Raw genomic sequence first — 43,363 nt, 5'->3', positions numbered from 1 at the left:
CTGCCCATGGTGATGAACGTCGCCTGCCGGACGGTCTCCGGGCCGCTGTCCATCAAGGGCGACCACAGCGACATCATGTACTGCCTGAACACGGGGTGGGTCATCCTGTTCGCGGACACGCCGCAGGCGGTTTACGATTTTAACCTCTGTGCGCTCAAGGTGGCCGAGCGGGTCAAACTGCCGGTCATCGTCGCGTTTGACGGTTTTTTCACCTCGCACCAGAAGCGCCGCTGCCAGGTGCTCGAAAACGATGCGGATGTACGCGCGTTCGTCGGGGAATATCAGGCGGACTACACCGCGCTCGACCCGGAAAACCCGGTCACGATCGGGTCGTATATGAACGAGCCGGACACGCTCAACAACAAATACCAGCTCCATCTGGCGATGGAACAGGCGCGAAGTGTTATCCGTGAGGTCTGGGCGGAATATGAGGGGCTGACCGGGCGGTCTTACGGCGCAGTTGAGGGCTACCGTGCAGACGACGCGGACACGCTGCTTGTGCTGCTCGGCTCCAGCTTTCACACGGCCAAGGATGCGGTCGACCGGCTGCGGGGGCAAGGCAAAAAGTGCGGCGCGGTGACGCTCCACCAGCTCCGCCCGTTCCCGGCGGACGCGCTCGCACACCTGTGCGGGGGAGCGGAGATCATCATGATAGGCGACCGGCAGGACAGCTATGGCGCGGGCGGCGGCAACCTATCGCTGGAAACGCGGGCAGCCTTGCAGACGGCGGGCAGCACGGCCAAGGTGATGAGCCGCGTGTACGGCCTCGGCGGCCGGGATTTCTATATAGAGGACGCGGAAGAACTGCTCCGTGCGTGCTACGACGAGGGCGCGCCGCGCTTCGATTACACCGGCGTATATCCCGGCGACCCGTCGCTCCGGGTGGAAAAACTCTTCGAGCCGGTCTGCGGCGAGCGCGCCGCGCCCGGCACGACGACATGCGAAGCCGACCCGAACACCGGCAGGCTGACCGTTCGCGGCGGCCGCGTGAACGAGACGACCGCCGTGCCCAAGCGTCTGGCCCCCGGCCACGGCGCGTGCCCGGGCTGCGGGATTCCGGTCAACCTCAACCTACTGCTGCGCGGCATCGAGGGCAACGTCGTACTGCTGTTCCAGACCGGCTGCGGCATGGTCGTCTCGACCGGATACCCCAAGACCGCGTTCAAAACGCCCTATGTGCACAACCTGTTCCAGAACGGCGCGGCGACGCTGTCCGGCCTGGTCGAAATGTACCGCCAGCGGCAAAAGCGCGGCGAGCTTCCCGAAGGCGATATCACGTTTATCATGGTCAGCGGCGACGGCGGCATGGACATCGGCCTCGGCTCGGCGCTCGGCACGGCGCTTCGCGGGTCGAGCCTCATCCTGTTTGAGTACGACAACGGCGGCTATATGAACACGGGCTATCAGCTTTCGTATTCAACGCCGCTCGGCGCAAAGAGCGCGACCTCCCATCTCGGCGCGGGGCAGCGCGGCAAGACGTTCCCGCACAAGGATACGCCCATGCTTTTCGCCGCGACAGGCATCCCCTATATCGCGACCGCGGCCGAGTCCAACCCGGCGGATTTTATCAAAAAGGCCGCCAAGGCGCAGTATTACGCAAAGCAGGGAAACGTTGCCTATATCAAGACGCTGTCCGCCTGCCCGCTCAACTGGGGCGACAAGCCCAACACCGAGCGGCGCGTGATCGCGGCGGGCGTGGACTGCTGCTATTTCCCGCTGTTTGAGATCGAAAACGGCGTGACCACACTCAGCTACGACCCGGAAAAGACCGGCAAGAAAACGCCGGTGACGGCGTGGCTCGGCATGATGGGGCGCACCAAGCATCTGGCGGGTGAGCGCTATGCCGACGTGGCTTCGGCGTTCCAGGACGAGGTCGACCGCCGCTGGCGCGCGCTCAAGGCGCGCGCGGAAGCCGAGGGCTTGTGAGCGGAATATAGAAAAAACGGCAGGGCGAACCATTGGTTCGTCCTGCCGTTTGCTTTGCGGAGATCAGCAGTATTGTGCGACATGCGCGCGCGTGACCTCGGCGGCCTTTTTGACGTTTTCTTCCTGCGAAAGCGCGTAGTATGCGGGACGGAATACTTCGATGGTGCATACGTCGCCCGTAAAACCGATTTTTTTGAGCGTGTCGGCGTAGCGCTGATGGTCGAGGCAGTCGCCCGGCTCGCCCGGCCACAGGCGCTTCTCGTCCGTGTTGTAGGCCGCGCCGCAGGGCATATCCTCCATGCCGTTTAAGTGCCAGACGAAGATGTACTTACCGTCGGCCTTTTCGAGGGATTCCCACTGGGAGGCCATCGCGTGGAAATGGTACTGGTCGAGCGTGATGCCAACGGACGGGGAATCGACCGCTTTTACAATATCATAAGCGTATTCAAAGCGGTTGATCGACATGCTGGGCGCGCCGCAGAACTCGAGCGACAGCTTAATGCCGTGCGGCTCGACCTTCTTAACCATTTCTTTGAGGACGGCCACCGCGTCGTCCTTGATTTCGCCCACGGTTGCGTGCACGGGCAGATCCATCGACGGCACGACGACAATCATCTTGCAGTCCAGGATGTTGCAGCGGCGGATGATCTCGTCCAACTCGGCCATGACCGCGTCCTTTTCGGCCTGCGTCTGCTTCATGTTGAAGAAAATGAGCGCGTTGTAAGAAAGCATTTTCAGCTTGTGGGTTTTGAACCACGCGCCCAGCTCCTCGATGGTGTACTTGCCCGCCTCCAGATCGCGGTTGAGGCACTCGGACTGCACGTCGATATAGTCGAAGCCATACTTTTCGCAGTATTCGAGGTCTTTCAGTACCGAATGATCCTTGCAGAAGCGGTTGCAGCCTTCGTTGAATCCGATTTTCATAGGTATTTTCCTCCCTTACTTCTGATAGAACGCGGGCGTGCCGCCGGTGACGACCTTTTCGGTCTTGCCCGAGGCTTGCGCCTTCACGAGCGCGTCCGCGGTGATGGAAGCGACGTAGCCGTCCCACGCGGACGAGCCGCCGGTCTCACCGCGAAGCGCGTGGTCGACCCAGTCCTGAATCTCCACGTCGTAGGAGTCGATGAAGCGCAGAATCCAGTTGTCCTCGATCTTGGTGGATACGTTGTGGTCAAAGCGCACGGTCGGGAACGACGGGCATGGCAGGTTCATTACGCCGTTTTCACAAACGACCTCGCAGTTGATGTCATAACCAAAGCCGCAGTTGACATTGACCTCCAAAACGGTCACAATGCCGCCTTTGGTTTTGAGGATCATGACCTGCGGGTCTTTCAGGCCCTCGTGCGCCTTGCTCGTCGTCTTGGGCATGACGCACTGCACCTCGTCCCACTCGTCGTTCACCAGCCACGGCAGCACGTCGATCTCGTGGATGGCTGTATCGGTGACCGCCATGGCGGTGGTGTAGCTCGGGTCGACGCCGTCCGCGCGGTGGGTACACTTGAGAAGCAGCGGCGCGCCAAACTTCCCCTCTTCGATAAGCGCTTTGAGCTGGTTATAGCCGCGGTCATAGCGGCGCATGAAGCCGACCTGAACCAGATGCCGGCCCGAAGCCATCTCGGCGTCGACGATCTCCTTGCAGTCGGCTGCGGTGTTGGTAAGCGGCTTTTCGCTGAACACCGGCTTGCCGGCTTGGATGGCGGCCAGAATGGGCTCCTTATGGAACGCGCCCGGCGTGGTGACGACGACGGCGTTCACATCCGGGTCGCTGATGGCCGCGTGGAAGTCGGTGTAGATCTTGACGCCCGTGCCGGCGATCTCCGCGCCCTTTTTTGCGCCTTCTTCAAAAACATCGCACACCGCGGTGACCTCCGCGCCCTTGATGCGGTTCTGGATGCGTTCGATGTGCTCGCGGCCGATCATGCCGCAGCCGATGACGGCGATTTTCAGGTTTTCCATAGTCGGTTTCTCCTTTGTAAGTAACTGGTCAAATAATTTGTTCGATTGGTATTATAATACTGTGTTCACGTGAACACAAGGGGGAAGTGAAAATAATTTCAGGCCGCAATGCCGAGGGGGGAGAACAGCACATAGATACCCACGGCAAGTAAAATGCCCACGATGGAGACCACATGGCGGTATTTCCACGGCGTCAGGTCGACCGCGCCCACGTCGCGGATCGCATATTCTTCGCCCGGGCGGTATTTGTTGAGCCACCACATGATGGCAAGCTCAACCGGGAACAGCACAGCCATGGCGTACAAATAGTGGATGGGGTTACCCGCGGGGGTGAAGGGGTAGTTGGGCTTAAAGAGCAGGAACGCGCCGTAGCACAAGACGTGGAACACGGTGATGACCTTGGGCGTGTACTTGGGCAGGCGTTTAAAGAGGAAGACACCCAAAATGGTGCACAGTACGGGCAAGGATACGAACTGGCTCATCGAGTTTAGAAAAGTGGTGATGCCGCCAGCATACATGACAAACGGCGCGATGACGATGGAAACGCAGCCCGCGATTGTGCCGTAGATCTTGCCGACGCGCACGCATTTGGTATCGGAAGCGCCGGGATTGATGGAGGAGCGGTATAGGTCGAGCGTAAACATGGTCGAAGCGGAGTTGAGCACCGAGTTGAACGACGACAGGATCGCGCCGAACATTACCGCTGCGAAAAAGCCCATGACTGGCTTGGGGACGATCGCTGCAATCAGCGCGGGGTAGGCGAAGTCAATTGCCTTGTCGCCCACAGCGGCGAGTTGCTCTTGGATGCCGGGCAGGTAGAACGCGATGATGCCGGGAACGACTAGAAACAGCGGGCCGAGGCATTTTAGGAAGCCGCAGAAGATCGCGCCCTTCTGGCCTTCTTTCAGGCTTTTGGCCGCGAGCGAGCGCTGCACGAAAGACTGGTTGGTGCACCACCAGTAGAGGTTGTTGAAAAACATGCCGGTGATGAGCAGAGGCCACGGCACCTCGGGCTCGGGCGCGTTCCATGCGTTGATGGCGTTCAGCTTGGCCGGGTCGGCCTCGATGATATAGCGGACGCCGTCGAGGATACCATCGCCGCCGGTAGCGGCGGAAAGGGCGGCAAAACCAAGGAACGGGATCATCAGGCCGCCGATGATCAGGCCGATGCCGTTGATGGTGTCCGATACCGCGACCGCCTTGAGCCCGCCGAAGATCGCGTAGCAGCCGCCCACGATGCCGACCACGACGCACAAGACTGCGACTGCGACAAATTTGGAGGTGCCAAGCATACCGGAGATGTCAAAAATCTGTTCGAACACGACCGCGCCAGAATACAAGATGACGGGCAGGTTCAGGATGGAATACATGACGACGATGACCAGTGAGAACATCGTCTTGGTGCCCTTGCCGTAGCGCTCCTCCATGAGCGATGGGATGGTCATGGCACCCATTTTGAGGTATTTGGGCAGAAAAAAATAGGCGAGCACGAGTAGGGTGAACATCGAGCCGACTTCCCAAGCGATCGGCCCCATGTTGGTTTTCCAGCTCTGGCCGTTCAGGCCGACGAGCTGCTCCGCAGAAAGGTTGGTCAGCAGTAACGAGCCCGCGATCACGACGCCGGGCAGTCCACGCCCGGCGAGGAAGTAACCCTCCGCGGTTTCCAAGTTATCGCCGCGGGTCTTCCAACTGGAAACGACCGCAACCATAACGGTGAACAGCAGGAAGGAGATCCCAGTCCAGGCGAGTGAGTGGAAGAAATTCATAAAAAGCCCCCGTTTCTTGTCAATGCCGGTTGGTGTCTGATTTTTTCGGAAACGACAAGATGTTCACGTGCACACCTTGTGGTGCTATTACAATATCACGGTTTTTAAGGCAGGACAAGATGGTAGTTTTGCCAAAATACTGCCAAGCCTTTTGGGTAAAACGCGGATTTTTTCTCTTTTTTCACAGTCTTGCAAAAAGCGCGTAAGGCGAATATACTAAATAGCAGAGAAAAGTGTGCATTGCACACGGCAGGAGGAAACATATGGGTGTAACGCAGCAGCAGATCGCGGAGCTGGCTGGGGTGTCGCGCGGCACGGTCGACCGCGTGCTGAATAACCGGGGGCGCGTCAACCCGGAGATCGAGGCGCGTATCCGCCGGATCGCGGATGAACTGGGCTACCGGCCCAACCGCGCGGGCAGCCTGCTAGTGCGCACCAAGCGGCCGCTCAAGCTGGGCGTAGTCATGCAGTCGGCCGAAACGCCGTTCATGCAGTCGGTGCTGCACGAGATAGAGGATGCGCGCGGGCATATGCAGGAGTTGGGTGCGGAGCTTCTCATCCGCGCGGGCGAAAGCATCGATATCAGCCGCCAGCTCGCTGCGCTCGACGAGCTGGAGCGGCAGAAGGTCGACGGTATTGCGCTCACCCCGGTTGAGGACGAGCGCATCTGCGATCGCATCGACGCGCTCAGCGCGGCGGGTATTCCAACCGTGACGTTCAACACCGATATGCCGGGCTCCAAGCGGCTGTGCTACGTTGGGCAGGATAACTACCAGAGCGGCCGCGCGTGCGCCGGACTGATGAACATGTTGCTCGGCGGCCGGGGCACGGTGCTGATGGTGACGGGCTATGTATCCAACCTCTCCCAGCAGCGCCGGATCGACGGCTTCCGCACGGAGATCCAGCGGGTGTATCCGGGCATTTCGCTGCTGCCCCTCGAGCGCTGCGCCGACAGCGACCGGAGCGCCTATGAGATCGTGCGGAAAACTCTTTTGGAGCAGCCTGATGTAGGCGGCGTGTTTTTCTCAGCCGGCGGGCCGGCAGGCGGCTGCAGCGCGATTCGCGAGCTTGGCCGCAAAGGGCGGACGCACGTCATCTGCTACGACCGCACCGAGGACAACATTGCGAACGTGCGCGAGGGGCTTGTGGATTTTCTCATCAATCAGGATCCGCATATGCAGGCCGTGCGGCCGCTTGAAACGCTGCTCGATTATCTTCTGACCAGTGTGCGGCCGGAAAACGAATACATGCTTGCGCATATTGATATCCGTACTCAGTATAATGTGTAAAACAAAAGGGCCGCTCGGAAGAGCGGCCTTTTTACATGACAGGAAAAGAGGACTGGCTGTACGCCGGCCTTTTTTATTGGATCTCTTGTTCGAGCGCGTCGAACGCAGGCGTGCTGAAAAACTCGCCAATGGTGATTTCCAGGCCATCACACAGCTTTTTGATCGTCACCACGCCAGGATTATTGCTTTTGCCATATAAAATGTTCTTGATCGTGGACGGCGGCACAGCCGACTGTGTAGCCAATTTGTTGATCGTCAGATCGCGTTCGCCGCATAAGGCAAGCAAGCGGTCTGACACGGCAGTCCTGATATTTGTAACCATGACCCGGCACCTCCGCCTTTTTGAATATAGTCTACCCAAGCGGCTTGCAAAATGTAGGCTATCTGTGCTACTGTTAGGCTATATATAGACTAACAGATTGCAACAGATTTCGACAGTAGGCGACACGCATCTTGCGGCATACTAAAGGCGGAGGGGGCGACGAGCGATGAGACGATGGCTGCCAATAATTGTATTGCTGGCCTTACTGGGGGCTGTAGGCTGGGTGGTGCTGGAACTGGAGCCTCCTTCGCCCGCGCCGCCTGGCGCGGCGGCGCGTCAGAAGGAGCCGGTCGCCGCCGTGCCCCCGGGTATGACGCTGGAGGCGCATTTTATCGATGTGGGGCAGGCGGACGCGACGCTGTTCTTGTGTGACGGGCACGCTATGCTGGTCGACGGGGGGGAACCGGCAGATTCCGATTTGATTTACACCTATTTGAAAAACCTGAATGTCGAACGGCTGGACTATGTGGTGAACACGCATCCGCACGAGGATCATGCTGGCGGGCTGGCAGGCGCGCTGCACGCATGCGAGGCGGGCGAGGTCTGGTCGCCGGTCACGGAATATGATGGCGGGGCGTTCCGCGCATTTGAAAAAGCCGCCGCGCAGCAGGGGAAAACGCCCCAAATGCCCGCGCTGGATGCCCCATATCCGCTGGGCGGCGCGGAGGTTACCGTGCTCGGCCCGCGCGTGCTGGACGGCGAACCAAACGATTGGTCGATCATCCTAAAGGTCACATTTGGCAAAACCGCGTTCCTGCTGACCGGCGACGCTGAATCGCCGGCAGAGCACGTGCTGCTGGATGCAGGCGTCGATTTGTCCGCAACGGTATATCAGGTGGGGCATCATGGAAGCGATACATCGAGCGGTTACGCATTCTTGCGGGAAGTCATGCCGCAGTACGCGGTTATCTCATCGGGTAAGGATAACCCATACGGGCATCCTGACGAGGCTGTACTCAGCCGCCTTTCCGACGCGGGCGCGGCGGTATACCGCACCGATTTGCAGGGAGATATCCTCGCGGTAAGCGATGGGGAGACCGTTGTGCTAAGCACGGAGAAAAACGAAACGCCACCTGCGCCGCCGGCAGCTGACGAGACGTATTATATTGGAAATAGGAAATCGAAAAAGTTTCACAGGCCATCGTGCCCGTCGCTGCCCGCAGAGCATAACCGCGTGACGTTTGAGACCCGAGAACAGGCAGTTGAGGAGGGCTATACGCCCTGCCAGACCTGCAAGCCATAAAAAACGGGGCCGTTTGTTTACAAACGGCCCCGTTTTGCAGGATTATTCAGTTATCGGCCGCGCGGCTTACCAAATGCCTAACACCTGCTGCATGCCGAGGCTGACCGCTGCGATCGCGACCCAGCAGCACGCCCCCATGAAGATCGGCTTGCCGCCGGTCTTGATGAGCTTGACGATATTGGTGTTGAGGCCAATGGCCGTCATGGCCATAACGATGAAAAACTTAGATAGGGTTTTAAACGGGAGGAACAGAGAGGCGTCAACGCCGAAGGACACAGCGGCCGTCGTAATAACCGAAGCCAAAATGAAAAACAGGATGAAAAATGGAAAGACCTTTTTAAGGCTGAAGCTGTTGGCCGATGCGCTCCCCGATTTTTTAGCCTTTGCTGTCCGCCAAATGGCCAGCGCCAGCGTGATTGGAATGATTGCCAGTGTGCGGGTGAGCTTGACAATCGTGGCTGCATCGAGCGTGTTCGCGCCGAGATGCATGCCGTCCCACGCGGCAGCAGTGGCCGTGACCGAGGAGGTGTCGTTCACCGCGGTGCCTGCAAACAGGCCGAAGCCTTCGTTCGACAGGCCGAGCATACTGCCCAGCGTGGGAAAGATCAGCGCGGCGAGCACGTTGAACAGGAAAATGACCGAAATGGACTGTGCGATTTCCTCATCGTCGGCCTGGATGACGGGCGCGGTAGCTGCAATTGCCGAGCCGCCGCAGATAGACGAGCCTACGCCGATTAACGTGGAAATATTGGTCGGCATGCGCATCAGCTTGTGCAGCAGGAAGGAAACGATCAGCGAGGTTGAGATCGTGGACAGGATGATGGGCAGCGAGGACACGCCTACGCGGGCGATCTCGGACAGGTTCAGCCCGAAGCCGAGCAGGATGACCGCATATTGCAGGATCTTTTTTGAAGTATAGGTGATACCTGCCTGCGCAGCCTGCTTTTGCGGAAAAAACAGTGTAGCGATCATGCCGGCCAGAATCGCGAACACCGGCCCTCCAATGATAGGAAACGCCTTGCCGAGCAGCCAGCATGGGATGGAGATGAGCAGGCAGAGAAGAATGCCGGGAACCAGCGGCAGGACTTTTTGGACGAACGCGCTGCCGGCTGCCGGCGTAGCTACGCAGTCTTCGCCCTCTGGAATGCGGTTTTGTTGCACAGGAAATTCCCCCTTGATTGGTGTTTCATGGTTTTTCTTTCCTCGTTACTATACCTCGTTTTAAACATTATGTAAAATTATCTTTCTTTATATAAAGATAAATATATGTTATGATATCTATGAGGTGATACAGATGCTGGATTTTCGTATCGAGACCTTTCTGGCCGTATGCCAGACCATGAATTTTACCAAGGCGGCGGAACTGCTGCATATCACCCAGCCTGCGGTGTCAAACCACATCCACGCGCTGGAGCGGCAATATGGGGTCAAGCTGTTTCAATATGAGGGGAAGCAGCTTTCGCTGACCGGGCCGGGCAGATTGTTTTGGCAGACCGCGGCAACTATGCACCATGATGCGCGGCATCTGTGTGACAGCCTGCGCGAACTGGACGGGAGGCGCCATCTTCGCTTTGGCGCGACGCTGACCATCGGTGAATATAGTATGCCCGGTTCGTTGCTCCGCCTGCTCGAGTTTGAGCCGGATGCCGGGGTGCAGATGCTGGTGGCCAATACCGCAGAGCTGCTGCGCCTGCTCGATCAGGGCGGAATCGACTTTGCCATCGTCGAGGGATTTTTCCCAAAACGCGCCTATGACAGCCTGCCGTACAGCACCGAACGCTACGTACCCGTCTGCGCGCCGGGCTATCGGTTTGCCTCCGATGCTTTGCGGCTGGAGGATCTGCTGGAGGAACGACTGTTCATCCGTGAACCTGGCTCGGGCACCCGGGAGGTGCTGGAGCGCGTGTTGGAGGAACGCAACCTAACCGTCGGGGATTTTCGGCAGACCGTCGAATTGGGCAGTTTGGATGCCATCAAAACGATGGTATGCGCCGGGGCGGGGATCTCATTTTTCTTCCAGCCTGCTGTGCAGGCTGAGCTTCAAATGGGGCGGCTGCGCGAGATACCGCTGAATGATTTCGCGGTCACGCACGATTTTACGTTCCTATGGCGCAAGGGGAGCGTATTCGCACCATACTATAAGGAGACGTTTGCGCTGCTGAAAGACGGAAAGCTTTCTATGCCGGATATTGCCAGATGACCGGCGCATTTGCAGAAGCAGGTACGGAGAATGAAAAAGCCGCCGATAGTTCGGCGGTTTTTTCATAGCTATAAAAACTGCGGCGGCGTTTTGTGATTCACACAAAACACCGCCGCAGTAAAATATGGTTGCGGGGACAGGATTTGAACCTGCGACCTTCGGGTTATGAGCCCGACGAGCTACCGAACTGCTCCACCCCGCGATATAGGCGCCTCTCATTGAGGTACTTATATACTATACCATGGCAGAAAGACCATGTCAAGGGGCTTTCGCTAAAATGTCTCGACAATATTATGGGTTTTGCTCGGTATCGGGCGCGCCCGGCACTTCGAACCAGAAAGTGATGCCATTTTCCGTGTTCTCCGCGCCGCAGGTTCCATGCAGGGTGTCCGCGATCGCGCGGACAAGCGACAGGCCGATGCCCGTTCCACCATTTTCCCGTGAGCGGGCGTGGTCGGTGCGGTAAAATTTCTCCCAGATTTTTGGAAGCTCCTCGTCGGGGAGGCCTTCCCCCTCGTTGAATACAGCCAAGCGTACACCGTTTTCAGCCGCTGAAGCGGAAAGGACGATCTGCCCACCATCCCGGGTGTACCGGATCGCGTTGGACAGGTAATTCATCAGCACCTGTTCCAGCAGATCACTGTCTGTGTGCACCGTGGGCGCGTCTGTCTGGTAGCTGACCCGCAAACCGCGGCTTTCGCACAGCACCGCGGTCTTCCGCACAGCCTCGGCAAACAGCGCGGAGATATCAACATCGTCATAGTACGTCTGCTGCGCGCCAAGCTCAAGCTTGGACAGGTTTAAAAGCTGCATGACCAGCTTGTTCATATGGTCGGCTTCGTCCGCAATGGTGTCGCAGTAGTATTTGCGGTCCTCGGGATCGTCGGCAACGCCGGCGGTCAGCCCTTCGGCGTAGCCCTGGATGAGCGCGATCGGCGTTTTGAGCTCGTGCGACACATTGACGATGAACTCCCGTCGCATATTGTCAATGCGCTCCTTTTCCCGGATCTCCTGCGCAAGCTGGGTGTTGGACTGCTGCAATTCGCCGATCGCCTGCTCCAGATAGGTGGAGAGCCGGTTGATCGACTGCCCGAGCTGGCCGATCTCGTCAAATTCGGGTCCTTCATATTTTTTTGTGAAATCAAATTTGGCCATGTCGTTGGCGATCTGGCCCATTTCGATCAGGGGACGGGTAAACTGCCGCGAAACGAAATAGCCGCAGGCAAGGCAGATGAGCAGCGCACAGCCGCCCGCAATCAGCAAAAACAGCAGATTGAACGAGGAATTTTGCTCAATGAACGCATAGGGCATATAGGCGACCAGACAGCCGCCCTGCTCGAACGCGCCGACCAGACAGAGATACTGTTCGTTTTCATGCAGAGAGACCGTTGTAAATGTGTAGCCGGAGAGATCGGTTTGCCCCCATCCGGCCTGCTCGAGCGCGCTGACCAGAATATTTTGGATGCGCACACGCTGGCTCCAGAAATCGGGGAAGACCGCGCCGATGCCGTATGGCCTGCCCGCGCCGTTTTCAGGTTTGACAGGCGGCTCGCTTTCCTCGGGCAGCAGCGCCGATGTGTACAGCACCGTCCCGTCGTCCGCAACGATTGCAAGACGGATCGCGCTGCGGCTCTCGATCGAATCAAGAGCCGAGGAAATCCCGGTAACATCGCCGGTATATAGGCGCTCGATCAATTGATAGGTGCTTTTCAGCTCGCTGCGGCGGGTCATCATATAGTAATCATCGTAGAAAAAGACGTTCAGCACGATCAGCACGCCGATAAAGACGAGCGCGACCGCGCTGATGGCAGCAAAAAATTTGACCTTGATCGAATAGCGTTTCATGGGCGCTACCCCTCAAAACGGTAGCCGTAGCCGCGGACAGTGCAGATCTTGTCGCCGCACGCGCCGAGCTTGGCGCGCAGCTTTTTTACGTGGGTGTCCACGGTGCGCAAATCGCCGAAATAGTCGTAGCCCCAAACGGCGTTCAAAATACTCTCGCGGGACAGCGCGATGGCGCGGTTGTTTTTGAAATAAATAAGCAGCTCGTATTCCTTGGGCGTCAGCTCGACCGGCGCGCCTGAAACCAGTACCTCGCGGCGCAGTTCGTTGATCGAGAGCTTGTCAAACTCTGCGACAGGCGAGTTTGCGCGCCCCTCGCGCTTGAGCAATGTGCGCACCCGCGCGGCCAGCACGACGGGCGAAAATGGTTTGGTCACATAGTCGTCCGCGCCGTCTTCCAGGCCGCGTACTTGGTCGGCGTCCTCAGCGCGCGCGGTCAGCATCATAACGGGAAGATGCGAGCCGCCTTGCTCCAGCGTGCGCAGTTCGCGCAGCACGGCGAAGCCGTCCATACCGGGCATCATCACGTCCAGTATGGCAAGGTCAAGACCGGCGCGGCGGTTTTCAAGCTCGCGCATAGCTGCGGTCCCGTCGGGGGCTTCAATGATCGTGTGGCCGTCCCGCTTCAGAAAATCGCTCACCAAACGGCGGATACGCGCCTCATCGTCGGCAATTAAAATCGTGGACATCTAGCGATCCCCTCCATCCTGTTCCTCAGTATAACGCGGGAGTTTGTCAGTTTTGTGAACGGAAAGCGTGTTTTATGTGTCGTCCTGCTCCAAAACAAAGCGGTATAGCGCGTTCTTTTTCACACCGCAGGCCGCCGACACCGCTTTGACTGCGTCTTTCTGCGTCTGCCCGTCCGCGACGCGGCGGCGCACCTCGACGGCGGCTGCCAACAGGCGCTCCTGTTCGTCCGGACCCTCGTCCTCGTCCGGCGCTCTGCCCTCGACAATGAGCACAAATTCGCCGCGCGGCGCGGTCTCGGCAAAATGCTCTGCGGCTTCGCCAAGCGTTAAGCGGAGGGTCTCCTCGTGCAGTTTGGTCAGCTCGCGGGAAAGCGATACGCGGCGCGCGCTTCCGAACGCGGCGGTAAGGTCGGCAAGCGTTTGGCGCAGCTTGTGTGGGGCTTCATAAAAAATCATGGTGCGCGTTTCGTCCGCGAGCGCTTCCAGATGCTCGCGCCGCACCTTTTTATTGACCGAGAGAAAGCCCTCGAAACAGAACCGCCCGGTCGGCAGCCCTGAAGCGGCGAGCGCGCACACGGCGGCGCATGCGCCGGGCACCGGGATGACCGGAACGCCGTTTTCTGCGGCAAGCGCGACCAGATCCTCGCCCGGGTCGGATACCGCCGGGGTGCCCGCATCGGTCACGAGTGCGCAGCTCTCGCCCGCGAGCAGCTTTTCCAGCACCTGTTCGCCGCGTGCGCGGCGGTTGTGCTCGTAATAGGAGATCATCGGCTTTTTGGGCAGGCCGACTGCGTTCAGCAGCTTCTGCGTCACGCGCGTATCTTCGGCGGCGAGAAAGTCGGCCGCCGACAGCACCTCGCGCGCCCGGGGCGACAGGTCGCCCAGATTGCCGATGGGCGTGGCGACCAGGTATAATGTCCCAATACTCATTGCAATATAACCTCGAAGAATTATTTTCCGTATATTCGTTGATATTCCGCGCTCTCAACAAGCAGCGGCGGTTCGACCAGCAGTCCCTCGGGAGAGCCGCCCTTGCGGCATTCGACCAGTACGGCAGACGGCGGCGAGGACGCGTTCTGATGCACAAAGCGCATCCGTTTTGGGACGAGATGCACGGCTTGCAGCGCGATAAGCAGCACGGCGAGCCGTTCGGGGCGGAACACCAGCGCACATTTACCGCCGGTGTGCAGCGCATAGGAAAGCGCGGCGGCCAGTTCTTCGACCGTGCAGCAGCCGTCCTGCCGGGCGGCCTGCCGCGCCGCGCCCATAGCGGGTTTTCCCGCGCCCGCGGCGAAATAGGGCGGATTGCAGATGCAGTAATCAAAGCTGCCATGCGGAAAAGCCGAGCGGATGTCGCGCAGGTCGCCCTGCAAAGCGGCCATAGGCACGCCGTTATCCGCGATGGAACGCCGGAACAGCGCGAGCGGCCCCGCCTGCAATTCCAGCCCGGTGATCTGCAGCCCGGGACGGTACAGCAGCAGCGCGAGCGCGCCCGTGCCGCAGCCAAGGTCGAGCACACGGCCTCGGCTTTGCGGGCGGGCGAACGCGCCGAGCAGCACGCTATCCTGTCCCAACTTGAAATATGCGTCGTCCTGCCAGAGCGTCAGCCCGTTTGGCAGTTGTTCGGCTGTGAGCGGCATGGCAGATGCGCCTCCCTTTGGGATAAAAGAAAAGCCGGCCGGCGGGGCCGGACGGGCTTTTGCAGGTCAACCGGCGGCGGTATCGTGGTGTGCGCGCAGGTGGATTTTCAGCTTTTCAAAGCTTTCCGGGCTGATGACGTGCTCGATGCGGCACGCATCCTCGGCGGCGATCTCGGGATCGACACCGATGGAGACCAGCCAGCCGGTCAGCACAGTATGGCGTTCGTAGACCGCGCTGGCGACCTTGAGTCCGGATTCGGTCAGCGACAGCAGGCCGTTTTGGTCGATGGCGACATAGCCGTTGTCGCGCAGCAAGCCGACCGCGCGGCTGATGCTGGGTTTGGAAAAGCCCATGTAATGGGCGACGTCGATTGAGCGCACCTGTCCGTTTTGCTTGTGCAGCACCAGAATGGCTTCCAGATAGTTTTCCGCGCTTTCCTGCAGCTTCATTTGAGGCGCGCCTCCTTTGTCTAAGATGTTCTTATTTTATCATGCCTTGCCGCTTTTGGCAATATACACGCTTGCAAAACGGACTTTTTAAGGATACAATGGAGAAAAACCAGAGGAGAACACCGCTGATGCTCGCTATTTTATCGCCCGCAAAGAATATGAAGCTGCCGGAACGGGCGGATGTGATGGCTACCCGTCCCCGCTATTTGCCGCAGACCCGGGCGCTGCATACGGTTCTGTGCGGCCTTGCGCCGTATGAGCTGGAATCGGTCATGCGGACAAGCCCGGCGATCGCGCTGCGCGCGGCTGCTGATTTTGCCGCGTGGGAGGATACGGGCGGCACGCCTGCCGCGCTCACATTTGACGGGCTGGCTTACAAATATCTGGATGCGGCCTCATTCTCTGCAGACGATTTTGCGTGCGCGCAGGAGCGGCTTCGTATCCTGTCGGCGTTTTACGGCGTGCTGCGGCCGCTCGACGCCATCCGGCCTTACCGGCTGGAGCTGCAGCACCGTCCGGACGGGCAGTCGCTCTATGATTTTTGGGGAGACCGGTGGTATCGCGACCTATATGCGGACACGGACACGGTCGTCAATCTGGCGTCCAGTGAATACAGCCGTGCGGTGCGTCCTTTTTTGCGAAGCGGCGACCGCTTTGTGACCTGCGAATTTCTGACCTACCGCAAGGGCAAGCTGCGCTGCCTGCCCGCAATTGCCAAAATGGCGCGGGGCAGCATGGCGCGCTATATCGTGCGGCATGAATTGGAATCCCCCGAGCAGCTCACATTTTTCGGCTGGAATGATTTCCAGTATGAACAGAGCCTGTCCAGCAACGATACGTTTGTGTTTGTCAGCCGGGCGTAAAAGAAAACGCCCCGTTTGGGGCGTTTTTTTAAGCTTATTGATTGTTCTGCGGAGGCTGCGGAGGCTGCTGCACAGGCGGCTGGGGCGCGGTCTGCGGCGCTGCCGGCGCGGCGGGTGCTTCGGGCGGCTGCGGCGGCTCGGGCAGAGGCCCCATTTTCTGATTCATCTCCTGCGTGTTGCGGCACAGGATGAGCAGCACGAGCGTCAGCTCAAAGCAGATGCGGGCGATGACATTGCCGATGACGAACAGCAAAACTGCCGCAAGGAAGTTGGAAAACAGCAGGATGACGCTCCAGATCGCAAGCGCGCACACGACGATGCAGTACAGCGCGCGCAGCAGCTTTTCGGTGAACAGCGTGCGGAAAGTCAGCGCGTCGTGCAGCTTTTGAACGCCGGGGGTCAGCGGCTTCTCGTGCCGCTTGGCGACAAACAGGAAATACAGCGCCAGTCCGCCCGCAATGATGACGACCAGCGCCAGCAGCGGCAGGAACGCGGAGAACGGCGAATAATACATGTGCGGCGTGTAATACATGGTGGGACTCCTTCGTAATATGTAGATTTTTTGTATCTTTAGTGTAACATATGGGCGAAAGCGTTGCAAGATGCGAAAAAATGTTGTACCCTACTTAAGGAGAATACAAGGGAGCGGATGCTATGCAGATTTTACACAGCACCCCGTCGCAGGACGGGTTTTATATGCCTGCGGAATGGGCGGAACACGAGGGCTGCCTGATGATCTGGCCCGAGCGAGCGGATTCGTGGCAGTACGGTGCGTATGCGGCGCGGAAAGCGTTCGTGCGGATCGCGGAAGCGATTGCAAAAAGCGAAAAGGTGACCGTTTTCTGCTCTGCCCGGCAGTATGACAACGCGCGCGCGGCGCTGCCCGCGGCGGTGCGCGTCGTCGAGACCGCAAACGACGATGCGTGGGCGCGCGACACTGGGCCGACCTTTGTGGTGGACGGCCGGGGAGACCGCCGCGGGATCGATTGGGGCTTTAACGCGTGGGGCGGGCTGTATCCGGACTGTCTCAATGACCGCGCACTCGCCCGCAAGGCGTGCGACCTGCTGGAAAGCGGCTGCTATGATAAGCGGGATTTTATCTGCGAGGGCGGTTCGTTCCATGTGGACGGCGAGGGCACCGCGCTCGTGACCGAGGCGTGCCTTTTAAACAAAAACCGCAACCCCGCGCTGTCCAAAGAGGAGATCGAGCGCACGCTGTGCGACTATTTGAACGTGCAAAAGGCAATCTGGCTGCCGCGCGGCATCTGGAATGACGAGACCGACGAGCATGTGGACAACATCTGCGCGTTCACGGCGCCGGGCGAAGTCGTACTCGCGTGGACGGACGACCGGGACGACCCGCAGTACGCGCTGAGCAAGGCCTGTCTGGACGTGCTTGAAGCCGCTGTGGACGCCAAAGGCCGGAGGCTTCTCGTGCATAAGCTGCCGCTGCCCGCGCCCGTGTGCATCACGGCGGAGGAGTGCGGCGGGCTGGATTTCTGTGAGGGCGAGCCGACGCGTATGCCCGGCGAGCGGCTGGCGGCGAGCTATATCAATTTCTATATTGCGAACGGCGCGGTCGTCATGCCCGCGTTCGGCGACCCGGCGGACAGCAAAGCAAAAGCGGTTTTGCAGGCGCTGTTCCCCACGCGCGAGGTGATCGCGGTGCCGACGCGAGACATTCTGATCGGCGGCGGCAATATCCACTGCATGACGCAGCAGATCCCAAAAGCATAAGGAGGAAAACGATGAGCAAAGTGACGGTTGCAGCCGTTCAGATGACCTATGGGCTGGAACAGGCGGCCGAGCAGGTCGAGCAGGCTGCGGCGCAGGGCGCGCAGATCATTCTGCTGCCCGAATTGTTTGAAAACCGCTATTTCTGCCAGGAGCGGAATTATGAGCACTATAAGCTGGCCGCAACGCTGGAGGAAAACCCGGCGGTTGCGCGGATGTGCGAGATCGCGCGCGATTTTAAAGTCGTGCTGCCGGTGAGTTATTATGAGCGCGTGGGCGAGACCACGTTCAACACGGTCGCGGTGATCGACGCGGACGGAACGGTTTTGGGGCAGTACCGCAAGACCCACATCCCGGACGACCATTTCTATCAGGAAAAATTCTATTTCACGCCCGGCGACACGGGCTTCCGCGTGTGGGACACGGCGTATGCGAAGATCGGCGTCGGCATCTGCTGGGACCAGTGGTTCCCCGAGGCCGCCAGATGCATGGCGCTTGAGGGCGCGGAGCTCCTGTTTTATCCGACCGCAATTGGCTCTGAGCCGATTCTGGACTGCGATTCCATGCCGCATTGGCAGCGCTGTATGCAGGGGCACGCGGCGGCAAACCTGATGCCGCTTGTCGCGGCCAACCGTGTGGGCACCGAAACGGTCGAGCCGTCTCCGGACAATCAGCACCAGTCCTCGAGCCTTACGTTTTACGGCTCGTCGTTTATAGCGGACGAGACGGGCGCGGTAGTCGAGCAGGCGCCGCGCGGGGATGCGTGTATCCTGACGCACACGTTCGACCTGGACGGCATCCGCGAGTTCCGGCGGAGCTGGGGCGTGTTCCGCGACCGCCGCCCGTCACAGTATGGGGCGCTGCTGACACACGGCTGATTTTCTCAGACTTAGAAAATTGAGAAAAAGTTATTGCATTAATTTTCTCAAATCCGCTTGACAAATCTGATTTCTGCGCATATACTGTCACCATATTGATAAACCAATGACGAAGACGAGTAACCCGGAGGGTGACCCTCCAAGAGAGCCGCGGGTGGTGAGATCGCGGCAGGCAAGCGCCGGGCGAATGGACTTTATGCAGGGCAATGCGAAAGGCTTTGGCCGAGTAACTGCGACGGGGACTCCGCCCGTTATCAGGGGAGTGCGCATTGTTTGATGCGTTTACATGAGAGGGCGCGTTTTCGCGTCAACTTGGGTGGCACCGCAAGAGCTTTCTATGCTCCTGTCCCATGATTGGGACGGGAGCTTTTTATTTTACTATCACATATTTACGATAAAAAGGAGAGAAACTACCATGGCAAAGATTCCACACAGACTGTACCTCACCGAAGACCAGATGCCCCGGCAGTGGTATAACCTGCGGGCCGATATGAAAGAGCAGCCCGACCCGCTTCTGCATCCCGGCACGCACCAGCCGCTGCCCGAGGACGCGCTCTATCCGATTTTCTGCGAAAAGCTCGCCCATCAGGAGATGGACGGCAAGACCCGCTATTTCGACATTCCCGAGCCCGTGCTCGATATGTATAAGCTGTACCGGCCTTCGCCGCTGTGCCGCGCGTACAACCTTGAAAAGGCGCTCGATACCCCGGCGAAGATCTACTATAAGTTTGAGGGCAACAACACCTCGGGCAGCCACAAGCTAAATTCGGCTATCGCGCAGGCGTACTACGCCAAGGAGCAGGGCCTCAAGGGGCTGACGACCGAGACCGGCGCGGGCCAGTGGGGCACGGCGCTGTCCGAAGCGTGCTCGTACTTCGGGCTGGATCTCAAGGTTTACATGGTCAAGGTGTCCTACGAGCAGAAGCCGTACCGCAAGGCGGTCATGCAGACCTTCGGCGCGAACGTCACGCCCTCGCCGTCCATGACGACCGAGGCCGGCCGCGGCATCCTCGCGCAGAACCCCGGCACGGGCGGTTCGCTCGGCTGCGCAATCTCTGAGGCGGTCGAGGTGGCGACCACGACCGAGGGCTATCGTTATGTGCTCGGCTCGGTGCTCAACCAGGTGCTGCTGCACCAGTCGATCATCGGCCTTGAGAGTAAGCAGGCCATGGAGCTGCTGGACGAATACCCGGATATTGTTATCGGCTGTGCGGGCGGCGGCTCCAATCTGGGCGGCCTGATCGCGCCGTTCATGCAGGATAAGCTGCTGGGCAAGGCGGATCCGCGCATCATCGCGGTCGAGCCCGCATCCTGTCCGTCGTTTACGCGCGGCAAATACGCGTATGACTTCTGCGATACCGGCCATGTGACCCCGCTCGCCCGCATGTACACGCTGGGCAACGGCTTCATGCCCGCCGCAAACCACGCGGGCGGCCTGCGCTACCACGGCATGAGCCCCATTCTGTCCAAACTGTACCACGACGGATACATGGAGGCAGTCACCGCTAAGCAGACCGATGTGTTTGACGCGGCGGTACAGTTCGCCAAAGTGGAAACCATTCTGCCCGCGCCCGAATCGTCGCACGCCATCCGCTGCGCGATCGACGAGGCGCTGAAGTGCAGGGAGTCCGGCGAAAGCAAGACCATCCTCTTCGGTCTGACCGGCACGGGCTATTTTGATATGGCGGCCTATGAGGCATATCTCGCGGGCACGATGAAAAACCATGTGCCGGACGACGCCGAGCTGCAGACCGGCTTTGATACCCTGCCGCCGCAGCCGGAATAACAATTCAGGAGGGATCCCATGGGTGTGGCCGACCGGTTTTTGAGCCTGATCGTCGAAGCGGCGATTCTGCTGTTTGAATATATCGGCGTGGGCGTCATTATTTTCGCGGGCGTGCTGGGCATCGTCAACTATGTCCGCCGCGAGCCGCTCACACGCCTCAAGCTCGCGAAAGGCATGGCGATGGGGCTGGAATTCAAGCTCGGGAGCGAGATTTTGCGCACGGTGGTCGTGCGGGAGTTTTCGGAGATCCTCATTGTCGGCGCGATCATTTTACTGCGCGCCGCGCTGACGTTTCTGATCCATTGGGAGATCAAAAATGAAGAGGCCGCAACAGGTGAACAACTGAAAGAGCCATAAAAAGAGGGATGAACCGAAAACCCGGTTCATCCCTCTTTATCTTATAGAGCTTTATAGACAGAGGAGGGATATGGATGAAAGAACTTTTGATGCTGTGCTATGAGATATCGACCGTGCTGCTGCCCTGCGCGCTGGTATACGCGCTGCTGCGTAAACGGAGCGCGCCTGCGCAGAGGGGGCGCACGCTGCTTCTTATGCTGTTTGCGCTCTATTTCGCCGGCGTATGCATCGTGACAGGCGCGGGCACGGTTTACGATCTGAAGCGCATGGTCGAATTGGATATCCCCACGGTGCAGGTCAATTTCCTGCCCTTTTCGGAGGATATCGACCCGCTCGGTTATGCGCTCAATGTGGTGATGCTGGTGCCGTTTGGCTTTCTCGCGCCGCTTATTTGGCCAAGGCTGGACAAGCTTTGGCGCATCGTGCTTGCGGGCTTCTCGTTTTCGCTGATGATCGAACTTAGCCAGCTGGTCAACTACCGCAGCAGCGATGTGGACGACCTATTGCTGAACACGCTTGGCGCGGCCTTGGGTTTTGCGGCTTACCGGCTGTTCGCCCGCCTTTTTCGATGGAAAACCGGACAGCCCGCAGGCGGCGCGTGGGAGTCTGCCGTGTACATCGGCTCGATGTTCCTCGGGTGGTTTTTCCTTTTTAACGGGCTTGGCGCGGCGGCGCTGTTATATGGGTTCTGAGGATGAAAAGCGTCCGGCCGGGTGGCCGGACGCTTTTTTGCGTTGCATTTTCAAGGAAAACGCCTTATACTGGATTGCAGCGAAAGGGGGCGCATACGATGGACAATCAGGCGAAACGGCTGATTTTGCGTATCGGCGGAGCTGTGGGCGCGTTTTGGGCAGTCGATCTGCTGCTTCGCATTTTTACGGGCAGCGCTTCCTATTATCCGCTGTATGCCGCCGCGCCAAACCTGTTTTCCATCGGCTTCGGCGCGCTTTTTACGGCGCTGTGCCTGCTGCTGCCGGCAAAAGCGGGCAAGGCGTTTTACGGCGTTTTATATGCGGCATGGGCGGTTTATGCGGTTGTGCAGTACGGCGTGCACCGCATTTTCGAGCGGTTTCTTTTTTTGTCGGATTTTTTGCTGGCGGGCGAGGGGCTGCAATTCGCGGGCTATATACGCCAGCTTGTGGACGGCTCGTTCCTGCTGTTTGTGCTCCTGCTCATGGCGGCGGGTGCGCTTGGCGTGAAGTGTCTGCCGCCGCGGGGCAAGCTGCCGGGCTGCCGCGCGCCGCTTTGGCTGGCGGCGGCGTTCGTACTGACGCAGTTGATTGCGCCGCGCTGCTATGCGCCCGTGCCCGACACGCCCGATTGGGACTCTTGGCAGTCGAGCGGGTATGAATACAGCCGGTTCACCTCGTCCGGCTATGACATGGCGCTGACCGGGCCGTACCAGTTCGTTCTGCGGGACGCGTGGCTGATGCGGCCGGGCGGCGGAACGCAGGACGAGGCGCGCGCCGAAGCGGATGCGTTTTTCGCCGCGCGTCCGGCGCATGCGGACAATGAAATGACCGGCCTGCTCGCGGGCAAAAACCTGATTGCCGTGCAGCTCGAAAGCATTGACGATTTTGTACTCAATGAGGAGAACACGCCTACGTTGGCGCGCATGCAGCGTGAGGGCATTAATTTTAGCGAATTTTACACGCCGCAGTACGCCAACGGCTACACGTTTAACACCGAGTTTGCCGCACAGACCGGCGTATACCCGTATGCCAACGGCAACGCTGCGTATTCGCTCAGCCGCAGCGCGTTTCCGTATGGTTTCGGCCATCTGTTTGCGGACGGGGGCTATGCGGCGAACTCCTTTCACAAAAGCGAGGCCAAGTTTTACAACCGGGGCGCGATGCATCAGGCGTTCGGCTATGCGCAGTACCATTCCGCGCTCGACTACACGGACGACGAAACCGAGGCGGGAACCGACCGGTTTTTAGCCGAGTGCGACGCGCTCTATGAGAAAATGACCGCGAAAACGCCGTTTCTGGATTTTATCATCACGTACAGCGGGCATCTGGGCTATGACGAGATTGACGCGCTGACGACCGCGGCGCTCGAACGGTATCCGGAATATACCGACCCGGCGCGTCCGTATGAAATAAATGGGCTGTTTGCCAAGGCGCGGCTGACCGATGAATTGTTTGAAACGCTGCTTTCACGGCTCGAAGCGGACGGCCTGCTCGAAAACACCGCGTTCCTCGTCTACGACGACCACTACGCTTATGGCCTGACCGACCGCGCGGTTTTGGAGGAATACTCGGCCGCCGCGGGCGGACGGCTGCTTGAGCGCACGCCCTGTTTCCTGTGGTATCCGGGCTGCGCACCGCAGACCGTTTCGAAAACGCTGCAAACGGTCGATCTGCTGCCGACCGTCGCCAACCTGTTCGGCCTGCCCGCGCCGCAGACGCCGGGGCAGGATGCGTTCGATCCCGCGTATCCGGGCTATGTGATCTTTGCGGACGGCTCTTGGATGAACGGAGCGGCCTATGTGAAAAACGGCGCGGTTCAATGGAACGAAAGCATGGACGATGCAGAGATTGCGGAAATGAACGCCTATGCGCGCCAGTTTGTGCGCGTATGCGAGGCCATCCTCGACGCGGACTATTTTCGGGACGATTAGAAAAGCCTCTCCCTTGTGGGAGAGGCTTTTTGCGGCTTTAGTTGAAATACACCAGCTCTTCCGCCGGCGCTTCGGCGGGCAGGACTTCGACCGCGTGCAGCACCGGGCCTTCGCCGCGGTACTGCGCGAGCGCTTCGACCGTGATCGAGGCGGTCACGCGCACCCAGTCGCGGGTCTGCAGCGTGTTCGCGCCCTTGTATTCGCACAGGAAGCCGAGAAAGCTCACATCCTCGGCGCAGCACACCATGCCGAACCGCCCGGGCACGAGGTAGCCGGACGGCACGCCCTCTCCACGAAACACCATGCCGGTGAAACGGACGGTTTTGCCGGCATACTTGCCGGGGTTGCCCATTGCGTCGACATACCACAGGCCGTAATCAGGGTCTGCAATGTCGATAATATCTGCCTCGACATCAAACGGCAGCGGCATGTTCTGGTTATAGTCCTCCGAGGAGCCGTCTACGCTGTCCAGATAGATGGTCGCGCGCGGATTCATGGCGCGTATGTTCTTTTGATAGAGCATGTCCTTGAGCTCGTCCGTGCAGCGGTTGAACACCACTAAGTCCGCGGTCGTGATATGCTCAAACATCATCGGGCCCAAATTATTTGAGTACAGCGCGAAAGTCGATGCGTCGACCGTGGTGACGATCTGATACAGCTCCCAGCGGGCGGGAAACGCCGCCTCCAGCTCCTCGAGCTTCCACAGGCCGTTGTACTCGACCAGCACACGGTCGGGCTTGTGCTGCTGTTCGAGCTTTTTGAGCGCCGCCGGGGAGAGGGCATCCCGGCTTTCGATGGGCGCGATGATCGTCATATAATCGAGCAGCTCGTCCTCTGAAAGCTCCTCCACGCCCTCCTCGCATTGCAGCAGCAGCGTCTTTTCGCCCGAGGTGAAGCCGGGGTCGGCCAGGATTTCGCGGATAAAGCGGGTCTTGCCGCTTTCCAGAAAGCCCGTGAACACATAAACCGGAATGGATTCCATATCGCTTCTCCTTATACGCCGAACAGGCTCTGCACGCGCTCTTCGTCCAGCTCCGCGCCGATCACGCACAGGCGGCCGGTATAATCTGCCGGGCCGCGGCGGATTTCGGGCGCGCCGGGTACATAGTCGAAGTGCAGCCATTCGCCGCCGTCTCCGTTCTTGACGATGCCTTTCGCACGCAGCACGGTGCCAAGCGACGGGTCACCCAGCGCGGTGAGCGCGGCTTGCAGCTCCGCCCCGGTATAGGCGCGCGGGGTCTCTCTGCCCCATGAGGTGAACACCTCGTCAGCATCATGATGATGGTGGTCGTGGCAGCCGCAGGTACATGCTTCATCGTGTTCGTGGTGATGATGCCCATGCTCATGGTCGTGAGGGTGCTCATGGTGGTGATCATGTCCGTCATGCTCGTGGCAGCCGCAGGTGCAGTCTTCCCCATGCTCATGATGATGCTCGTGTTCATGTTCGTGATGATGGTGCTCGTGTTCGATCTCATGCAGCACCTCTTCGACGAGCGACTGGCTGCCCTCCATGACCTCCAGAAGTTGTGCGCCGGAAAGCTCTTTCCAGGGCGTGGTCACGATGCGGGCGTTCGGGTTAAGGCCGCGCAGCAGCGAGATGGTCTCGCTGAGCCGTTTCTCCGGGCATTCTGCCGTGCGCGACAGCAGGATCGCCCCGGCGTGCGCCACCTGGTTTTCAAAAAACTCTCCGAAGTTTTTCAGATACATTTTTGCCTTGAGCGCGTCGACGACCGTGACAAAGGAATTGAGCTGCACGTCGAGGTGCGCGTTTTGCACGGCGGAGATCACGTCCGACAGCTTGCCGACGCCGGACGGCTCGATCAAAATGCGGTCGGGGTGGTACTGTGCGACTACGTCTTTGAGCGCCTGCCCGAAATCGCCGACGAGCGAGCAGCAGATGCAGCCCGCGTTCATTTCATTGACCACAATGCCGGCTTCTTTTAGGAAACCGCCGTCGATGCCGATCTCGCCGAACTCGTTTTCGATCAGCACGACCTGTTCGCCCTGAAGCGCGTCAGCCAGCAGGCGTTTGATGAGCGTCGTCTTGCCCGCGCCCAGAAAACCGGAGATAATGTCGATTTTAGTCATATGGATCGCCTCATTCAAAGTGTTTTTACCAGTATACCACTTTTTTGAGAAAATGAAAAGTTTCGAGGTTAGTGTTAGCTCACTATAAAACACGGCATGGGGCGGTTCTTAATATCGAACCGCCCCATGCCGTGTTGGTATGCGCACCATACCATTTCTACTTTTCAATCCACAGAACATGTATTCTGACATATTTATTATAAATCAATTAGATTAAAAGTCAATACAACTCGTAGATATAATATGGTGAATAAATTGACAAAACAGAAAGGCGGTGGTAGTATAGATTTGTGGTAAATATCGGAAGAAGATATAGATGAATTATGAATAAAGGAGATAGTTGATATGAAGTATGATTTTCAGGACCTGATGTCGTTTGGGATGCTTATTGTCGCCTTGATTTCCTTATTATACTTAATATGCAAATAAAAACAAGCGCCCGCTTTTTAGCGGGCGCTTGTGGTGTTAAATGAAAATAGTTACGCCTCGACCTTTACGTACACACCGCCGTTGCGGCAGGACTCGGTGGCAGCCTTGGCCATCAGTACCGGGCGCAGGCCGTCGATCGCGCCGACCGGGACCGGCTTGTCGTTCTGGATCGCGTCGACAAACGCGATGACCTGCTCGATGAACGCCTGATTGTAACGCTCGAGGAAGAACCACAGCGGCTTTTCGCTCTTCGAGCCGTCTACCGTTGTGACGGTCGTGGTGTTGATCAGGTCGTTGCCGTCCGCGGCCATGCCCTTGGAACCAAAGGCCTCAACGCGCTGGTCGTAGCCGTAGACCGCCTGACGGGAGTTGTTGATGACCGCAATGCAGCCGTTGGCCATCTTCATGGTGACGACAGCGGTGTCAACGTCCGGGATGCCGGACTCTTCCTGCAGCTTGGGGTTGACAAGGCAGGAGCCGACAGCCGAAATCTCTACCGCTTCCGAGCCGGTGACATAGCGGACCATATCGAAATCGTGGATCATCATATCATAGAAGATACCGCCGGAAACCGCGACATAGGAAGCCGGGGGCGGCTCGGGGTCGCGCGAGGAAACGATGACGATGTGGGGATCGCCGATCGTACCGTCCTTGACGGAATCGGCCACAGCTTTGTGGTTATGGTCAAAGCGGCGGTTGAAGCCGACCTGGAACTTGACGCCCTTTTCTTCCACCAGCGCGAGCAGCTTCTTGATCTTGTCGATATCGTAGTCGATCGGCTTTTCGCAGAAGACATGCTTGCCAGCCTGCACGGCTGCCATAGAAACGTCGCAGTGGGTATCGGTGGACGAGCAGACGAACACCACGTCGACCTCCGGGTTGTTGACAACGTCCATGAAATCGGTGGAAACATTGGTGATCTTGCGCTCGGCCAGCCATTCGCGCGCGCCGGACTTGTCCAGCATGGGGTCGGCCGCCGCGACAACCTGCACGCCCGGTACCGAGTTGATCAGGTTGTTGATGTGCAGCTTGCCGATACGGCCACAGCCCACAACGCCAATTTTCAAAATGCCCATTTTCATTCTCTCCTTTGGCTTAATCAGTATCCTCATTATATCGTCCGCGCAAGGGGCTTGCAAGAGGCCCAAAACCCTTTTGGATATCTGCCCAATTTTAATCCGCCGGATTGGTGAAAATGCAAGCGCGGCAGGGCGGATTTTACAAGTTTTCGCGCGTGCATTGTGCAAAAATATAAAATGCACGGAACAGCAAATACGACAGTTGCCGTGCAAGTGTCTAAAATGCACGGCAACGCTTGTTTTAGGTACGTTGTTATGATAATATAACTATATCTTGCGATAAGAAAGGATGAACGGACGCCATGAAGGTGACCGCTCAATGGATTGCCGACCAGTGCGGCGTTTCCCGCGGTACGGTCGACCGCGTGGTAAACGGCCGCGCAAACGTCGCGCCCGAGGTGCGCGAGCGCGTGCAGAAGATGGTCAACGAATTCGGATACCGCACCCCGTCGCAGCGGCAGGCGGCGCGGGCCGGCCGGGGAGCCTACCGCATCGGGTTCATCATCCCGAGCTGGGACCCCTTTTTCACTCGCCGCATTCGCGACGGTATCCGCACCGCCACGCAGCGGCGCTTTGCGGGCGACGTGCTCGTGCTGATCGAGGAACTGAACAACCGTTCGGCGCGCGCGTATTTCGAGGCAATTTCACGCCTGGAGGCCCGCCGGATTGACGGTATGGTCGTCACCGCGCCGGACACTCCGGCCATGGCCGACGAAATCGCGCGGCTGACCAAGAGCGGCATCCAGGTCGTCACCTGCGATTCCGATGTCAGCGACAGCCAGCGCCTATGCCATATCGGGCAGGACATGGTCAAATCGGGCCGTGTGGCGGCAGGGCTGCTCGCGCCTTATACGCAGGGAGGCGAAGTGCTGGTCGTGACCGGCAACCGCGAATTTACGGCGCACGGCCTGCGCGTGCGCGGCTTTCTCGACCGGCTGCACGAAATTTGCGGCGAGGACGTGCCGACGCAGATCATCGAATGCGTCGAGCGCTACGACCTTACTTATGACGGCGTTTTTGAACAATTGCGGCATAACCCGCGCATCCGCGGCATTTATATGGCCAATGAGAGCGTACGCGGTTGCATGGACGCGCTCGAGCGCGCCAAACCCCAGCACCATGTGCACGTCGTGTGTCACGACGTGACCCCGCACGCCCGGCAGTATTTGGAGCAGGGGCGGCTGGACTTTATCATCGACCAGGATTTTTCGGCGCAGGCCACTCGCGCGATCGAGGTGCTTGCCCATACGCTGCGGACGGGGGAACAGCCGCGGCAGCAGGTCGAGTACACCCGTATGAGCATTATCACACGCGAACTGCTGTGAGCAGCGGTAAAAGGAAGGATCACCTTATGAAGAAACGAATGCTGGCGCTGCTGCTGTTGGCGGCGCTGACGACCGGCCTTTGCGCCTATGCGACTGAAACGGGAGGGTTCCCCGATCCCGAGCCGCCTAACACCGCGGTCGACCCCGAGGCGGCCCCGGCGGATACGCCTGCGCAGCCGCAGGAAACTGGGCCGTCCGAAGACGCGCCCAAAGCGCAGCCAGGCGCGCAGAGCAAGGCAAAAACGCCCGTGACGGGAAAAGCGCCCGCGCTGGCCGTGGCGCAGCAGAATACGACGGTCAACGTGCCCACCACGTCGCAGGAAAACCGCGCGATCACTTTCAGCGGGATTGACAGCACGGTGCGTTCTAATAATTTGACGATTAAGAGTCTGGAGCAGACGCTAGCGGGCATCGACGCGCAGGATGTTGAAATACAGTTTTGGCTGGCCGAGGCCGCGCTGGAAAGTGGTAGGGCTGAGCTGAATAAGCAGATTAACGATATGCAGGATACCCTTGACCGGCTTGAAACCTCGTCCGGCGGCGATCCGGCACTCACAGCAGCGCTCAAGGGTATGCTCCAAGGTAATATTTCGCAGATGAAGAGCAGTTTAGCCGATATTGAGCGCAACCTTAAGGATCTTGAAGATCAGCAGGATGCTGCTGAGGAAACCAAGGACAATGCATTGGTTTCCACTAAAAAGGCACTGGAAAACACGGGGAATATGCTGGTCTACAACGCGGAGAACCTATATATCAGCATCGCCGCGCAGCAGCTCAACCGGACGGGCGTGGTGCGGCAGATTGCCGCGGCAGACCGCAAGCTTTCCGAAATGGAAACGCGTTACCGCTTAGGGCAGATCTCGCAGCTCGATCTCGAGCAGGTTCGCAGCGGCCGCTCAACGGCGGCGAGCGGCCAGCAGTCGCTGACCTTTGCCATCGACGGCATGCGCATGTCGCTCGGCATGCTGCTGGGCTGGGACGTGGGCACAAAGGCCGATATTTCGGGCCTCGCGCCGGTGACCGATACGCAGCTGCGCTCGATGAACTATGAAAACGACCTCAAGGAGGCGCTCGCGAACAGCTATACCATCTGGCAGAAAAAGGACGCGCTGCGCCAGGCCAACAACGACTATGAGGACGACGTCGCCTCGACGCTGCACGCGGTCAACGCGGCGAAGCTCGATTTGGAGAACGCGGAAAAAAGCGTCGCCCACTCGTTCCTGACGCTGTTTAACACCGTAACCGAGAAACAGCGTCTGGTGCAGGTAGCCGAGGATACATATAAGCTGCAGGTGCGCCTGTTTGACGCGGCCGATAAGAAATACGGCTTGGGCCAGATCTCCAAAAACGAGCTGGACGACGCGCAGGACGAACTGGACAGCGCAAAGGACGCCATTACCTCGGCGCAGTATGAATTATTCACCGCTTATAACCAGTACCAGTGGGCAAAGCGCGGCTGCATTGCCTCGTAAACAGGGTAGGAGGATACCATGAAAGCAAAACAGTTTTTAGCCGCGCTGCTGGCTGCGGGCATGCTGCTCGCGGCCGGGTGCGGCAAGGATGAGGGCGAGCCAGCCCCGGAGGACGAGGTCACCGGCACCGCCGTAGAAACGATGACGGTCGTATCCGGCGATATCGCCAACCAGAGCAGGCTGTCGGGCAAGGTCATTGCCGCGCGCGATGTATCGATCTTTCCGCCCGTGCCGGCCAAGGTATTGTCGGTGAGCGTGCAGGTCGGCGATACGGTAAACGAGGGGCAGACGCTGTTCACGCTGGATAAAAAGGACATCCAGAAGCAGTACCAGCCGTTACTTGATAACTATAACCGCTCAAAAACGCTGTTCGACGAGCAGATCCGGCAGGCGCAGAAAAACGTTTCGGACACCGAAGCGCTGCTTAATATCGGCGCGGCCTCGCAGGCACAGCTCGACCAGGCAAAGCTCACGCTGCTGCAAACGCAGACCAACGCGCAGTCGTCCCTGTCGCAGCTTGACGAAAGCATGAAAGATGTGCGGACGACTTTGGAGGACACCAATGTCAAGGCGACTATGACCGGCGTTGTCACCGCGGTCAGTGTGGTAGCGGGCGGTACGGCGTCGCAGCAGTCGCCAGCGGTCGTCATTTCCGAGAGCCAGAAACCGCAGGTGCTGGTCTCGGTCTCGGAAAGCGTGCAGCCGTATCTGAAGACAGGCGATTCGGCCATCTGCGCGATTGAGAGCATCGGCCGCAGCGATGTGGTGGCTAAGATCAGCACGGTCGCGCCCGCTTCCAACCAGCAGACCCAGCTCTACGAGGTACGGCTCGACCTGCCCGCGGGTATCGACGTGCAGATCGGCATGTTTGTCGACGTGACGTTCCAGACCGACCATAAGCAGGGCGTGGTCGTCGTGCCGACCGAGTCGGTGCTGACCGACGGCGAGACTGAATACTGCTTTGTCGTCGAGGACGGTAAGGCCAAACGTGTAATCGTGACGACCGGCCTGACCGCGGGCGAGACCACCGAGGTGACGGGCGGCCTTTCCGAGGGCGAAACACTCGTCGTGGTCGGCCAGCAGTATCTGTCGGACGGAGCCGAGGTGCGCATCGTGCAGAGCGAGAGCACGGGGGAGGAGTAAGCGGATGAAATTCGCGGAATTCTGCCTCAAGCACCGTGTGACGACGATCATGGCCTATGTGATGATCGTGATTTTCGGCGTGATGGGCTTTTCCTCGCTGCCTCTCGCGCTGATGCCGAATATCGAAATGCCGATGGCGGTCGTTTACGCGACCTATTCGGGCGCAGGACCGGAGGAGATCGAAAACCTCGTCACTAAAACGCTCGAAGGGGCGTGCGCCCGCGTGGCGGGCATGGAAGAGATGCAGTCCTCCTCGTCCGAGGGCATGAGCATGGTCATGGTCTCGTTCGCGGACGGCACGGATATGGACGAGGCGCTGACATCGCTGCGCGAAAAGATCGACCAGGTAAAAAGCTATCTGCCGGACGACGCTTCGGCGCCCACCGTCATGTCGATCGACGTGGACGCGATGCCGGTTATCCAGCTCGGCCTGCGCGGCGCCGATCTGGCGCAGCTCCAGTCGATCGCGGAGGATACCATTTCGCCCGCGCTCGAACGCATTGACGGCGTGGCCTCGGTCGATATCATGGGCGGCTACGAAAGCGAAGTCGCTATCGATACTTATGCGGACCGGCTTGCGGGCTACAACCTGTCGGTCTCGTACATCGCGCAGATCTTGGGCGCGGAAAACGTGGCGCTGCCCGCGGGCGACGTCAACAACGGCACCAAAACGCTCACCGCGCGCACGGACGGCGAGTTTTCCTCGGTGGAGGATATCAAAAACACGCTTATCCCGCTGCCGGCGGGCGGCGCGGTGCGTCTGGGCGAATTGGCCTCAGTGCATTTACAGCCCGCCGAGCAGACCGCCATCGCCAAGATCGGCGGGGAAGAGTGTGTCGTGCTGTCGGTCAACAAGCAGTCGGACGTCAACACGGTGCAGGTAGCGAACAAGGTAAACGCCGCGCTCGACAAGCTCTCGCGCGAGAACCCGACGCTCGATACGCTGGTCGTGTTCGACCAGTCCGATCAGATCAATATGACCGTGCAGTCGGTCATCCAGAATATCGTACTCGGCGTGCTGCTCGCCGCGGTCGTGCTGTTTGTGTTCCTGCGCGACCCGGGCGCGACCGGCGTGATCTCGGTCGCGATGCCGATCTGTATCGTTTCGGTGTTCCTCATCATGCAGGCGCTCGGCATTACGATGAACATGATGTCGCTCGGCGGCCTTGCGATGGGCGTGGGCATGATCGTGGACAACTCGATCGTCGTGCTCGAGAATATCTTCCGCTACCGCTCGGACGGCTGCGAGCGATGGCAGTCCTGCATCGAGGGCACGGGCGAGGTCGCGCTGTCAATCTCGGCGTCAACGATGACGACTATCGCGGTATTCCTGCCGATCGGCCTGTCGGGCGGCATTACCGGCATGATGTTCAAGGAATTTTCGCTCACCATCAGCGCGCTGCTGCTCGCGTCGCTCGTCATCGCGCTGACGCTGGTGCCGCTCCTGTGCTATATGCTGCTCGACCGCGGCGAGAAGAAATTCACCCTCTCGCCCAACAAGCACGGCGACATCGCCGAGCGCCCGCTGATGCGTGCCTATAAAAAATTCCTGCACTTTTTTATCACGCACCGCAAGGTCGCCATGCTGGCCACGCTCGGCCTTATCATTGTGTTTTTCGGCTCGATCGCGACCGCGGGCCTCGAAATGATCCCGTCGATGGACCAGTCGATGGTGCAGGTGTCGATCGGCACGCCGATCGGCGCGGAAATGGACGAAAAATCTGCGTTTGCCGACCGGGTGACCGCCATCGCGCTCGATACCGTGCCCGAGATCGACAGCCTATACTATACGACGGGCTCCTCTTCGAGCATGATGAGTTCGGGATCGTCGACCAGCGTGACGCTCAACCTGGTGCCCGGAAAAGAGCGTAACCGTTCCTCTGAGGAAGTTGCAAACCAGCTTCGCCGGGACCTGTCCGACATTGCGGGCTGTGAGATCTCGGTCTCCGCATCGGGCGCGATGGATATGTCCTCGATGACGGGTAACGCGATCTCGGTCACGCTGACCGGCGACGATTACGATGAACTGACGGCGGCCGGTGACCGGCTGGTCGATAAGCTGGCGGCGCTGCCGGACGCGGTAGAGGTCAAAAGCTCGGCCTCTGAAGAGGTGCCGCAGGTCAATATCACGCTCAACCGCGAGAACGCCTCGCGCTTTGGGCTGACCGCCGCGACCATCGGCCAGGCCGTGCGCGGCCAGCTTGCCGGCACGACTGCGACCACGCTCAAAATGAAGGGCGAGGAGATCACGGTTTCGGTCAAGGGTGATACGCGCGTTTCGGAAAGCCTGGACGCTTTAAAAACCGTGCCTATCCCGACGCAGATGGGCGGTTCGGTGCCGCTCGAACTGGTGGCGGACGTTAAGACCGAGCTCGCGCCGCAGTCCATCGCGCGCAAAAACCAGTCCCGCACCATCACAGTGACAGGCGGCAGCCTTTCGGGCGACGTGACCGCGATGAGCGTGCAGGTGCAGCAGGTTTTAAATGAGTTTGAACTGCCCGAGGGCGTGTCGTTCGACCAGGGCGGCGAAATGGAAGAGATGATGGAATCGTTCGGCACGCTGGGCTACGCGCTCATCGTTTCGATCGGCCTGATCTATTTTGTGCTGGCAAGTCAGTTCGAGAGCTTTATCATGCCGGTCATCATCATGATGATTCTGCCGGTCGGCCTGATCGGCTCGCTGTTCGGTCTGCCGCTCACGGGCAATAAGATTTCGATTGTCGCGTTTATCGGCGTCATCATGCTGGCGGGCACCATTGTAAACTCCGCGATCGTGCTGATCGACTATATCAACACTCGCCGGGGGCGGGGAGAGGATAAAAACACCGCGATCCTCAACGCCTGCCCGCGCCGTGTGCGCCCGGTGCTTATGACCACGCTGACCACCATCCTCGGCCTGATGCCGATGGCGCTCAGCCATGGCGAGGGCGCGGAGATGATGCGTCCGATGGCGATCGTCATGATTACGGGCATGATCGTTTCGACCATTGTCACACTGTTGTTCACGCCGGTCTACTATTCGCTGATCGACAGCCTGACCGAGCGCTTCAAAAACCGCAAAAACAAACCCAAGAAACCGCGCAAACTGCGCCTAAAAAAACAGAAACAAGAGCAGAACTGACAAAACGGGTCGATTTGGCCCGGAAAAAATCCGTTGCTTTTTTGCGTGAAATACGATATTATAGGGAATGCGTAAAACCGTGCGCAAAGGAGGCAAGGGGAGAATGAAGAGAAGACTCGCTTTTTTAGCGCTGTTTGTGTTCATGCTGTCGGCCTGCGGAAAAGAAGTCGACGTGGTCGAACCGGAAGCCAACAAGGAGCCGCCGCAGAACCCGCAGAGCCAGGTGCTGGACCAGGCGGAACAGGCGGGACTGCTGGACAAGGAAGAGCCGGAAGAAAAGGAATTAAGCGCTGAGGATGCCGCAGCCCGCGTGACCGAAACGCTGATCGAGGGAGACTATACCGCCGCGCTGACCGACACGCAGCTCCAAGTCGGGGCGGACGAGGGCGAAGCCCACGATTATTATGTGTTTGATATTCAGGACGCGGTCGGCGCGTCGCTCGGGCAGGTCGCGGTCGATAAGGCGACCGGCGATAAGTACACTTATCTGGGCGACGGTATGCTCGACGATTACACCAAGTTCCCGCTGTACGACCCCTCGGTCGACGCGGTGTGCGACTGGGCGGGAGAATACAAGGGCCCGGCCGGGGTGGCGCTTGAGGTATTGCAGGGCGACCCCAATTCGTTTGAGTACATCTTTTCCGACGGTACGACGGGCAACGCCCAGATTTCGGGCAACACCGCCAAATCGACGGATGGGGAAATCAATTTCCTGTTTTCAGAGGGCGTTATCACGGTCGCCGGCGGCACAGTGACCGGCAACTATACCACAGCACAGTAAAAGCGGTAAAAAAGAACGGCAGGCCATTTGGCCTGCCGTTCTTTTTTCGTTTATTCGAGCGGCTCGTCAAGCAGTTCGAGCACGTCTACCGCGCTGCCGCCGCGCTGTGCGCTGACATGAACGTGCGTGCCAAGCGCGGCTTCCGCATCAATCGTTTCGGCGCACGTGCCCAGCGTTTCGCCCGCCTCGACGATCTGCCCCGCCGCAACGCGCACCTCGTCCAGGCCGCTGTAAGTCGTGGTCAGGTCGGCGTCGTGCTGGAGGGTGACGCTGGTGCCGTACAGTGCGTCGTCAAACACCGAAAGCACGGTGCCATTCGTCACGGCGAGCACGTTTTCACCCGGCTCGGCGGAAAAGTCGGTGCCCGTGTGCACGCGCCAGTCGCCGAACGTCGGCTGGAAGATCAGCTCGTCGCCCGAAAACGGGGTGACGACGCCACCCGCGGTTGGGCGCACATAAACGGGTGCGTGCACAGTTTCCACCACCGCAGGCGCCTGCGGCTCAGCCTGTTCGGGCTCAGCGTCCTTGGCCTCCGCAGAGGCGGGCTCTGCCGGCTCGGGATCGTCCGCGCCGACCGGCGTGTCGGCGGTCAGGTCCGGCATGTTCTGCGTCGGCGCGATGATCGGCGTCGAGATCGACGGATCAGCCTCGGGCGCGCCCGAAACGCTCGACCAGAGCACCCAGGCCGATACCGCGATGATCAGGCCGCACAGGGTGAGGATGGTGTAAAAGCCGCGCGTAGAAAGCGTGGATACGTGTTTGGAATTATACTGTTTCATGTCCCTTTACCTCCGTTTACCCGTAGTATCGCCCGGAGGTATTTTCTTTATACGTCGGAAAATTCGCTTCCCGGATAATAATGCATTAAAATTTCTTTGTAATCCGCACCCTGTTCGGCCATATAGCGCGCGCCATACTGCGAAAGACCGACGCCGTGCCCGAAGCCGATGCTGTGGAAGGTGATGGAGTCCTTTGTATAGGTGATCGTAAAATTGGTGGAATTGAGGCCGAACAGCGTGCGCACCGCCGTGCCCTCGACCGTCACGCCGCCGAGCTTCACGGTCTTGATGCCGCCTGCGTCCGAGCGCACCGAGGCCTTGAACCATGTTTTCGGCGCGCCGGATACGTCGGCGGACGGGAACACCTCGGCGACCGCCTTGCGGAAATCATCCGCTTTTACGGTGACCGCGCTTTCATATTGGTCACACGCCGTACCGCCCGGACTGACCACGCTTTTGAGATAAGGCGTGTCGTCGCCACCCCAGACATCGGCCGCCGACTCGGTGCGCGGTCCGCTTGCGCAGTGGAACACGGCGGCGATTGGCGCGCCGTCATACGTCAGGATCTGTCCCGCCGTGTCCTTTACCGCCTGCTGTACGCGGGACAGATCGCTCCCTGCCGCGGTTTCCACGGCAACATCGCGGTAGGCCGCGCAGTGGTGGTAGTCGTCGCACACGTCGGCGCCGGGGTGCGCCTCGGGACGTCCCCGGTCGATCTTATACACCGCGTAGGTGCGCGCCGCAACCGCCTGCGCCCGGATGGCGTCCAATGGGAAATCGTTTGAAATCTCCGCCGCGACCACACCTTCCACGTAGCTTTCGAGCGGCAGCTCTGTTTCCTTGCCGTCGATGAGCGCGGTGACAGTGGTATGGTCGTGTGCCTCGGACACGGGCGTGTCCGTTTGCTGGGTACCGGCCGGCGCCTGCCCGCCGCTTTCCTGATTGACCGGCACTGCGCCGGGCAGGTCAAGCTGCTCAAAGTCGATGGCGAGGGAATCGCCCGCGCCCGTCATACGGACGGCAGCGGGCAGCAAATATAAAACAGCAACCAGCCCCAGCCCCACAAATAACAGTTTACGCATGTCCGCCGCCTCCCTTACCTGGTATTATATGCAATGTTCTTATTTGGATAGAACGGCAAGATATAGATTTTGCTTGACAGCACATACAAGATGTTGTATTATTGTAAATACAGAAAACGAACAAATGTTCGATAAATGGGGAGGCGATCCAACATGACGCTTTATGATATGGCGCAGGAATACCGGGAAAACACAAAGCTGCTCGAACTGCGTGTGGTGGAATTGCAGGCCGCGCAGAGGCGTGCCGGACAGCGGGAGGTCAAATACCGGCTCAAAAAGCGGGTCAGCTTTTTGCGGATGCTGATTAATGAAAGCCGCAAAACGGTGTACCAAATGGAACATTATTATGACCGGGGAGGGCAAAACAATGCATACAAACAGGCTGTCTGAGGGCGTGGAGCAGCATGTCTCTTACCAAAACTATCTGGCAACGCTTGCGGGCGACAACAGCGCGTTCCGTCAGGCATTTCGCGAGGCGTTTTTTAAAGCCATGCGCGAAACGCTGACCAGCCGGCAGTACGAAGTGCTGTGGCTGCACGAGGTCGAGGGGCTGAATGGCAATGAGATATCTTATAAGCTAGGCATCAGCCCGTCTGCCGTGTCGCGGCATTTAACGCGCGGCAAAAAGCGGCTGCGCGTGCTGCTTTCCTATAATCTGCAATTGCAGCAGCTCCCGGAACAGTCTGCTTGACAAGGAAAGATTCCTGTGATACCATTGTATTAATAAATTGACACAATGGAGGCTGGAGCATGAAACAGTTTAAACGCTTGCTGGCGGCGCTGCTGTGTGCGGCGCTGCTGCCCGTGTCCGCATGGGCGGCGGAACCTGCCAAGACGCGCGAGCGGCAGGAGGATCTGGATTTCCTCGTGACGACGCTGGCGGAGAAACATCCGAATTTTTACGCGAACACGACTAAAGAGGCGGTTGCAGCGAAAAAGGCCGCGATCGAAGCGGAACTGGACACGCTTTCGGATTTTGATTTTGCGATTAAGCTGAGCGAACTCACCGCGATGGGCGGCGATTCTCACACCATGCTGGCTGTCGGCAATGCTCTGGGCGCAGAGGCCAAAATGCTGGCTATGGTACCCAAATGGTATGATGGACGATGGACGCTGACCGGTGGTCCCACGCAATTGCAGCCATATATCGGGCAGGAGATCATCGCGGTGAACGGCTATTCGATGGACGAGCTGCAGCGGCGCCTATCCCCTATGATCAGCTATGATAACGAGACCCGTCTGCGCGGACAGTTTGGCCAGATGGTCTATGTGGCCGATGTGCTTTCGCATTATGGAATCATCAACGCGGACGCAAAGACTGTTCCTGTCACGGTGCGGGACGACGCGGGCAAAGAGACCGTGCTCGATATCCCATGCATGACGCAGCAGGCGGTATCCGCGCTTGGAGAGAACGAATGGATAAGCCGCGATAAGCTTCGCAAAGCCGTGCCCGCGACCGAGCCGGCGGACGCATATTATAAGCTGCTCGACCTCGGCGGCGGCGCGCTCTACATGCAGTATAACCGCTGCGCGGAAGCGCCCGACCTGCCCATGGCGGACTTTGCAGCCGCAGTCCGGGAAAAATTGGACTCCGGGGCATATACGAAATTCCTGATCGACCTGCGGAATAACGGCGGCGGGTCGGACGGCGTTTTGAACCCTATCGTTTACCAGGCGCAGCATTTCTTGGCGAAAGGCGGCGCGGTGTACGCGCTCGCTGGCGAGCGGACGTTCTCCTCGGCGCTCATCAACACGGTGCAGTTAAAGGATATCGGTGCGGTGTTCGTCGGTGAGCCAACGGGCGGCAGCGTGGATCATTTCGGCTCAGTCACCGGGTTTGAACTGCCCAATTCCAAACTGCGCGGGCAGTATTCCAATAAATTTATTGAAATGGGCGGCTATTATGAGGCCGCCAAACCCTACGGCGTCGAGAGCTTCCCGCCCGATATCGAGGTTGCGCAGAAGTTTACGGATTATCTTGACGGAATCGACACGGCGGTGCAGTACGTGCTGGACAACGCGCCCATTACGGCCACGCAGACAGCCGAGGCTAAGGTGTCGTCCGCCCGCGTTGTGGTCGACGGCAAGCCGGTCGCCGCGGCGGCTTATGAGATTGCAGACAGCAACTATTTTAAGCTCCGCGATCTGGCAATGGCGTTCGCGGGCACAGGGTCGGCGTTCAATGTGCGGTGGGATGGCGATGCGAAGTCGGTGACGCTGTTGAACGGCGTATACAAACCGGACGGCAGCGAGCTGAAGCCGCTGCCAGCCGGCGCGCAGACCGCGCGCCGCGCAACCGCAGACGTCTACGTCGAGGATGGTGAAATGTCTATGCCGCTTGTCGGCAAGGCGTACGAGATCGCGGGCCACCACTATTTCAAGCTGCGCGACCTGTCCAACGTGCTGGGTCTCCGCATCGAGTGGGACGGCAAAACGCAGACCATTTCGATCAGCACGCCGGCCTCCTAACACTGCTTGAAACAAACGCCCCGCGTCCAGAAAAGGACGTGGGGCGTTTGTGTTATTCGAAAAATGAAAGCTGTCCGCTGCCATAGCCGCGCTGGTAGCGGCGGATGATATCCGGCATACGGTAAAAAAGGCCGGCCTCATCGCACGCGGCGGTAAACACGCGCCAAAGCTGTTTTACCTGCGGCACCGCACAGGAATACCGTGTGCCGTATCGCGCAATATATTTTTCCTTAAGGCCGGGGAACACGCGGTCGAGTTCCGCATAAAAGTGCGTGCGCTGGCGGTCGCGCATGGTCAGTCCAAACGCGGGATAGATACCCATCGCGCCCGCCTCCTTGGCGCGCCGCACGATCTGCCGGATGTTCTCCTCGGAATCGGTAATCCACGGCAGCACGGGCATAAGCAGCACGCAGGTGGGCAGGCCTGCGTCCGCCATGCGGGCGAGCGCGTCCAGCCGGGCGGAGGGTGGGGAAACGCGCGGCTCGATTTTTCGGGCAAGCGCGTCATCTACGGTTGTCACGGTCATTTTACACAGTACGGGCGCGTTTGCGTGGATCTCGCGGAGCACGTCGAGGTCGCGGCAGATGAGGTTGCTCTTGGTGAGCACTGCCACGCCGAAACCATAAGCCGCGATTAGCTCTAAAGCGTGCCGCGTCAGCTCCTCGTCCTTTTCAAACGGATTATAGGGGTCGCTCATTGAGCCGGTCGCGACTACGCCGGGGCGTATCTTGCGGCGCAGATCGTCCCGGATGATGGAAAGCGCGTTTTCCTTAGCGCGCACCGTATCAAACGCGTCAATGCGGTAGCATTCCGAGCGGCTGTCGCAATAAATACAGCCGTGGCAGCAGCCGCGGTAAATATTCATATTATACTGCGCGCCGAACCACGCGCCCGGCTTTTTGGCGTTCGTCACAATAGTTTTGGCCGGAACCGTCAGCATGAGAGCCGCCCCCTTTCGTCTGACCACAGTATATCAGAAAAAGCGGACAATGTCTGTCCGGAAATGCAAAAACGCACGCCAAAGCGTGCGTTCGGGCAAAAAAGAACGCGACATCAGGCCGCACAGTTGCACAGCCCCGCCGCGTGTCTTCTCAAAGATGACAAATCGGTGAAGGCTTCACCGAATGAACAAATTATATCACCCGGCGTCCGGCAGGACAAGATTCAAGATTTACAAAACGCCCCTTAACAATTTATTAACAATTGTGCAATTCGACAAGAAACGCGGAAATCTCCGGAAGATTGTCTCCGAAAATAGAAAAAAAGAGAAAATACTTTACAAAACCGCATGTTCATGGTATCATAAATGTACTTTCGCCCCGCGCTTAGTTATAGGATACCGGGCACGTTGTTACCGTGCCGCTTCACCACGCCTTGACCCGGCGTGCGGGTAAGTAAATTTTTTATGAGGTGAAACCATAATGATCCGTAAGGAAGACAAGACTGCCGTTATCGAGGCAAACCGCACCCATGCGACCGACACCGGCTCGCCCGAGGTTCAGGTAGCGATCCTGACTGCCCGCATCAAGGAGCTCACCGAGCACCTGAAGGTGCACAAGAAGGATAAGCACTCCCAGCGCGGCCTGCTCAAGATGGTCGGCCAGCGCCGTTCGATGCTGGCTTACCTGCAGAAGAAAGACATCAACCGTTACCGCGCGCTGATCGCCAAGCTCGGCATCCGCAAGTAATTTCAAAAGATATAGGGGAGCAGTCTGCTCCCCTGTTTCTGTATTTTCATGGAAGGCGGCGGCACCGCTTTTTAGCAGTTGAAGGAGAAACGAACGAAAGAGAATCGTTTTTGCTTCAAGTGCTAAAAGAGCCCGCGCCGCCCTCCGCAAACGGACAAAGGAGGACAAACCATGTCAAACATCAACCACTTCGATTTCAAAAACCACCGCGTGTATGAGACCGAGTACGCCGGCCGTAAGCTGACGGTAGAAACCGGAAAAATGGCGCAGCTGGCGAACGGCTCGTGCCTGGTGCGCTACGGCGACACAGCTGTGCTCGTCACCGCGACCGCGTCGGCAAAGCCGCGCGACGGCATCGACTTTTTCCCGCTCTCGGTCGATTTTGAGGAGCGCCTATACTCGGTGGGCCGCATTCCCGGCAGCTTCATGCGCCGCGAGGGCCGCCCGTCGGAAAAGGCCATCCTGGCCTCCCGCCAGATCGACCGCCCGATGCGTCCGCTGTTCCCCAAGGACCTGCGCAACGACGTTTCCATCGTCTGCACCGTGCTGGAGAACGATTATGACAACTCGCCCGAAATCGTCGCGCTCATCGGCGCATCCATCGCGGTTTCGGTATCCGATATCCCGTTCGACTACGTTGTGGCGGGCGCGAACGTCGGCCTGATCGACGGCAAGATGGTCTTGAACCCCACCTCGGCACAGCGCAAACAGTCCGATATGGACGTGACCCTGTGCGCCACCAAGGATAAGATCGTCATGATTGAGGCGGGTGCGAACGAAGTGCCCGAGGACGAGATGTTTAACGCCCTCATGGAAGCGCACGAGGAGATCAAGAAGATGTGCGCCTTCATCCAGAACATCAAGGACGAAATCGGCAAGCCGAAGTTCGACTACGAGCACCACGATCTTGACCACGACCTGTTCGATAAGCTTGAAGCGGCCGTGACAAGCAAGTTCGAGGTCGCCATGGATACCGACGACAAGACCGTCCGCGACGCTGGCGTGCGCCAGATCGTCGACGAGTTCGTTTCGACGCTGTCCGAGGAGTATATGGCCGAGCACGGTTCTTTCCTCTCCGAGTGCGTCGATAAGCTGCAGAAGAAAATCGTGCGCCGCTGGCTGGCTTCCGGCAAGCGCGTGGACGGCCGCGGCATGGAGGAAGTCCGCCCGCTGGCCGCCGAGGTCGGCATCCTGCCGCGCGTGCACGGCACGGGCATGTTCACCCGCGGCCAGACGCAGGTGCTGACGCTCTGCACACTTGGCACGCTGGGCGACGCGCAGGAGCTCGACACCATCTTTGAAGAGACCGAAAAGCGCTATATCCATCACTACAACTTCCCGTCCTTCTCGGTCGGCGAGACCCGCCCGTCGCGCGGCCCCGGCCGCCGCGAGATCGGCCACGGTGCGCTGGCGGAACGCGCGCTGCTGCCGGTTATCCCGCCGGTGAGCGAATTCCCATACGCACTGCGCCTCGTTTCCGAGGTCATCTCGTCGAACGGCTCGACCTCGCAGGGTTCTGTCTGCGGCTCGACCCTCGCGCTGATGGACGCGGGCGTGCCGATCAAAGCGCCTGTGGCGGGCATTTCCTGCGGCCTGATTACGGACGGCGGACAGGAGACCACGTTCACCGATATCCAGGGCGTTGAGGACTTCTATGGCGATATGGACTTCAAGGTCGCCGGCACCAAGAAGGGCATCACGGCCATCCAGGTCGATATCAAGGTCGACGGCCTGACCCCGAACATCATCAAGCAGGCGTTCGAGAAGTGCCGCGTCGCGCGCTACGGCATTCTGGACGAGGTTATGCTGCCGTGCATCGCGGAGCCGCGTTCGGACGTGTCCGACTGGGCGCCCAAGATGACGACCATGCACATCCATCCGGACAAGATCCGCGAGGTCATCGGCAAGGGCGGCAGCGTCATCCAGAACATCGTCGCCGAGTCGGGCGCCAAGGTCGACATCGAGGATGACGGCACAATCACCATCGCCGCCGTCAAGGCGACCGACGCCGCCAAGGCCAAGCAGATGATCGAGGCGATTGTCAAGGAGCCGGAGCCGGGCGAGATCTACTACGGCAAGGTCGTCCGCCTGATGAACTTCGGCGCGTTTGTCAACCTGCTGCCCGGAAAGGACGGCATGGTGCACATCTCCAAGATGGCCGACCACCGCATCGAGAAAGTGGAGGACGCTGTCAAGGAGGGCGATATGGTCTGGGTCAAGGTCATGGAGATCGACGACAAGGGCCGCGTCAACCTGTCTATGAAGGATGTCAAGGAAGAAGAAAAGGTCAAATAAGATTTTCTCTGGATAGCAAAAGAGCTGTTGCGAAATGCAACAGCTCTT

At 59.0% G+C, this 43,363-nt stretch carries 38 protein-coding genes and 1 tRNA gene; 21 read left to right on the top strand and 18 right to left on the bottom strand.

Annotated features, from left to right (window positions below; all coding sequences use genetic code 11):
• On the top strand, positions 1 to 1,926 hold a 1,926-nt coding region (locus tag SO058_RS08045), incomplete at its 5' end, for a thiamine pyrophosphate-dependent enzyme (protein ID WP_320842476.1).
• 63 nt (positions 1,927 to 1,989) lie between these two features.
• Here the strand turns inward: SO058_RS08045 and SO058_RS08040 are convergent.
• The 3 genes from SO058_RS08040 to SO058_RS08030 form a co-directional block, all read right to left on the bottom strand.
• Entirely contained in the window at positions 1,990 to 2,850 is an 861-nt protein-coding gene (locus tag SO058_RS08040; protein ID WP_320842475.1) for a sugar phosphate isomerase/epimerase family protein, read from the bottom strand.
• Positions 2,851 to 2,865: 15 nt separating this feature from the next.
• The gene (locus tag SO058_RS08035) at positions 2,866 to 3,882 is read right to left on the bottom strand and encodes a Gfo/Idh/MocA family protein (RefSeq protein WP_320842474.1); all 1,017 of its coding nucleotides are present in this window, start codon (positions 3,880 to 3,882) and stop codon (positions 2,866 to 2,868) included.
• A gap of 98 nt (positions 3,883 to 3,980) precedes the next feature.
• Positions 3,981 to 5,648, bottom strand: a complete 1,668-nt coding sequence (locus tag SO058_RS08030; protein WP_320842473.1) for a solute:sodium symporter family transporter — start codon at positions 5,646 to 5,648, stop codon at positions 3,981 to 3,983.
• Between the two features lie 263 nt (positions 5,649 to 5,911).
• Between SO058_RS08030 and SO058_RS08025 the strand changes: the two genes are divergently transcribed.
• Positions 5,912 to 6,937 carry a LacI family DNA-binding transcriptional regulator gene (locus SO058_RS08025; protein WP_320842472.1) on the top strand — a complete coding sequence of 342 codons (1,026 nt, stop codon included), beginning with the start codon at positions 5,912 to 5,914 and terminating at the stop codon, positions 6,935 to 6,937.
• A 73-nt stretch (positions 6,938 to 7,010) separates the two neighbouring features.
• On the opposite strand, the gene SO058_RS08020 is transcribed toward SO058_RS08025, so the two are convergent.
• Entirely contained in the window at positions 7,011 to 7,259 is a 249-nt protein-coding gene (locus tag SO058_RS08020; protein ID WP_320842471.1) for a helix-turn-helix domain-containing protein, read from the bottom strand.
• Between the two features lie 166 nt (positions 7,260 to 7,425).
• Here SO058_RS08020 and SO058_RS08015 point away from each other — a divergent pair, with 166 nt between their 5' ends.
• Positions 7,426 to 8,502, top strand: a complete 1,077-nt coding sequence (locus tag SO058_RS08015) for an MBL fold metallo-hydrolase (protein ID WP_320842470.1) — start codon at positions 7,426 to 7,428, stop codon at positions 8,500 to 8,502.
• 66 nt (positions 8,503 to 8,568) lie between these two features.
• Here the strand turns inward: SO058_RS08015 and SO058_RS08010 are convergent, their stop codons facing one another.
• Positions 8,569 to 9,585, bottom strand: coding sequence for a YeiH family protein (locus SO058_RS08010; RefSeq protein WP_320842478.1), 1,017 nt, complete (start codon positions 9,583 to 9,585; stop codon positions 8,569 to 8,571).
• 211 nt (positions 9,586 to 9,796) lie between these two features.
• Here SO058_RS08010 and SO058_RS08005 point away from each other — a divergent pair, with 211 nt between their 5' ends.
• The gene (locus SO058_RS08005) at positions 9,797 to 10,702 is read left to right on the top strand and encodes a LysR family transcriptional regulator (RefSeq protein ID WP_320842469.1); all 906 of its coding nucleotides are present in this window, start codon (positions 9,797 to 9,799) and stop codon (positions 10,700 to 10,702) included.
• 125 nt (positions 10,703 to 10,827) lie between these two features.
• Here SO058_RS08005 and SO058_RS08000 read toward each other — a convergent pair.
• The 6 genes from SO058_RS08000 to SO058_RS07975 form a co-directional block, all read right to left on the bottom strand.
• Positions 10,828 to 10,904: transfer RNA gene (locus SO058_RS08000), tRNA-Met, on the bottom strand.
• An 89-nt stretch (positions 10,905 to 10,993) separates the two neighbouring features.
• Complete coding sequence (locus SO058_RS07995; RefSeq protein ID WP_320842468.1) at positions 10,994 to 12,547, bottom strand: sensor histidine kinase; 1,554 nt, start codon at positions 12,545 to 12,547, stop codon at positions 10,994 to 10,996.
• Positions 12,548 to 12,552: 5 nt separating this feature from the next.
• Positions 12,553 to 13,233, bottom strand: coding sequence for a response regulator transcription factor (locus SO058_RS07990; RefSeq protein ID WP_320842467.1), 681 nt, complete (start codon positions 13,231 to 13,233; stop codon positions 12,553 to 12,555).
• Between the two features lie 72 nt (positions 13,234 to 13,305).
• Positions 13,306 to 14,163, bottom strand: coding sequence for a 16S rRNA (cytidine(1402)-2'-O)-methyltransferase (gene rsmI / locus SO058_RS07985; RefSeq protein ID WP_320842466.1), 858 nt, complete (start codon positions 14,161 to 14,163; stop codon positions 13,306 to 13,308).
• Between the two features lie 20 nt (positions 14,164 to 14,183).
• Positions 14,184 to 14,873: a tRNA1(Val) (adenine(37)-N6)-methyltransferase gene (locus tag SO058_RS07980; protein WP_320842465.1), complete on the bottom strand. Its 690-nt coding sequence runs from the start codon at positions 14,871 to 14,873 to the stop codon at positions 14,184 to 14,186.
• Between the two features lie 66 nt (positions 14,874 to 14,939).
• Positions 14,940 to 15,323: a metal-dependent transcriptional regulator gene (locus SO058_RS07975; protein WP_320842464.1), complete on the bottom strand. Its 384-nt coding sequence runs from the start codon at positions 15,321 to 15,323 to the stop codon at positions 14,940 to 14,942.
• 128 nt (positions 15,324 to 15,451) lie between these two features.
• Here SO058_RS07975 and SO058_RS07970 point away from each other — a divergent pair, with 128 nt between their 5' ends.
• Complete coding sequence (locus SO058_RS07970) at positions 15,452 to 16,186, top strand: YaaA family protein (RefSeq protein WP_320842463.1); 735 nt, start codon at positions 15,452 to 15,454, stop codon at positions 16,184 to 16,186.
• Between the two features lie 34 nt (positions 16,187 to 16,220).
• On the opposite strand, the gene SO058_RS07965 is transcribed toward SO058_RS07970, so the two are convergent.
• A complete protein-coding gene (locus SO058_RS07965; RefSeq protein WP_320842462.1) occupies positions 16,221 to 16,718 on the bottom strand; it encodes a hypothetical protein in 498 nt (165 codons plus the stop codon).
• Between the two features lie 122 nt (positions 16,719 to 16,840).
• Here SO058_RS07965 and aguA point away from each other — a divergent pair, with 122 nt between their 5' ends.
• The 6 genes from aguA to SO058_RS07935 all read left to right on the top strand — a co-directional run bounded on the left by aguA (position 16,841) and on the right by SO058_RS07935 (position 23,564).
• On the top strand, positions 16,841 to 17,923 hold the full coding sequence (gene aguA, locus SO058_RS07960) for an agmatine deiminase (RefSeq protein WP_320842461.1): 1,083 nt from the start codon (positions 16,841 to 16,843) through the stop codon (positions 17,921 to 17,923).
• Between the two features lie 11 nt (positions 17,924 to 17,934).
• On the top strand, positions 17,935 to 18,798 hold the full coding sequence (gene aguB / locus SO058_RS07955; RefSeq protein WP_320842460.1) for an N-carbamoylputrescine amidase: 864 nt from the start codon (positions 17,935 to 17,937) through the stop codon (positions 18,796 to 18,798).
• Between the two features lie 415 nt (positions 18,799 to 19,213).
• Positions 19,214 to 20,584, top strand: a complete 1,371-nt coding sequence (locus SO058_RS07950; RefSeq protein ID WP_320842459.1) for a TrpB-like pyridoxal phosphate-dependent enzyme — start codon at positions 19,214 to 19,216, stop codon at positions 20,582 to 20,584.
• Positions 20,585 to 20,602: 18 nt separating this feature from the next.
• Positions 20,603 to 20,941 carry a DUF1622 domain-containing protein gene (locus SO058_RS07945; protein ID WP_320842458.1) on the top strand — a complete coding sequence of 113 codons (339 nt, stop codon included), beginning with the start codon at positions 20,603 to 20,605 and terminating at the stop codon, positions 20,939 to 20,941.
• Between the two features lie 74 nt (positions 20,942 to 21,015).
• Complete coding sequence (locus SO058_RS07940) at positions 21,016 to 21,633, top strand: VanZ family protein (RefSeq protein ID WP_320842457.1); 618 nt, start codon at positions 21,016 to 21,018, stop codon at positions 21,631 to 21,633.
• 98 nt (positions 21,634 to 21,731) lie between these two features.
• Positions 21,732 to 23,564 (top strand): LTA synthase family protein, encoded by a 1,833-nt coding sequence (locus SO058_RS07935; RefSeq protein ID WP_320842456.1) that lies wholly within the window; start codon positions 21,732 to 21,734, stop codon positions 23,562 to 23,564.
• A 37-nt stretch (positions 23,565 to 23,601) separates the two neighbouring features.
• On the opposite strand, the gene SO058_RS07930 is transcribed toward SO058_RS07935, so the two are convergent.
• The 3 genes from SO058_RS07930 to iolG all read right to left on the bottom strand — a co-directional run bounded on the left by SO058_RS07930 (position 23,602) and on the right by iolG (position 27,151).
• Positions 23,602 to 24,546: a TIGR03943 family putative permease subunit gene (locus SO058_RS07930; RefSeq protein WP_320842455.1), complete on the bottom strand. Its 945-nt coding sequence runs from the start codon at positions 24,544 to 24,546 to the stop codon at positions 23,602 to 23,604.
• 11 nt (positions 24,547 to 24,557) lie between these two features.
• A complete protein-coding gene (locus SO058_RS07925; RefSeq protein WP_320842454.1) occupies positions 24,558 to 25,652 on the bottom strand; it encodes a CobW family GTP-binding protein in 1,095 nt (364 codons plus the stop codon).
• A 479-nt stretch (positions 25,653 to 26,131) separates the two neighbouring features.
• Positions 26,132 to 27,151 carry an inositol 2-dehydrogenase gene (gene iolG / locus SO058_RS07920; RefSeq protein WP_320842477.1) on the bottom strand — a complete coding sequence of 340 codons (1,020 nt, stop codon included), beginning with the start codon at positions 27,149 to 27,151 and terminating at the stop codon, positions 26,132 to 26,134.
• Between the two features lie 311 nt (positions 27,152 to 27,462).
• Between iolG and SO058_RS07915 the strand changes: the two genes are divergently transcribed.
• The 5 genes from SO058_RS07915 to SO058_RS07895 all read left to right on the top strand — a co-directional run bounded on the left by SO058_RS07915 (position 27,463) and on the right by SO058_RS07895 (position 35,002).
• A complete protein-coding gene (locus SO058_RS07915) occupies positions 27,463 to 28,485 on the top strand; it encodes a LacI family DNA-binding transcriptional regulator (RefSeq protein ID WP_320842453.1) in 1,023 nt (340 codons plus the stop codon).
• Positions 28,486 to 28,511: 26 nt separating this feature from the next.
• On the top strand, positions 28,512 to 29,957 hold the full coding sequence (locus tag SO058_RS07910; RefSeq protein ID WP_320842452.1) for a TolC family protein: 1,446 nt from the start codon (positions 28,512 to 28,514) through the stop codon (positions 29,955 to 29,957).
• An 18-nt stretch (positions 29,958 to 29,975) separates the two neighbouring features.
• Complete coding sequence (locus tag SO058_RS07905) at positions 29,976 to 31,100, top strand: efflux RND transporter periplasmic adaptor subunit (protein WP_320842451.1); 1,125 nt, start codon at positions 29,976 to 29,978, stop codon at positions 31,098 to 31,100.
• 4 nt (positions 31,101 to 31,104) lie between these two features.
• The gene (locus tag SO058_RS07900) at positions 31,105 to 34,221 is read left to right on the top strand and encodes an efflux RND transporter permease subunit (RefSeq protein WP_320842450.1); all 3,117 of its coding nucleotides are present in this window, start codon (positions 31,105 to 31,107) and stop codon (positions 34,219 to 34,221) included.
• Between the two features lie 103 nt (positions 34,222 to 34,324).
• On the top strand, positions 34,325 to 35,002 hold the full coding sequence (locus tag SO058_RS07895; protein ID WP_320842449.1) for a hypothetical protein: 678 nt from the start codon (positions 34,325 to 34,327) through the stop codon (positions 35,000 to 35,002).
• A 50-nt stretch (positions 35,003 to 35,052) separates the two neighbouring features.
• Here the strand turns inward: SO058_RS07895 and SO058_RS07890 are convergent, their stop codons facing one another.
• Together SO058_RS07890 and spoIID are read right to left on the bottom strand one after the other, a co-directional pair.
• Entirely contained in the window at positions 35,053 to 35,781 is a 729-nt protein-coding gene (locus SO058_RS07890) for a M23 family metallopeptidase (protein WP_320842448.1), read from the bottom strand.
• Positions 35,782 to 35,828: 47 nt separating this feature from the next.
• Complete coding sequence (gene spoIID / locus SO058_RS07885; protein ID WP_320842447.1) at positions 35,829 to 36,863, bottom strand: stage II sporulation protein D; 1,035 nt, start codon at positions 36,861 to 36,863, stop codon at positions 35,829 to 35,831.
• 153 nt (positions 36,864 to 37,016) lie between these two features.
• Here spoIID and SO058_RS07880 point away from each other — a divergent pair, with 153 nt between their 5' ends.
• The 3 genes from SO058_RS07880 to SO058_RS07870 are packed head-to-tail and all read left to right on the top strand — an operon-like array spanning position 37,017 to position 39,332.
• Positions 37,017 to 37,253 (top strand): hypothetical protein, encoded by a 237-nt coding sequence (locus SO058_RS07880; protein ID WP_320842446.1) that lies wholly within the window; start codon positions 37,017 to 37,019, stop codon positions 37,251 to 37,253.
• Entirely contained in the window at positions 37,231 to 37,554 is a 324-nt protein-coding gene (locus SO058_RS07875; RefSeq protein ID WP_320842445.1) for an RNA polymerase sigma factor, read from the top strand. The genes SO058_RS07880 and SO058_RS07875 overlap by 23 nt, the downstream gene beginning before the upstream one ends.
• 59 nt (positions 37,555 to 37,613) lie before the next feature.
• Positions 37,614 to 39,332 (top strand): stalk domain-containing protein, encoded by a 1,719-nt coding sequence (locus tag SO058_RS07870; protein ID WP_320842444.1) that lies wholly within the window; start codon positions 37,614 to 37,616, stop codon positions 39,330 to 39,332.
• A 52-nt stretch (positions 39,333 to 39,384) separates the two neighbouring features.
• On the opposite strand, the gene SO058_RS07865 is transcribed toward SO058_RS07870, so the two are convergent.
• On the bottom strand, positions 39,385 to 40,272 hold the full coding sequence (locus SO058_RS07865) for an SPL family radical SAM protein (protein ID WP_320842443.1): 888 nt from the start codon (positions 40,270 to 40,272) through the stop codon (positions 39,385 to 39,387).
• Positions 40,273 to 40,753: 481 nt separating this feature from the next.
• Between SO058_RS07865 and rpsO the strand changes: the two genes are divergently transcribed.
• Both rpsO and SO058_RS07855 read left to right on the top strand, forming a co-directional pair.
• Positions 40,754 to 41,020, top strand: a complete 267-nt coding sequence (gene rpsO, locus SO058_RS07860; RefSeq protein WP_320842442.1) for a 30S ribosomal protein S15 — start codon at positions 40,754 to 40,756, stop codon at positions 41,018 to 41,020.
• Positions 41,021 to 41,191: 171 nt separating this feature from the next.
• Complete coding sequence (locus SO058_RS07855) at positions 41,192 to 43,315, top strand: polyribonucleotide nucleotidyltransferase (RefSeq protein ID WP_320842441.1); 2,124 nt, start codon at positions 41,192 to 41,194, stop codon at positions 43,313 to 43,315.
• Positions 43,316 to 43,363 lie beyond the last annotated feature (48 nt).

Origin of the sequence: Agathobaculum sp. (genome assembly GCF_034098985.1) — a bacterium.
In the GTDB taxonomy this organism is placed as follows: Bacteria; Bacillota; Clostridia; order Oscillospirales; family Butyricicoccaceae; genus Agathobaculum.
Note: the sequence above shows the minus strand (reverse complement) of the source record. Positions and strands in the feature narration are given on the sequence as shown.

What these genes read in the sequence shown, in the direction of transcription:
- SO058_RS07925 (WP_320842454.1), bottom strand. Translation starts at nt 25,652, where the DNA reads ATGACTAAAATCGACATTATCTCCGGTTTTCTGGGCGCGGGCAAGACG.
- SO058_RS08030 (WP_320842473.1), bottom strand. Translation starts at nt 5,648, where the DNA reads ATGAATTTCTTCCACTCACTCGCCTGGACTGGGATCTCCTTCCTGCTG.
- SO058_RS07930 (WP_320842455.1), bottom strand. Translation starts at nt 24,546, where the DNA reads ATGGAATCCATTCCGGTTTATGTGTTCACGGGCTTTCTGGAAAGCGGC.
- SO058_RS07980 (WP_320842465.1), bottom strand. Translation starts at nt 14,873, where the DNA reads ATGCCGCTCACAGCCGAACAACTGCCAAACGGGCTGACGCTCTGGCAG.
- rsmI (WP_320842466.1), bottom strand. Translation starts at nt 14,163, where the DNA reads ATGAGTATTGGGACATTATACCTGGTCGCCACGCCCATCGGCAATCTG.
- SO058_RS07865 (WP_320842443.1), bottom strand. Translation starts at nt 40,272, where the DNA reads ATGCTGACGGTTCCGGCCAAAACTATTGTGACGAACGCCAAAAAGCCG.
- SO058_RS07940 (WP_320842457.1), top strand. Translation starts at nt 21,016, where the DNA reads ATGAAAGAACTTTTGATGCTGTGCTATGAGATATCGACCGTGCTGCTG.
- rpsO (WP_320842442.1), top strand. Translation starts at nt 40,754, where the DNA reads ATGATCCGTAAGGAAGACAAGACTGCCGTTATCGAGGCAAACCGCACC.
- SO058_RS07945 (WP_320842458.1), top strand. Translation starts at nt 20,603, where the DNA reads ATGGGTGTGGCCGACCGGTTTTTGAGCCTGATCGTCGAAGCGGCGATT.
- SO058_RS07975 (WP_320842464.1), bottom strand. Translation starts at nt 15,323, where the DNA reads ATGAAGCTGCAGGAAAGCGCGGAAAACTATCTGGAAGCCATTCTGGTG.
- SO058_RS07880 (WP_320842446.1), top strand. Translation starts at nt 37,017, where the DNA reads ATGACGCTTTATGATATGGCGCAGGAATACCGGGAAAACACAAAGCTG.
- SO058_RS07890 (WP_320842448.1), bottom strand. Translation starts at nt 35,781, where the DNA reads ATGAAACAGTATAATTCCAAACACGTATCCACGCTTTCTACGCGCGGC.
- aguA (WP_320842461.1), top strand. Translation starts at nt 16,841, where the DNA reads ATGCAGATTTTACACAGCACCCCGTCGCAGGACGGGTTTTATATGCCT.
- SO058_RS08025 (WP_320842472.1), top strand. Translation starts at nt 5,912, where the DNA reads ATGGGTGTAACGCAGCAGCAGATCGCGGAGCTGGCTGGGGTGTCGCGC.
- SO058_RS07990 (WP_320842467.1), bottom strand. Translation starts at nt 13,233, where the DNA reads ATGTCCACGATTTTAATTGCCGACGATGAGGCGCGTATCCGCCGTTTG.
- SO058_RS07870 (WP_320842444.1), top strand. Translation starts at nt 37,614, where the DNA reads ATGAAACAGTTTAAACGCTTGCTGGCGGCGCTGCTGTGTGCGGCGCTG.
- SO058_RS07915 (WP_320842453.1), top strand. Translation starts at nt 27,463, where the DNA reads ATGAAGGTGACCGCTCAATGGATTGCCGACCAGTGCGGCGTTTCCCGC.
- spoIID (WP_320842447.1), bottom strand. Translation starts at nt 36,863, where the DNA reads ATGCGTAAACTGTTATTTGTGGGGCTGGGGCTGGTTGCTGTTTTATAT.
- SO058_RS07900 (WP_320842450.1), top strand. Translation starts at nt 31,105, where the DNA reads ATGAAATTCGCGGAATTCTGCCTCAAGCACCGTGTGACGACGATCATG.
- SO058_RS07935 (WP_320842456.1), top strand. Translation starts at nt 21,732, where the DNA reads ATGGACAATCAGGCGAAACGGCTGATTTTGCGTATCGGCGGAGCTGTG.
- aguB (WP_320842460.1), top strand. Translation starts at nt 17,935, where the DNA reads ATGAGCAAAGTGACGGTTGCAGCCGTTCAGATGACCTATGGGCTGGAA.
- SO058_RS08020 (WP_320842471.1), bottom strand. Translation starts at nt 7,259, where the DNA reads ATGGTTACAAATATCAGGACTGCCGTGTCAGACCGCTTGCTTGCCTTA.
- SO058_RS07910 (WP_320842452.1), top strand. Translation starts at nt 28,512, where the DNA reads ATGAAGAAACGAATGCTGGCGCTGCTGCTGTTGGCGGCGCTGACGACC.
- SO058_RS07970 (WP_320842463.1), top strand. Translation starts at nt 15,452, where the DNA reads ATGCTCGCTATTTTATCGCCCGCAAAGAATATGAAGCTGCCGGAACGG.
- SO058_RS08035 (WP_320842474.1), bottom strand. Translation starts at nt 3,882, where the DNA reads ATGGAAAACCTGAAAATCGCCGTCATCGGCTGCGGCATGATCGGCCGC.
- SO058_RS07855 (WP_320842441.1), top strand. Translation starts at nt 41,192, where the DNA reads ATGTCAAACATCAACCACTTCGATTTCAAAAACCACCGCGTGTATGAG.
- SO058_RS07895 (WP_320842449.1), top strand. Translation starts at nt 34,325, where the DNA reads ATGAAGAGAAGACTCGCTTTTTTAGCGCTGTTTGTGTTCATGCTGTCG.
- SO058_RS07995 (WP_320842468.1), bottom strand. Translation starts at nt 12,547, where the DNA reads ATGAAACGCTATTCGATCAAGGTCAAATTTTTTGCTGCCATCAGCGCG.
- SO058_RS07905 (WP_320842451.1), top strand. Translation starts at nt 29,976, where the DNA reads ATGAAAGCAAAACAGTTTTTAGCCGCGCTGCTGGCTGCGGGCATGCTG.
- SO058_RS07965 (WP_320842462.1), bottom strand. Translation starts at nt 16,718, where the DNA reads ATGTATTACACGCCGCACATGTATTATTCGCCGTTCTCCGCGTTCCTG.
- SO058_RS07950 (WP_320842459.1), top strand. Translation starts at nt 19,214, where the DNA reads ATGGCAAAGATTCCACACAGACTGTACCTCACCGAAGACCAGATGCCC.
- SO058_RS08015 (WP_320842470.1), top strand. Translation starts at nt 7,426, where the DNA reads ATGAGACGATGGCTGCCAATAATTGTATTGCTGGCCTTACTGGGGGCT.
- SO058_RS08005 (WP_320842469.1), top strand. Translation starts at nt 9,797, where the DNA reads ATGCTGGATTTTCGTATCGAGACCTTTCTGGCCGTATGCCAGACCATG.
- SO058_RS08040 (WP_320842475.1), bottom strand. Translation starts at nt 2,850, where the DNA reads ATGAAAATCGGATTCAACGAAGGCTGCAACCGCTTCTGCAAGGATCAT.
- SO058_RS07875 (WP_320842445.1), top strand. Translation starts at nt 37,231, where the DNA reads ATGCATACAAACAGGCTGTCTGAGGGCGTGGAGCAGCATGTCTCTTAC.